The organism is Paralcaligenes ginsengisoli (assembly GCF_054781135.1).
The window spans coordinates 57,672-115,342 of sequence record NZ_BAAGUZ010000029.1 but is presented as its reverse complement, the minus strand read 5'-3'; the positions used below and the strand labels follow the sequence as shown (position 1 = coordinate 115,342).

Below are 57,671 nucleotides of genomic sequence, written 5' to 3'. Positions count from 1 at the left end.
CCCATCGGCCATATGGGCCGCCGCTATGGCGCGCGACACCGGATGATCGGAGCCGCTTGCGAGGCTTGCGGCCAAACGCCGGCACGCCGCGGCATCGAGTCCGGCCAAAGGCTCGAAATCGGTTTGCACCGGCTTGCCCTGTGTGATGGTGCCGGTTTTATCCAGAGCCACGAGCATCAGCTTGCGCCCCTGCTCCAGGTACACGCCGCCTTTGATCAGAATGCCATGCCGGGCCGCGGCAGCCAGGCCACTGACTATGGCCACAGGCGTGGAAATAACCAGCGCGCAGGGGCACGCAATAACCAGCAGTACCAGCGCCTTATAAGCCCAGTCCAGCCATGCGCCACCCAGGAACAAAGGCGGCAACAGCGCCGCCAGCAAAGCCAAGCCGCAGACTATGGGCGTATAAATCGCTGAAAAGCGATCGACAAAGCGCTGCGTAGGCGCCTTGCCGGATTGCGCCTCTTGCACCGCGTGAATAATACGCGCCAGCATGGTGTTGTCCGACGCCGCCACGACACGGTATTCGAAAGCGCCCGCGCCGTTGATGGTGCCCGCGTAAACCTCATCGCCCACTGTCTTGTCCACAGGCAGGCTCTCGCCGGTGATCGGCGCCTGATCAAGCACCGAGCAGCCCGAAACAATCACGCCGTCGAGCCCGACCCGTTCCCCGGGTTTGACCCGCACAATGGCGCCGGGGGTAACCTGGGCCGCTTCAACCTCGGCCCAGGTTCCGTCGCCCTGTCGCATCGTCACGGTTTCGGGAACGATCTGCATCAGGCTTTCAATCGCATGGCGCACGCGATCAAGCGATCGGGCTTCGATCAGCTCGGCAATGGCGAACAGCACCATGACCATGGCCGCTTCGGGCCAATGCCCCAGCAACACCGCGCCACTGACGGCAATGCTCATGAGCGCATTGATATTGAGCGTGCCGTTGAACACCGCGACCAGGCCCTTTTTATATGTGCCCAGCCCGCTGAACGCAATGGCCGAAACGGCCGCGACGACCGATAGCCAGGGGGCATACCCCCACCAGCTGAACATTTCAGCACACAATGCCAGCGCTACGCCCAGCGCCAGAGGCCACCAATGCCTGGCAGGCGCATCCACCGATTTGCCTTGCCTCTGGCCGGCGCCAGGCAGTTCGGGCGTAAAGCCCAGAGAGCGGATGGCGGCAAGAATCGGCGTCTCGGAATCGACGGCATGATCCACGGTCAGCACCCGCTGCATCAGGTTGAACTCGACGGCGTGGACGCAATCCATGCTCTCGAGCTTCCTGCGTATCAGGGCTTCTTCAGTCGGACAATCCATTTGCATAATACGCATGGCGGTGCGCGTGCCTCGTTCGTGGAAAACAGGACGAGCCAGCGCGGCCAATGCGGCATCGCCCTGGACGCAGCAGCCCCCGGCCGCCGCTGCATGCCCATGAGACTCGTGTTGGTGGACCGAACCGCCTCCATGGTCCGAATGGCCGCAATCTCCGGCTTGCTTCATGATGTCCCCAGACAAAGGATTTGTATTTCGCCAGTAAACACCTTAAAGTAACTACAAGGTCAACCCTTAGTCTTTTTTACGCGATGCCGGAGCACACCATGAAAATCGGCGATCTCGCCAGACTGGCCAATTGCAGTACAGAAACCATCCGTTTTTATGAAAAAGCGGGGCTGCTGCCTGCGCCCGATCGCAGCGACAGCAACTACCGCAACTACCAGACCGCCCATCTGGAACGCTTGCGCTTCATACGCAACTGTCGAACGCTGGATATGGGCCATGACGAAATACGGTCCTTGCTTGGGCACATGGATGATCCCGGCGGCGGCGATTGCGGACCGGTCAATAGCCTGCTCGACGAGCATATTCATCACGTCGCCGTGCGCATCAAAGAACTGCAGGTCTTGCAGGAACAGCTGGCCACGCTGCGGCGACAATGCGGCACCGAACGGCCGATTGAAGACTGCGGCATAATCCACGGCCTGGCATCCATGGAAACCGAGGAAAAACATCCTTCGGCGTCGCATCTGGGCTGAGCAACCCGCGTATCTGCCCTTATCATTGGCGGCAGTATCCAACTGACTCGACGACATACTCAAGGAACAAACCGGACGTGACGAACTCTTCCTCCTCGACCCCGGGCAACCAGGCACTGACGCCACTGCCCGCATCCGCCCGCGTTTTTGGCTGGACCGATCACGCTTCGCTCTGGTTCAGCCTGGGTGTCGGGCTGCTGGTCATGCAGATCGGCGCCTACCTGGCGCCCGCTATCGGCACCCGGGAGGCCTTGCTGGCGGTGGTGGCAGGCTCCCTCATAGGCGCCGGACTGTTGGCCTGGGTCGCCAAGGTGGGCTGCGACTGCGGCCTGTCCAGCGCCGGTCTGATTCACGTCACCTACGGCCGCCACTTCGCGCGCCTGCCGGTTTTCTTGAACATCGTGCAACTATTGGGCTGGACCACGTTCGAGCTCGTGATCATGCGCGAAGGTACTGCGGCCATAGGAAAACACGCTTTCGGCCTGCATCTGGACAGCGGCTGGGGGCTGATCCTGTGCACGGTATTCTGGGGAGCCGTGCTCACCGCGCTGCTGGCGGGATCGATGATCACTCTGGTGCGGCGATTCGTCAGCCGCCTGGGTCTGCCGCTGGTCGTGCTGTCACTGCTGTGGTTGAGCTGGCAGTTTTCCAGCCAATTGCAAACCACGGGACTGGCCACGCTCTGGAACCGCCAGGGCGACGGCAGCATGGGCATGTTTTCGGCAATCGACCTGGTAATAGCCATGCCCGTGTCGTGGCTGCCTCTGGTGGCCGACTACGCCCGCTACGGCCGCCGCGGCCGGGGCGCCCTGGGAGGAACCTGGCTGGGCTACACCGTCGCCAATATCTGGTGCTACGGCCTGGGCGTGGTCGTGGTCAGTGTGGCCAATCCCGATACCGATCTGGTCAGTGCCTTGTTGCTGGCGCAAGGCGGCCTGATTGCCCTGGGCCTGATCCTGGTCGACGAACTCGATAACGCGTACGGCGACGTATATTCAGGCTCGGTCTCGGCGCACAGCCTGAAGCCAGGCTGGAGCATACGCCGCTGGGGATTGCTGCTGGCGGTGGGCAGTACTCTGCTCGCGCTGGTGCTGCCCATGCACAGTCTGGAGCCTTTCCTGCTGCTGCTCAGCTCAGTGTTCGTGCCGCTATATGGCGTGATACTGGGGCGCCTGGGTTTCGGGCATGCCGCATTCGCGCCGCAGATCCGCAAAATCGATGCCTTCGCCGCGGGCCTGTGGCTGCTGGGCATAGCCACGTACCATGTCCTGGCGCAATGGGCACCAAATCTGGGTTCTGCCCTGCCTACCCTGGCACTTACCTTTGTGCTGGCGGCGCTGACACGCGGCAAAACAAGACGGGCCGAATCAGGCCCGGCGGTTTCATTCTGACGCGGGGGCCAGATCCTCCGGCCGGTCAATATCGCGCACGCTGCCTGCATCCTCAACCGGCAGCAGATACAGGTCGGCGTCCCGCAACAGGCGGCGTGCGCCTTCGTCGCCCTTGAGCGCACACAAAGCGTGATAGTAGCGATGTGCAAACCAGACCGGGTGGCCGCGTCTGCCCTGGAACACCGGTGCCGCCAAGGCATGCCCTTTTGCCGCCTGGACCAGATCCGATAGCGTGCCGTCCTGGATATACGGCATATCGGCCGGCATGATGAGCCAGCCCGCCGCCGCGGGCCGCTGCGCCACACCATAAGCCAGGCTATGGCCCATGCCCAGGGCGGCATCGGGGCAAAAGGCCGCATCGATTCCGTGCTTGTCCAGGATTCGGGCATGCTCCACGTCGCCCGCAGCCAGCACGACCAGCGTATCGGGAATGATTTTTTTCAGTTTGAGCGCTGTGCGCAAAAACATGGGTATTGAATCGACAAGCTCCAGGCGCTTGTCTCGTCCAAATCGCCGCGCACGCCCGGCGGCCAGAACGATTGCCGTACTTTTTTCCACTGCGAGGCTCCTTTCGGTGGCTGGTTGACGGGCGGCCACAAGGGTCGCCTCTACGCGATCCGTGCAAATATCCATCAGGACAGTCGGCATATCCGCGTTACGACATTCATTGCGATATTCGTGATGACGCCGAATTATGATGCTTTGGGCGTGAAGGCGCAGGCGCTGGCGGGGGAGGTGTCCTTGGCGGCATTGCGAAGCGCCACCAGTTCGGCCAGGATGGATACGGCTATCTCGGCCGGCGCGCGGCTGTTGATCGGCAAGCCTATGGGTGCATGCAGGTGGCTTAGCTCCTGCTGTGTCACATCGAGCGTCAATAAGCGCTCGCGCCTGGCCTGGGTGCTTGCCGCCGAGCCGATGGCGCCTATATAGAATGCCTTCGTCTTGAGAGCCTCCATCAGCGCCATGTCATCGATCTTGGGATCGTGGCTAAGCGTAACGATCACCGTACGCCGGTCGGGCTTGAATTCCAGCACGGCATCATCGGGCATGCCCGCCAGCCACTGCGCACCCTCCGCATGCCAATTGCGCTGCTGCTCTTCGCGCGGATCGTTGATATAGACCGCAAAATCCAGGGCCGGCGCCATTTGCGCCAGACATTCCGACACGGCACCCGCGCCGATGATCAGCAGGCGCCAGCGCGGCCCGAATACCTGCACCATTTCGGCGTCACTATAGCGAACCGCAAAATCGGCGGCGCCGGGTTTGACACTGACCGCCCCACTGGCAAGGTCGACATGCCTTTCCAGCAATTCCCCCGACTCGATGCCGGTGCAGAGCATTTCAATGCTGGCCGGATCATGCAAACGCTCGACCACCAGTTCGAGCGTACCCCCGCAAGGCAGGCCGAAGCGACGCATATCGGCCGCGGCAATGCCGTAGCGGGCTATCGACACCCCTTGAGGAAAGGCCGCGGTAAAGCGCGCCAGCAAATCGTCCTCAATGCAGCCGCCGGATACCGAACCGATGAAGTCTCCGGCGTTGGAGACCGCAAACAGCGATCCCGGCGGCCGCGGCGCCGACCCCCAATTGCGCACAACCGTCGCCAGCGCCACAGCCTTGCCTTGACGCAACCACTTGAGCACACTTTGAAGAACTTGATAGTCGACTGAATCCATGACTCAAAACCTCGTTATTTGCGCAAAGCCTTTACAGCCTCTGGCTGAACATCCGCTTTCTGCCCGCCCCAGCTTACCCGCAGATAATTCGCCAGATCGGCCATTTCCCTATCGTTCAGCTTGCCGGCAAAGCCCGGCATGGCCTGCATGGCCTGATTGCCCGGGAACTTCTGCTCGTCGATCCCCCTGAGCATCACCGCAATCAGATTATGCGGATCGACGTTACGCACAGTTGTGTTGCCGTCCATTGCAACCGCCACATTGGGCTTGCCCTGACCCTGGGCCGCGTGACAAGCCGCGCACAGGGCCAGATAATGCAGCTTGCCCGCTGTGAGATCGGCATTGCCGGCGGCGGCGCGCGGCATGGCTACCGGTGCCAAGGGCATGTCGCCCATCAGGTAGGCGACCATCGCCTTATTGTCGGCGGGACTCAGGTATTGGGTGCTGTGATGGAAGGCCGAAAACATTTCGCCAAACGCCGACCCTTGAGGCGCAATACCCTGGCTCAGGAATATCCGCAGGTCTTGCGGTGTCCAGCCCCGGGAGGCCAAGCCTTTGGGCGTGATGTCCGGAGCCTTGATATCGCCCAGGTCGCCTCCAGCCAGGGTGCTGCCCAGGTTCAACTGCCCCATCGAACCGCGCGGCGTGTGGCATTCCGTGCAATGACCCAGCGCATTGCTCAGGTACCGTCCACGCACCCATTCTTGCGAGCTGCCCGAGGACACGTCGGGCAGGGTGTTTTTCAGAAACAGCAGATTCCAGCCACGCATGAGTATCGGCAAGTTGAACGGAAAGGCAAACTCGTTGCCTCTATCAGGCTGCGCAACCGGTTTGAGGCTTTGCAAATAGGCAAAAATGGCATCGCTGTCTTCGCGCGTCACGCCGCGGTAGCTTGTATACGGCATGGCCGGATACAAGGAGCGATCGGGAGCCAGGCCGTCGTGCAGGGCCTTGTAGAAATCCGCGGAAGTCCACTTGCCTATGCCATGCTCTTTATCGGGCGTGATGTTCGAGCCGTATATTTTTCCGAATGGTGTATCCAGCGCATCTCCGCCCGCAAATAGCGCGCCGTTGCGGGTTGTATGGCAGGCCGTGCAATCGGCGGCCTTCGCCAGATATTTGCCGCGCGCCAGAAGTTCGAGAGAATTCCCTCCCCTATCGACATCCGAGGTCGGGTAAGACGAGTCCAGCACACCCGAGAACACCAGCCCCGCGGCCACCAAGGCCACAATCACCACGCCCCCGAATATCTTTTTCTTACTTGCCATGAGCGGTCTCCTTGAGCAGGCCGGGCGTCGTCATGATCAGGTCTTTGACGGCCTGGTGGTAACGCACATACCCCGTGCAACGACAGATATGATCGTTCAAGGCTTCGGTCACCACCGCTTCGACCTGGTCGCCCGCAATTGGCTGGCGTTTCAATTTTTCAAGCAAGACCGTCGCTGCATTGACAAACCCCGGTGTGCAATACCCGCACTGGAAACTATAAAACTCAAGGAACTTCTGCTGGATGGGAGAAAGGGCTGTAAGTTCGCCGGCCTGGTTGCGCTGCGCATGGCCTTCCACCGTCCGCAGCTTTTTCCCCTGGAAGAAAATGGCTCCGGTGATGCAGGTGCGAATTTCCTCGCTGGTGCCGTCTTCGTGATCGAGAATGGCCACACAGGCATGGCAAATGCCCTGGCCGCAACCCAGGCGCGATCCGGTCAGGCCGGCGTATTCGTGCAGAAAATCAATCATCATCAGGCTTTCCGGCACATCGAAGGGCCCCACCGCCGTGCCGTTGATGGTCATGGAAACCGACTTGCTTGCAACGCTCATGCCAGAGCCTCCTGTATTTTTTCGGGCGTAAGGGGCAAGGTATTGAAACGATGGCCAGTCGCGTGCGCGACGCCATTGACTATGGCCCCGACGATCGGAATCATGACCACCTCCGCCATGCCTTTGGGCGGATCGGTCTCGGACAAGGGCGGCAGCACCTCGTAGCTTTGCGACCACAGGGCCACTTCTTTGGCGCGCGGCAAGTGGTAACGATTGAAATTCCAGGTGCCATTGCCCGGGCCATCTTCGTACAAGGGCAGGTACTCGTACAGGGCATGTCCGATTCCCATGGCTATCCCGCCCTGTATCTGGCCCGACACCAATTCTTCGGACAGCACATTGCCGCATTCGATAATGGAGTGATGGTTCAGGAGTTCAACCTCGCCATTGGCCAGATTAATGTCTATTTCAGCCAAACTTCCCATGGCGCTGTAATAGGTCACCCCCGCATTATTGCGTTGTACGGGCGGGTAATAAACACTGGTTCGCTTTATCGCCCGGTACGGCTTTGCAGCCGCGCTGGCCGGACCAGCCGTGCCCGCCCCCGCGCCGAAATACAGGGCCAGGCCATCGACGGCCAGGCGTGCAGCGGCTTTGCCGATCTGGAATTCGGCTTCGGCCCACTGCCAGCGATTGAAACCATGCACCACGACACCCACCACACCCCCCATCTCGTGAGCCTTCGCGGCAAGCTGCGCCAGGCTCAGGCCCTGCATGCCATTGGCAGTCAGCAAACCCTGCTCCCAACGCGCATCTTCCTGCCGAACCACATAGGGGGCGGCCTGTCCCCCGCCCGTGCCGCTGCCCCACAGCGCAAGCGCCGCCGGCCACAAGCCATATTGAAATATCACGCGGCAGGCTTCGCGCGTGGTGTGCGTGTAATAGAAAGCCGAATTCGACGCGCTGGCCGGTGAAGCCAGTGCCGGAGTCCACTGGGGATCGGCCTGGGCGCCGTCCTGGTCGGACTGGCTCATCAGATAAGGATCTCCGCTGGTCTTCATGGGCAAATCGGGCCAGTCTGTTATGGCAAAACCCAGATCGGTGGCCGGCGAACCAAGCCAGCGAACACAGGCAATGGCTTGCGAAGTGCTCATACCGGTGCCGATTTCGGTACCCGTATGACGCAACATGATGCGCCCTTCGGGCGAGACTTCGATTTTGGCGAACGACGACTCGGCGCCGGTGCCGAAATCTTTTTGCACACAGGCAAACCCAATGCCATAGGCACGGCCGGGATGGCTCGCCTCGTACTCTTTCTTGCGGCTGGCCCGGTTGATCCACAGGGGATGCTTCTGCGCCTTGCGCAGGATTTCATCCGCACGCACCGCACCGGCCGGAATCGCCCCCTGGGTGTTTTTCATGCCGGTCTTCAGAACATTCTTCAACCTGAGTTCGATCGGATCGAGCCCGAGTTGCTGGGCCACGTCGTCGACCATGAGCTCGGTCGCGACCATCGATTGCAAGGTGCCATAGCCGCGCGCCGATCCGGCATCGACCGCGCGCGAGGCATCGGCGCGCGCCGTCAGGTCGGTCTTGGGCAGATAATAGATGGACTGAGCCGCGGTAGCGCCAACCATCGCCACCGAGGGCGAAAAATTGCAGCGGCCACCGCCATTGGCCGTCATGTCCGCCGTAAACGACTGAAACAGGCCCGTCTTGCGATCCACCGCCAGGCGGTAGCTTATGTCGAAAGCATGGCGCTTCAATGCCGTCTGGAATTGCTCATAGCGGTCGTTGGCGAGACGCACCGGGTGCCCGTCCGAGTACAGGGCACAAACCAGGCCGTAAAACGGCATATTGCAGTGATCTTTGGAGCCATAACCCACCGTGTAGCACGGATGCAAAAATACGGACTTCACAGGAAACTTCGCTTTGGCCAGCATCTCGCCGGCGGTCTCAACCACCTCGCTGGGCGATTGAGTAGGCACCACCATATGCAAGGCCTGGGCCTGTGCGTCGTACCAGCAATTGGCATTGTCCGGCTCCAGCGCCGCCGTATCGACCGACTGCGTCTGATAACGGCGCTCGACCACGAGCCAGTCTTTGGGAGGGTCATCGAGTTCCCGGCGAATGCTTGCGGCGTGAAACATGCCTTCTTCGCCGACATTGCCGTGATCTTTGCCATCCGGCCAGACCGGCAATTGCTTGCGCATCTGGCTTGGAAATACCGGAGCGTCTTTCAGGCTGGAAAACACATCGTCGTCGTAGGGCGTCTTGCCCCCCACGCGCACGAAACGGAATGTCCCCCATGGGTCGCGCACCAGCGGCCCCGTGCTCGCGCCATACCGTATCACGTCGGCCTGGAACTGCAAGGTGTTCTTGGCCAGACGGAAATGGGCGAAATCATGGTAGATAAGGATGGCCACCGCCTGCCCCAGATACGCCGGTGTCTTGCCCTCGGGCAACAGCATGTCTTCGCCGTAGAAATCGGTAAATGCCACACCATCGCGCTGCAAATCGGCCGCGGTCACAATGCGGTCTGGCTTCAGGTCGCCGCCCAGGCGAGCCAGGTCGAAACCCCGATACACGGCATCGGCCCGGGTGGCGCGCAGCACCAATGCGTGGCTTTGCTGTGCCGGCCAATGGGGCAAATCGCGGGCACGGATATCGCGGGCAAAAACCTTCGCGCCGGTCACCTTGGCCATGCCATCGACGCGAAACCGTGCCCGGCCGGCGACGGGATCCCAGTCGATCGGCGTGAGGATTTTTTCATCGAACAAGGCCGCGTAGGCGGCCGAGCCGAACGGCGCGATATAAGCCGTAATACCGGCTATCACGGTAGTCTTCAAGAAGCGGCGGCGGGATGGATTGAGATTGGCCATAAGTGCGTTCCGTGACAGGTAAAAAGTTCTGATTAATCGACAAAGCGTACTCAGTGATCCATGAGCGGCTGATCGATGGCCGGCTATCCGGAGAATCCGCCCGAATCCAGAAAGGCTTGTTCCGCCGGTGTCGAAGCCCGCCCCAACTGGAAATTCCTGTGCGGAAACCGCCCGAACCGCCGCACGATTTCGCAATGCTCTTGCGCATGCCTGAGATTATCGGGGCTGTGCCGCTCGTACAAATCAAGCGCGTAGTGCTGATCTTCGATATTTTCCGAATGTACGAATGGCAGGCACACGAAGAGCTTGAGCGTGTCTTCAATCGCCGCAATCGCATTCGAATCAATGGCTGTTCGGGCATAGGCTCGCGCCAGCGAATCGGTGGCATACATATGCGCCGAGCCGCGAAACGCATTGCGCGGGAACTGATCCAGCAAAAGAATCAGGGCCAGGTTGCCATAAGGATCGTCCAGCCAGCGATCACACTCGCGCCGCGCGGCGGCAAAGTGCAGATCGCAAAACGAGGTGCGGAAGGCCTGATCGAAATCGTCGTTTTTGGCAAACCAGGAGGCAGGTCCCGCATTGCGCCAAAACGATACAACGGCGTTGGCCTCGGCATGGGCGCTGGCGTGCGCCCCATTCGTTCTTGCTGACGGAGTCGCTGAGTTGCTTGCATTCATTTCCGGCTCTTTGTTCAAGCACCTGGTCTATCCAGTGGCATGGGCCTTCAATATACAAGTTTTGCCACGACAACGATACAGGCACCGCGCCCAGCCCCGGTTTAGAAACGCACCCTCAGGTACAGCGAACCGGCGTTATCGGTATTTCCCGCACCAAACTGGCCGCTATAGGACATGCCCACGGCCGCCTTCTTGCCGATTGCCATTTCAGCCCCCAGATCCACCACGGCCGCATTTCTGGCTATCGGGGCGCCGGACACCGTAAAGGCAGTGCCATTGCCCTGCAGGAAAGCCAGACGCCGTTCGGGGTTCACATCACCTCCCGCATGACGCCAGCCCAGGCCCGCCGTCAGCCTGACCGTCTGGCGACCCACATTCACCATGGTCTTGCCCCGCACGCCCAGCGTCATCGTCGTGACGCTGTCGGTGCGGCTGTCGCCATGCAATGCGGCCGCCCCGCCCGTCTCGTCAAACCCCTGCGAGCGTTGATTGATCCACGCCAGCCCCACGTAGGGTTCGATCGTGCCGGCCTGCCCCACAGGCAGCGCATAGCCCAGTTCTGTAAAGAGCTGGGTGGCATTCGCATGGTACTTCGCCTCCAGCGCCTGGTTGCCTCCCATGCTCACGGTGCGGCGGCTATCGATGACATGGCGTGTATAGCCCGCTCCGACCAGGAAGTTGATGCGCCCTTTGCCCGTTGCCCAACTCTTGCCTCCATACACTGAAGCCGTATAGCTCTTGAGCCTGGATCTCGCGCTGCGATCGTCGACGTCGACCTGGCCGTCGGTGAAGCCCAGGGCTCCCCCTACGCGCCAGCCGGCACCGACATCGGCATCGCCCCCCAGATACAAGCCGCCCGTGGCCAGCCTGCTTTTGGCAGTGTTGTTATCCCGGCCTTTGAAAGTTTGCCAGCTACCTACCACCTGGGCCCATAAAGGATAGGCTGCGGATTGAGGCATGGCGCTGGCGGGTACCGCCCCGGAGGCTTGCGCCAGGGGCGCGCCCGCCATCAGGCCCACGCCCAGGTTGCCACGCATACGATTCGAAAGAGTGCTCACCATCAGGTCGCCCGAACTGAGCAAAGCCGACTGTGTGCTGGCGTGCAGTTCGCCCGAAAGCTGGTTCAGCGCCCCCTTGGTGTCTGTCGAGACCAGTGCCGCGTCGGCCGCCGCGTTGCTTCCCGCGACCGAAATCACCCCGCCAAGCGTGGCATTCTGATTCATGCTCAGGCTCGAAGTCTTGGCGGCCACCTTGGCCGGATCGATCGACAGGCTCACCCCCACGTCCTGGGCGCCATACAGCACCGGATCGAGTTTGACCAGGGTATCGGCAAAGCTCGCGTCCAGCCCGGTGCTCTTGAACGTGTTCAGCACCGCACCGCCCGGGGTCTGGATGATTGTGTATTTCTGCCGCAAGCGATAGCCGCCAGTGCCGTTTTCCTGCGCCACCGTCAGGTCGATTCCCGACAGGTCCAGATTGCCCGAACGGATGATGATCAAGTCGGACTGGCCCGCCGCATTGACTTCGGCTTTATAAGCGCCGACAAAGCCCGCGCTGGTCGCATAGCTTTGCGTACCGACCGAATTGCCGGGACTGACCGTGCCGCCGCTGCCGCCCAAGGAACCCGAGACGATCAGGTTGCCGCCCAGGGTCGAGCCGCTGTTGACCGTGGCCGCTCCGAGGATCCGGATCGGCGTGGCAATCGTACCGCCCTTCAGGCTCGAACTGCGTCCCAGCACCACGTCGCCGCCAATGGTGGTGGCCTCGCCCTTACTGAACACGAAACTCGTGCTTTGGCCCGAAACGCTCTGGCCAATGCTGGTGGGTCCGGCAAAACTGAAGCTCGAGCCCACATCTCCGGTCACGCCCTGGCCAATGGTGGCCGGCCCATTAAAGGCCAGCGTCGAGCCAGTGCCCACCACGCTGCCGCCTATCGTGGCCGCGCCGCGGAATGTGCCCTGGGTGCCGGCGCCCGTAGCCACATTCCCGCCTATCTGCGCACCGTTATTGAAGGTTATCGTTGAGTTGCTGCCGCCGACCACGTTGCCGGCAATCGGCGCGCCGCCATTGTCGACCATCGAGGCGCCATCGGCCACAGTCGATGTGTTCAAGCCCTGGACAATGCCTGTCCAGCTCGCACCCGGCGCTATGGTGAGATTGGTCTTGCCGCCTTGGCTGCGCGTATCGCTGCCGCCCTTGACCAGGCCATCCAGATCAATAATATCGCCCGCCGAGATCGACCCCGCCCCCAGGCTGAGGTTGACGGTACCGTCCATGCCCGCCAAGTTGCGGTTGACCTGCAACAACACGCCATTGTTCTTGGTCAACACCGTTCCCGATCCAATCGCAATATTCTGGGTTTGCCCGGTCGAGCCGAAACTGGACATGATGGAAGCGCCAGCCGATTCAACCCTGGTGCCCGTCAGCGCAATATCGCTGTCGTTGCTCAGTTGCACCGCGGCCGAACCCGCCCCAGTGGTGGTGATGGAGCCGCCGCTCACCATGATCTGGGCACCATTCGCCCCGGACACGCCCGGCGCCCGCGCCACTGGTTGCAACCGTAGTGTTGACGGCATTAATCACCGTGGGGCCGCTGCTCGTTCCCTGTGCCGCCAGCAAACCCTGGGCATTCGCCCCGCTCGTCGTCACGCTGGTGTTGACAAGAGAGACCTGACTGCCGTATTGGGCCAACACACCCGCGCTGCCGTCCGTACCCACGGGGCCGCCCATCGTGACTATGGAACCGCCGTTCAGATTGACGATTCCAGCAGACCCCTCGGCTCCGGCCACCACCCCTGCCGCACCCAGGCCGCTGGTCGCAATCCGCGTACCGTTGACGGTGACAGCGCCAAGGCCCAGAACCCCTCCGCCATATGCACGCACACCGGCAGCCGTTGCTCCCGAGGTGGCAATACTGCCATTCGTCAATACCACCGTGGCCCCGTTGAATACCTCAACGCCGAAACTATTAGTGCCCACAGTCGTGATATCGGTGGCCGTCGCATTGACGCTGGCGCCTTTGTTTGCGGATTGAATCCCAACGGCATAATTCAAGTCATGTGTGTTGATCGTGACATGATCGAGGTCAATGGCCGTTACCGAGTCTCCCAGCGTCACGGTTCTGTAGGCATTGACGGCATGACCGAACGAGCTATAAGTATCAATGGCCAGGTTGCTGGCATTGATGGACCCACCGTCCTTGGCCTCCATGCCCACAGTGCGTTTGCTGCCCGAAGCCGTAATTGACCCGCCGCTGATATCGACATGCCCGCCCGCATCGGCCCCGACCCCCGCCGTGTACGCATGCGCATAATTCGTGCCGGGATTGCTTGAAAAGGCCCTCAGGACTATGTCCGAATTGGTGAGCGATGCTGTGGCGCCCACGCCGCTGGCCGTTACCCCTCGTCCATTGGTGCCGGTCGGAGTGCTGACGTCGTTCAGTATGTATGCGCCGGTCAGCGTCAGGCCGCCGCCGGCATTGACCTTCGTAAGTTCGTACAAGGACCCGGCAATTCGGGAATTATTGCCCGTCGCGATTCCCAAATTGTTCACCACCACGCTGGTATATGTCAAAGCAGGGTCCAGTGTGCATCCCGGACCCCCGCACAGCAGCGTATCGGCGCAAGCCGTTCCAGCCATTCCCAAAAGCGCGGCCGTCAGCGCCGTTAACCTGAAAACATCGCGGCTCGAAGCGGCCCGCTTTGCGCCCGCCCTCATTGCATTGCTCATTTTGTCCCCTCGCCCAGCTTGCCTGGCGGCTCTAAACAGCGCTCCCCGATCCCGGCCACCGCACCTCTCATGCGACAGCCCAAGTTACGCATTGAAGTAAAAAATTAGCTATTCGATCTATTTACAAATAGATTTTTTTATATATCGAATAAGAAATAATCAAAATTTCGCCATTGCTTGCCTGAGTTTTTTAATAATGTTACTTAACGAAACAAGCCAAGCAATTCTTAAATTTGGTTGCAAACATAACTTAATGTAAGTTTTATGTCTACGCAATTAACACTTTCTAGGGAAAACACCAGGAAGAAATAAGGCAAATAACGCCCTTACTTCAGCGCATTGACTCAAATTGAAAATTGCGAGCCGAGCCGCTTGATGCGGCGAAATGGCTCTCGGGATGGAGATACAAAATCGAACTTTAATTATTGTTTTGCTCGATCAATATTGTTTGGCTCGGTCAAAAAAGAATTTGATACGCGGCCACGACTTTGCGGCTGAAAACCCATGATGGGCGCCGCGGACAAAACACGGGGCCGAACGTCCTGTAAACCCTATGCCTGGGCATGGGACCGGCAACAGGACTTCGGCGTAGAAGATGCTCGACAGGTGTGTCAGCGGCCAGCCTGCTTGGCGCTGATGCCGCCTGCCATACCCATGTTCGGTTTGGGAAAATCGATCAGCCTTACCCGTATGTTCTGCTCTGAAATGCCGGTGGCTTCATGCGCGGTTTTACTCAGCGCGGCAATCAGCGCGGACTTGAGCTCTTCATTGCGGCCTTCAATAAACTCCACTTGATACATTACGGTAGGCGCGCCGTACTGGCCGGCATCCAGATAGTGATCGCGCGACAACTCGTGCAGCATGATCCGCACACTGGTAATCGGCGCGCCTATGCTGCTGACCACGGCATCGCTCGAACGCTCGAGCAGTTGTTTTTTCTGATCGGAAGACAAACCCTGTGTAGCGGTAATCGTAATGTATGGCATGCAAACTCTCTCAAACGGAAGGAGGATAAAAGAGGATATGCCTGAGCGACAGGCATGCGTCGCCGCCAGCCCCGATTATCCGGCACCTGGCGCCGACCCCGGGATCAATCGTAACTCTTTTTGATTCGCGGCAGGGCCGCGGCAAACACGGCCGGGAATGTGCCCTTCTCCGTTCCGGGCGGCGCCGGGCGCGCATCCCGATCCCGCATCGTCAAATCCCCCTTATACTTGTGCACTGTCATCCCGACGCGCTCCCATCCCTATACCGGTCGACGCGCCACGAGCCGCCATACTCCAAGGAACCGCAATGCCGTCCTCTCTTGTTCAAGCTTTTTTTGATGAACATACTTCGACATTCACCTATGTAGTCCATGACGCCGATTCCTCCGCATGCGCGATTATCGATTCGGTGCTGGATTACGACGCGGCATCGGGCCACACGTCCACCGCCTCGGCCGACAAAATCATTGCCTGGGTGCGAGCACAAGGCCTGTCGGTCCAGTGGATTCTGGAAACCCATGCCCATGCCGACCATCTATCGGCCGCCGCCTACTTGAAAGAGCAGCTTGGCGGACAAATCGCCATCGGCGCGCAGATCCGGCGCGTGCAGCAGGTCTTCAAAAGTATTTTCAACCTGGAAAAAGAATTCCTGCCCAATGGCTCGCAATTCGATCGCCTGCTCAACGACGGCGAACACTTCCAGATCGGCAATCTGCGGGCCACCGCCCTGCATGTGCCTGGCCACACCCCCGCCGACATGGCCTATCGTATTGAAGATATAGGTGTATTCGTGGGCGATACCTTGTTTTTGCCGGATGTGGGCACCGCGCGCTGCGACTTTCCCGGCGGCGACGCACCGCGATTGTACGAGTCCATCCAGGAAATACTCGGCCTGGATGAAAATACGGTACTTTATATGTGCCACGACTATCCACCCCCCGGGCGTGCACCGCAGTGTTTCACAACCGTGGGAGCCCAGCGCAACGCCAACATTCACGTCCACGACGGCATCAGCGCGAATGAATTTGTCGCCATGCGTACCCGGCGCGACCAGACACTGGGTATGCCGACGCTGATTTTGCCGGCAATACAAGTCAATATCCGCGCGGGATACTTTCCCGAACCCGAGGCCAACGGGGTGCGCTATCTGAAAATTCCAGTCAATGGTTTGTGAACGCGGGCGACAAGGCCGGGGAACCTCTGCCAAAAACCCAGGTCATTAAGAACGACCGGCCAGCAGCCAGCCAAACCCCGGAGTGCCAGGCACTCTCCCGTTACGGAGCATGAATGAACTGGAATCACGAGCTACTTGAAAGTGGGCTTTGGATATTAAAAGCCTACGCCATCACTGTCGTACTTGCCGGACTGGCAATCTGGGCTCTGGTTCGATTCACGATATGGGGGCGGCAGTTCTGGACTCTGGCAAAAGGCTATTTTTCTCCGAAACGCAGTTGGCAACCTCTGATCGCGCTGGCCTTCATCCTGTTTTTAACGCTGTGCGGCGTGCGCCTGGATGTGCTGTTTTCGTCCTGGTACAACAATATGTATACCGCGCTGCAGAAGCTCGATGAAACCGAATTCTGGTTTGCCATGTGGCTGTTCGCGGTTCTGGCAACGACGCATGTCATCCGTTCGCTCATCGATTTTTATGTAGAACAGGCCTTCACCATTCATTGGCGCGTCTGGCTGAACGAACAGATGCTCAGCCGCTGGCTCGATCATCAGGCCTACTACCGAACCCAGTACCTCGACAAACCCACAGACAACCCCGACCAGCGCATACAACAGGACGTAAACAGCTTCGTCTCAACATCGCTGACCTTATCGATGGGCGTGGTAAACGCGCTGGTGTCGACCTTTGCCTTCACCCTGATCTTGTGGAATTTATCCGGCCCCCTGTCTGTCATGGGGCTGGACATTCCACGCGGCATGGTCTTTCTGGTGTTCCTGTACGTATTGGTGGCCACTGTATTCGCCATACGCATCGGCCGTCCGCTCATAAGCCTGAATTTTTTGAACGAACGCTTTAATGCCGATTATCGATACGCACTGGTGCGCTTGCGCGAATACGCGGAAAGCGTGGCCTTTTATGCCGGCGAAAAAGTGGAAGGCGCCCTGCTGCGCAATCGTTTTGCGCAAGTCATCGCCAACTCGTGGGCAATTGTGTACCGATCCCTGAAGTTCCTGGGGTTCAATTTTTCCATCACGCAGGCGGCGGTGGTTTTCCCTTTCATTATCCAGGCGCAACGTTTTTTCACGAAAAAAATCAGCCTGGGCGATTTGATCCAGACCGCCCAGGCTTTTGGGCGCCTGCAGGACAATCTGTCGTTTTTCCGAAATGCCTACGATAGCTTTGCCGCATACCGGGCCACTCTCGACCGCCTGACCGGCTTCACCACCGCCATCAGGCATTCATACGAGCTACCCACGCCGCAAGTGCAAGCCCAAGGCAAACGGGTCGCGCTCGACCATCTGACCGTGCTCACGCCAAGCCGGCAGCTCCTGATCAACCGCCTGTCGCTCGAGGTTCAACCAGGCGCGCCGCTGCTGATCCGCGGCGCCTCCGGATCGGGCAAAACCACGTTATTGCGCTCGATTGCCGGTCTTTGGCCCTATTGCGAAGGGGGCATTATCCGGCCCGAGAGCGGCGCACTGTTCCTGTCGCAAAAGCCGTATCTGCCGCTCGGAAGCCTGCGCGAGGCCTTGTACTACCCAAGCCAGTTGCCGGGCGCGGCCGGTACATCCATTATCGCCAGTCCCCAACGCCAACAGGAAGCCGCTATGACAAGTTCGCGCGGCGGCTCGGCAAACCTCGATACCCTTCTTGTCTCCAGCGACTCGCTGCTTGAAACCCAGCCATCGAACCTCTCCGACGGCCAGGCCCAGGAGGTGCTCAAGCAGGTGCAACTGGGCCACCTTATCGACAAACTCGACGAAGTCGCGGACTGGGGCCGCATCCTGTCGCTGGGCGAACAACAACGCCTGGCATTCGGCCGCATGCTCCTGGCCCGGCCCGACGCCGCTTTCCTGGATGAGGCCAGTTCAGCCCTGGACGAAGGGCTGGAAGAATCCATGTACCGACTGACGCGCGAGCATCTGCCTGACATGATATTGCTGAGCGTAGGCCATCGCAGCACATTGGTGGCGCACCATTCCCGGCAACTTATCATCAAGGGGGGCGGAGCCTGGGAATTGAGCTGAATCACGCCCTGCTGCGGCATCCAATCCGGTGCCTGGCGCTGGCCGAGGGTCCAGCCCTACGGGCCACGCCGACTTTAATCCACTGCCCTTGATACTTGGTCAATCATGAACTATTCGATCGTCAAACATTTGCACGTAAGCGCTGCCGCCATAAGCATTATCCTGTTCGCGCTGCGGGCCTATTGGTCTGTCACCGGTTCGGGCAAGCTGCAACTGCGCGCAATCAAGATTCTTCCGCATGTAGTAGATACGGTGTTGCTCGTTTGCGGCATTATTCTTACTTTCATGCTGGGCGGCCTGCAGCCGTGGATCGTGGCCAAATTGCTGGCCCTGGTCCTTTACATAGGGATAGGCACGATCGCGATCAAGCGCGGCAAAACCTCCGGGACACGAGCCTTGGCAGCCCTGGTCGCCATTGCCGTTTTCTTTTATATCGTGGGCGTGGCCATACGGCACAATCCTATGTCGTGGCTGGGTTAGGCGCATTTTTGGTTCGGATGTTTACTGCGCTGAACGTGGTTCCGTGACTGTCGTTTTGAACCGTTCAGGTTTGGGCTTATTACTTTGTACTTTGGACGGTAGTTCTATTAAGACGCCGCAGGGTGGGCGGTGCTGTACAGTCCGGCACGTCCAGCGGTCGGCTAGCTGCGCTAGCCGACTACCCGGGTCTGCCTCGTCCAGGCGGGCGTCGGGCGAACTCGCCCGGCCTCGCGAGGCCGGGCTCAGACAGCGCCCGCCGAAAGCCCCCGCCTTCCCTTCGTCAGCACCCGGCGCTGGACTACCGCCGGACTGCACAGCACCGCCCACCCTGCGGCTTGCGTTGAGGCAATGCAGCGAGAGAAGCGTTGGAGTCATGCGCCGAAAGAAACGTTGAGATCATGCATCGAGGTATACGTTGAGGCCGGCAAGTTCATTCCAGGCATGCCATCACGCGAGCCGTCTATCGGGGCTTGGGGTCAGGGCCGGCGTAAGGCGTGCGCCGGATGCTACCGTAGGGAAGGCGGGGGAAGTCGTCGGGCCCTGTTTGAACGCAGCCGCGCCAGCGGCGGAGTGAGTTGGCCCGACGCCCGCCTGGACGAGGTAGATCCGGATCCAGCACGCCGTGCCGGGCCTGACCCCAAGCCCCGATAGACGGCGTCTTTAAATACCAAACCGCAAATACCAAAGCAACCAAACCGTCAAATGCCGTAAACAACTCAAACCAAAAACTACGCTAGTGCGCATCGTATCGCCAATCACCACTGCCCGTAAAACACGCCAGCCTTCTTGTAGGCATCGGTCCCCTTTTCGACCGACTCGTCCGTTACCGTGGTACGACGCTTAAGATGCGTAAACCAGTCGAACAGCCTGGCCTTCAGTTCCCCGCGAACAGCCGCATGACCGGCATCCCGGCCCAGGTCCTGGAATTGTTCCGGATCGGACTGCAAATCGTAGAGCTGCTCGGGCTCGCCCATCCAGTACACATATAGCCAGCGATCGGTGCGCACCGACCAGGCGCGAGCTGTCTGGGGCGTCTTGTGCACCAGCAGGCGCGCCAGCCGATAACTGTAGTCGAGTTCGGAAAATACGCAATCGCGCCAGGCTTCGGGTTCACCGTGCAAGATCGGCAAAAGGCTGCGCCCTTCCAGGCGATGTGCCGCCAAAGGAATACTCAAGGCCTCGAGCAGCGTCGGCAAGACATCGACCGACTCCACCATGCGCGATTCGACCCGGCCGCGCGACACATCGGCGGCAGGCGACGGATCCATCACGATAAAGGGAACGCGCTGCACAGTATCGTAGAACAACTCTTTTTCGCCGAGCCAATGGTCTCCGAGGAAATCGCCGTGATCCGCCGTGAACACGATGAGGGTATTTTGCATCAACCCAGTGCGCTCCATGTACTCGAACAACCGCCCCAAATGATCGTCAAGCTGAGTAATCAAGCCCTGATAAGCCGGACGCACCACCCGTATGCAATCATCCTGCGCAAAACTCAGACTTTCTTCCTGCTGGCGATATGCCGCCACGACCGGATGCGCATTCTGTTTTTCGGACTCGTTGCGAATCACAGGCAAACACTGGTCCGCACTGTACATGGCGTGATAAGGGGCCGGAGCAATGTACGGCCAATGCGGCTTGACGTAGCTGAGGTGCAACACCCAAGGCTGGCCGCCCATTTTCCGCATGAAACCCAAAGCCTGATCGGTCATGTAAGCCGTTTCGGAATGCTTTTCTTCCACCAGCGACGGAAAGCGGGAATTGCGCATATGCCAGCCACTCACCACTTTGCCGGTGTGATCGCGCGCTGAAATCACGAAATCGGTCCAGGGATCGTCCGACACATACCCCTGGCGGCGCAGGTATGCCGGATAGCCGCTTTCCTCGCCAGGTTCGTGGTGGCCATCGTAGCGATCGATTTCCTCGAATCCGCCACTGGCCAGCAAGCGTCCCAATTCGGATCCGCCATCGATAGCCAGGCGTTCCAGGCCGGCGTGGTCGGGCATGACATGGGTTTTTCCCGCCAGCACCAGTTTGCGCTGATGATTACGCAAATACTCGCCCATGGTGACTTCGCCCACCGGCAAAGGCACCCGGTTCCAGGTAGCCCCATGGGTAGACGGATAGCGCCCCGTGTAATAGCTCATGCGCGAAGGGCCGCATACGCCCGAATTCACGAACGCGCGTTCGAAACGCACGCCTTTTTTCGCGAGGCCGTCGATATTGGGCGTCCGCATGTATGGATGTCCGTAGCACCCCAAATGATCGGCGCGCAATTGATCGGACATAATGAACAAGACATTCTGAATCTGGGCCATCGACTTTGCGCGAGAACCTTTGGGCTGAACAACAACGGCACACAATGTCCGGCGCCCCGCCCTCGCCTACCTCCGTTAATGATTATCGCAAACCGCGAACGGCCCGAGCCGCCTGCGGCCTCAGCGCCTGGACCGCCTATTTTTCCACCACATAGCCTGAACTCTCGACAACCGGCGCCCATTGTTTGCGGAACGCATCGACCATTTTCCTCGTTTCAGCGGCGCCGGCCACAACAGGGACCAGGTCGTTCTGTTCCAGGATTTTCTGCACGCTGGGCGTGGAAAGAGTGTCCATGATAGCCCGGCTCAGGATCTTGACCTTGGCATCGGGCATGGTGGCGGGGGCAAAGAACGCATTCCAGCCAAAAGCCTCGAGCCCGACACCCGCCTGTGTAAAAGTAGGCACATCCGGCGTCCTGATTTCACGCTTGGCGCCCGAAGTGGCCAGGATACGGATTTTCCCGCCCACATGCTGCGGAGTCTGCACGTCCAGCGTATCGATGGCCACCGGAATCGAATTGCCGATAAGATCGGTCATGACGGGCGCCGATCCGCGATAGCCTATCACTTGCCCTTTGATACCGATTTTCCCGGCAAGCATCAATGCAAAAAAGTGAGGCAGGCTGCCCGTAGCCGGCACGCCCACATTGAACTCTTTGGGATGCGCCTTGGCCCACTCGATGAGCTGAGACAAATTCTTGATGGGATTTGTGGCCGCCACAGCCACGCCGAAGCCATATTTGGTCACTATCGACACCGGCTTGAAATCCTTGACGGGGTCATAGTTCAACTGCTTGTACACCAATGGCGCCACCACCATTACCGCCGGATTGCCCAACAGCAATACATTCTTGCCCGCCGGCGTCGCCTTGACATACGCGGCAGCGATGCGGCCGCCCGCGCCGGTCTTGTTTTCCACAATCACGGAAACTCCGAGCTTGTGCTGCAGTTCTTGCGAAACAATGCGGGCGGTGCGATCCGAAGTTCCCCCCGGCGCATAACCGACCACCAGCGTCAAGGGCCCATCGAGCTTTGCCGATTCGGCATGGGCGGCCGTCATGGCCAGGCTCGAACACGCCGCGATCGCAGCAACAATCGCCTTTATTTTTAATAGATTGCCGTGCATGATGGTCTCCTGATTTTCATATGACTATGATTTGCAGCTTAACAAGCACGCCGGTAATTGATCTAATCAAGTATCTGGCAACAAGGGAAAACACTTATGGTCGAGGCAGCATCCCGGCCCTCACCCGGCCGCAGCACTCGGGCAGGCGCAAGCCCCGCGCCTGTTGTGCCCGAGCCAACCATCCAGGACATGACGGTGTTTCGCATTTATCGAGCGTGGTCCGGGGCCAATCCGATCTTCACGCGCCTGTGCGAAGGCCGGTTCAATATCACGCGACGGGAATGGCGCATCCTGGCCACCGCGGCCGTCAACGGCCGGCTCGGCTCGGCGGCGCTGGCCAAAGCGGCCAATCTCGATCTGGTACGCACCTCGCGAACCATCAGCACACTGTGCAACAAAGGCTGGCTGATCCGCCATCGCAATTCGCGCGACGCCCGCAATATTTTCATCGACGTCAGCGAGGCCGGCCACGCGCTCTACCGGCAGATCATGCCCACCATCGTCGAGCTGAACGCCCAGGTCACCCAGGATCTGGATGCAGACGAATTGCGTGTGCTCAGGAAAGCCCTGGACAAGATCACCCTGCGCGCACAGCGCATGCTGGAGGTGGAAATCATAAAAGAACGCCCGCACAGGGGGCAGCCGGGCAAGCGCAAAACCGGCTGAATCGAGCGCCGAAGCTGACCGCAAGGGGCACCCCCTTGCGGTCAGCCGCCATTCGCGTTCTTTAAGTGAACTACCACGACCCCATATAGTGCTGCACCAACAGGCTGCTGAGCGATACGGACAACCACACGCCCAGGCCCAGCAGGAAGGGGCGCATGCCGGCGGTGGCCATGCGGCGTAAATCCGAGGACAGGCCGATAGCGGTAAGCGCCACGATAATCAGAAACTCGGCCATGAAATGAATGACCCCATTCCAGGCATCGGGAATGATCCCTGCCGAACGTACCCCCGACGCCACCAGGAACCACAGGATGAACCAGGGAAAAATGCGCGCCAGGCTGAAATCGGTGCCGCCCTGCTTTTTATGCCGCCAGGCTTCATAAAAAGCCAGGGCCAGGCAAATGGGAATGATCAAGGTTGCACGGGTGAGTTTGACAATGGTGGCATAGTCGCCGGCGGCGTGGCTGTAGCTATAGCCGGCAGCCACCACCGAAGAGGTATCGTTGATGGCTGTGCCGGCCCACATGCCAAAGCCCGCATCCGACATCTGCAGCCAATGCCCCAGCAAGGGGAAAGTCAGGACACCCACAATGTTGAAGATGAAAATCGTGGAAATTGCAAACGCCGTTTCATGATCGTCGGATTTTATGATGGGCGTAACGGCCGCAATGGCCGAGCCACCGCAAATCGCCGTCCCCACACCAATCAAAACTTTCAGCTTGGCGGGAATATCCAGCCACTTGCCCAGGAAATACGCCGAGGCGAAAGCCGCTGAAATCGTCACCAGGGTGACCGAGAGCGACTCCACGCCCGTTTTGGCTACCTGCTGGATGCTCAGGCCAAACCCCAAGGCGATAATCGACCACTGCAGCACCTGCTTGGAAGCAAACCCCAGGCCGGGCTTGAATATCGGCCCCACCCCCACGGAATTGCGGATTGCAATACCCAATACAATCCCAAATACAGGTCCGCCGATAATCGGAGCCCAGCGCCCCAGGTACAGGGCGGCCATGCCCACCACCATCGCCAGCACCAATCCATATAAAGGCGATGATTTCGGCGGCGCCAGACGGCTGCTGCGGCGGCCTCCGGCATGATGGATGGGCGCTGCCAGAGGCCGGTGGGATACTGCCTGAGAGGAGGAAGGCGTTGACGTCAACATTACAGACTCGCATATCTTAATAATCTGAAGTTATTTTAAATTCGCCAACAATATAAAAAAATTCATTAATACTTATTTATCGTATAAGATTTATTGATGATTGGAATCAGCATACGACAGCTTGAAGTCTTCGTCTCCATTGCCGCCACAGGTAGCGTCCGTACGGCGGCCGAGCGCCTGTTTGTCACGCAACCGGCCGTCAGCATGGCGCTGGCCGAACTCGAACGCCAGTTGAACGCCCCCCTGTTCGATCGGACACGCGGACGCCTGCATTTAAGCTCTCGCGGCAAGGAATTGCTTCCCATGGCCCAGGAAGTCGTTGAGCGCATGCACGAAATGCTGCGTCAGTCCAGCGGCAATCCCCTGGAATTGAAAGGAGAATTGCGCCTGGGCACCAGCAACACCATAGGCAATTACCTGGTAGGCGAGCTGCTGGGCCCCTACGTCGCCGCGCATCCTCGGGTTTCCCTGACTGTCAGCGTCGAAAACACCGATACGATAGTGGCCGGGCTGTTGGAACACAGGATAGACGTGGGGTGCGTGGAAGGCCCTGTCAACCACCCACAACTCGACGTCCAACCCTGGCGCGACGACGCACTGGTGGTCTGCGCCGCGGCCAATCATCCCTTGACCCAACATCGCCGGCTGCAACCCAGCCACTTCAAAGACGCCAAATGGATTCTGCGCGAGCCAGGCTCGGCAATGCGGGCATTGGCAGAACAGGCGATGAATTCACTTCCTCCTGGCCAGATCGTGCTGGAACTCGGGCAGGTTGAAGCCATCAAGCAGGCCGTCATCGCTGGGCTGGGCATCGCCTGCCTGCCCGCCACGGCGACTGGCGACGCCGTTGCCGTAGGGCGCCTGGCCATTCTGAATACTCCCTTCCTGGATCTGCATCGGCGCCTGTCGCTGGTACTGCACAAGGCACGCTATCGGGGAGCGCTTATCGAGGCCTTTATCGCCAGCCTGAACGCCGGCGCACGCTGATCGCAGGTCCCTCGCCCGGCGCTCTCGGTCGGCTACACTAAAAACCAACGCCTTACGCTTTGGACTGTCATGACAACTCAACTAGAACTGTTCTCCGCTGCAACCGCTTCCACCGACAATCCCCGCTCGCCTTCGCCGCGCGCGCGGAAAACCCGGGGTAAGAAAACGGGCCACGTCAAAGCCGCGCCTGCGCGCGGCCGCAAGACAAGCGCGTTGAACATGCCAATCAAAGCAGAGATCCCGCAGGCAATCGCCGCACGCGGCAAATGGAGCGAAAAAGATCGTGAACTCGGGCTGCCGCCCTATGAAACTATCGCCTTGGTCTTGCAAGGCGGCGGGGCTCTGGGAGCCTATCAGGCAGGCGTCTTTCAGGGTCTGTCCGAGGCAGGCATCGAGCCCGACCGCCTGTCGGGCATCTCGATCGGCGCGCTGAATACCGCCATCATCGCCGGCAACCCTCCCGAAAAACGCATTGCAAGACTGGTCGAATTCTGGGAAACCATTTGCCAGCCGAACCTGGGTTTGGCGCCCAATCCGTTTATAGAGCAGAGCTTTTTCAACCTGGGCGACGCCGTGCGCCAGACAATGAGCGCCCTGAGCGCCGCCAGCGCGGTCATGGACGGACAGAAAGGTTTTTTCAAGCCCCGTTTCCCGTCGCCGGCATTCACCGCTTCGAGCAACCCCGGCCAAGCCAGCTATTACGACACCAGCCCACTGAAGGAAACGCTCGAGCGGCTTTGCGATTTCGATCGGATCAATTCCGGCGAACTGCATGTATCGGTGGGTGCCGTCAATGTGCGTACCGGGAATTTCAATTATTTCGACAACACCAAGATCGCCTTGCGGCCCGAGCACTTCATGGCCTCGGGTGCCCTGCCCCCTGCCTTTCCAGCCATAGAAATCGATGGCGAGTATTACTGGGATGGCGGCCTGGTCTCGAATACGCCCTTGTCCGACGTGCTCAATACGCGCCCACGCAAGGATACACTGGTATTCCAGGTGGACTTGTGGAGCGCGCGCGGCCGGTTGCCTGCCAATATGAGCGAAGTATCCGATCGCATCAAGGAAATCCAATACTCAAGCCGCACGCGCCTGGTTACCGAACACCTGCGCTGGACCCAATATCTGAGGCACGTGCTGCTCAATGTGCTCGAAGACGTCCCGGCCGAGGCGCGGACCAGCGAGCACTACTGCAAACTGGCCCAGGAACTTTCGTCGAGCAAGCACTATAACGTCGTGCACCTCATCTATCGCGACAAGCCCTACGAACAGTACTACAAGGATTATCAATTCGACCTGGCCACCATGCGCGGACGCTGGGCCAGCGGGCTGCAGGACATACGCGACACCCTGGCCCAGCCGAATCGCCTGGCCATGCCCGACAATGACGCGGGATTCGTCACGCACGATGTACACCGCGAAGAAATCGAACAATCAATGCGGCACGATTGAGCCATGGCAAGCCAGCGACAAACAGGTCTGGCCAAAAAGCCCGGCGGATCTGTTGCTATTTTGTGGAATTATTAGCTGCACAAAAGAATAATGAGAAGTCAGTAGTTGCCTAGGCAATAAATTCGCGCTAGAATTCTTTCCATGGCACACGACAAGACTTCTCTCTCCCCAGCACCTTCAGCGGCAGGCAAGTCCGCGGCTCACGAAGCCGCGCGCGGCGCCGCACCGGCAAGCGCGCGGGCACACGCCCAGTCGACTTTTTACAGCCCCAACGAAGAATCGCTTTGCGAGACCAACAACGTCGGCCATCTTATCAAGAACGTATACGCCTCGATCAATCGCAACATCGATCTGGGCGTCGCCCCCCTGGGCCTGACCGCCATGCAGTGGAAGCCCCTGGTATTGATCTGCCACCGCGACATCCACACGCCCGCCGAGCTGTCGCGTGTCACTAATGTAGATACAGGCGCCATGACCCGCACTCTCGACCGCCTTGAGGCCAAGGGGTTCCTTACCCGGCACCGCTGTCTGGAAGATCGCCGCGTCGTCAATCTGGAACTTACCGAAAGCGGCACCAAGGTGGTTAAAGACATCTTGCCTGCCGTAGCCCATACCCTGAACGCCCATCTTGCCGGATTCTCGGAAAAGGAAACCGAAACGCTGCTAAAGTTCCTGCGACGCATGATAGACAATGGCGCCTGTATGGACTCCTCGCTCGATCAAGACGCTCATTAATTCCGCACTCTTACATTCATCGTAAATAGCTTGCCTGTACCTTTGCATAACCTCCAAGGTCCTGCTTAAATTATTGCCTAGTCAGATACGACCCGATCAATCAAATTCAGTTTAATGTCAGTATGAAACCCCTATTACCTCTTTTGCTGCTTGCCGCTCTGACTGGTTGTGCGGCCATCAATCCTGGAGAGCCCGGACTCAAGGAAATCCAGGGCGCGCAGCTTGGCCTGCAGACCGCGGCCATCGACTGGCCAACCGAACAATGGTGGCTGCGCTATAAAGATCCACAGCTTGACAGCCTGATCGACCAGGCCTTGCAAAACAATCCGTCGCTGGCCGCGGCCAAGGCTCGTTTAGGCATGGCCAACGCAGCTGTCAGCGGCGCCCGAGCCGTGCAACTGCCCCAGCTCAACGCCAATTATCAAATGACACGCGAGCGCTTTTCGGAAAACTACATCTATCCGCCGCCTTACGCGGGTTCCATGCAAACCGACAACACCCTGCAGCTCCAGCTGGGTTTCGACCTGGACTTGTGGGGCAAGAACCGCGCACGCTATGCCGCGGCCGTATCACGCGTTGAAGCCAGCAAGGCCGATGCGCAGCTGGCGCGCAATGCCCTGGTCAGCGCCGTAACGCAAAGCTATTTCAATCTGCAAAATGCACTGGCGCAACACCAGGTTATCGCGCAAATCGTCAGGCAGCTTGAAGACGTCGCCAAGATCACGCATCAACGCGTCGTTGCCGGGCTCGACACACAGGTTGAAGTCAACCAGGCCGATTCAGCCGTTTCAGCCGCCAAGGTTCAGTTAAGCCAGGTCGGCACCAATGCCGACCTGCTGCGCCATCAGTTGTCGGCGCTGGTTGGCGCCGGACCGGACCGAGGCATGAGCATTGAACGCGCCAAGCTGCCGGCCGTGGCCGCCGGTGTGCCTGCCATGCTACCCATGAACCTGCTGGGAAGACGCCCCGATATCGTCGCGGCAAAGCGCCTGGTGGAAGCCAGTTCGAGCGAAATCTCGGCCGCCAAGGCGGAATTCTTTCCCGATGTAAATCTTTCCGCCTTTGCCGGGTTCATGTCGCTGGGGCTGGACAACCTGTTGAAAAACGGCAGCAAGGTCTACGGCGCAGGGCCCGCTATTACCCTGCCGATTTTCCATGGCGGGGCGCTCAATGCGCAACTGAACGCGAAGCGGTCCGAACGCGACCTGGCCATTGCCAATTACAACCAGGCCGTGCTGACGGCAGTGCGGGAGGTGGCCGATGCCAGCACCGCGATTCGCGCCTTGCAACAGCAGATCGTCGATCAGCACGCCAGCTACACCGCCATTTCGTCGGCCTATGACATTGCGGTTCAGCGTTATCGCTCCGGACTGGGCAATTATGTGCAAGTGCTGCTGGCACAGAATGAGGTTCAGAAACAAGCCATTCTGGACACCGATCTGCAGGCGCGCGCCTATAACCTGGATGCCCAACTCGCTACAGCGCTGGGTGGCGGATACCGCTCCGCGCCGGCCGCTGGCACGTCGCCCGGCAATGTCCCCGCAATGCCCAAGGCCGGCGCACTCCACTGATACTGATACACGACTCACTGAAACACGAGACAGTTATGACTACCGAAACCAAATCGGCCTCCAAGCGCAAACCCCTGCTTCTTACCGCAGCACTGATTTTTATTGTCCTGGGCATCTGCTACGCCGTCTGGTGGTTCGTGGTGGCCTCGCACTACGAATCCACCGATGACGCCTATGTGCACGGCAACCTGGTGCAGGTCACTTCACAAATAGCGGGAACAGTCGTGGCGATCGATGCCGACGACACCCAGCACGTCAAAAAAGGCACGGCGCTGATCAAACTCGACCCCACCGATGCCGGAGTCGCCCTCAAGCAGGCTGAAGCGGCATTGGCCCAGGCCGTACGCCACACGCACACGCTTTTTGTGCAAAACGATGCGCTCAAGGCCGATATTGCCGTGCGGCAGGCCGACATCGAGCGTGCCCGGGTCGATCTGAACAAGGCGCAAAGCGATTTGAAGCGGCGCCAGACACTGGCCAAATCGGGCGGCATAAGCGGCGAAGAAATCCTTCATGCCGAAACCGCCGTCAAGGCGGCGCAGTCAGGGCTGGCACAGGTCCAGGCAGCACTGGCCGCATCCAAGGCCAAGCTTGAAACCAACCAGGCCCTGACGAACAACACAACGATTGCAGCCCACCCCGACGTGCAGCAAGCCGCCGATCAGTTGCGCAAAGCCTGGCTCGCCAGCGCCCGTACCGTTTTGCCCGCTCCGGTCGACGGCATGGTCGCACAGCGCTCCGTCCAGGTCGGACAGCGCGTCGGCCCAGGCACTCCCTTGATGACTCTTGTGCCGCTGCAGCAGGTCTGGGTCGAAGCCAACTTCAAGGAAGGCCAGGTCGCCCACATGAAGCCTGGCCAGGACGTGAAACTGACCGCCGATCTCTATGGCAGCGACGTCAGCTATAACGGCAAGATACAGGGCATTGCCGCCGGCACCGGCAGCGCTTTCGCCCTGCTTCCCGCGCAAAATGCCAGCGGCAACTGGATCAAGGTCGTGCAGCGCGTCCCCGTGCGCATCGCCCTCGACCCCAAGCAGCTGGCCGATCACCCCTTGCGCGTAGGCTTGTCGATGGTGGCTGAAGTCCATCTCGTCGACCCTGGCAAACAAGCCGTGGACAAAAACATCAACTCCAAACTTGAAACCAGTGTCTTCGAAGACAACAAGAATGGTGCTGATGCACTCATCGATAAAATCATCAAAGAAAATCTTGGATCATGAGCTCCGAAGAGCCTAAAGCCCCGAAACCGGCCGGCAAACCCAAGCCCGTCGTGCACCTGCCGCTCGAAGGCAAGGCACGCCTGTTCGGTACCATTGCCGTGTCCGCCGCCGTCTTCATGAATGTACTCGACTCGTCGATTGCAAACGTGTCCATTCCAACGATCGCCGGCGACCTCGGCGTGAGCGCCACGCAGGGCACCTGGGTCATCACCTCGTTTGCGGTGGCCAACGCCATTACCGTTCCGCTGACGGGCTGGCTGACTCAGCGCTTCGGCCAGGTGCGCCTGTTCGTCCTGTCGACCCTGCTGTTCGTGCTGGCTTCATGGCTCTGCGGATTGTCGTGGTCACTGGAATCGCTGGTGATTTTCCGTGTGATACAGGGGGCCGTTGCAGGCCCCATGATCCCTTTGTCGCAAGCGCTCATGCTGGGCAGCTATCCCAAAGAAAAGGCGGGCATGGCACTGGCCATGTGGTCGATCACGGTGCTGGTCGGGCCTGTTGCAGGGCCTTTGCTGGGAGGCATGATCTCCGACAATTACAATTGGTCGTGGATCTTCTACATCAACGTGCCCGTGGGATTGATCGCCGGATGGGCCTCCTGGCAGATCTATAAAACCCGCGACTCGGCGCGCATCAAGCTGCCCATCGATGGCACCGGCCTGGCACTGCTTGTCCTGTGGGTGGGTGCGCTGCAGTTGATGCTGGACAAAGGCAAGGAACTGGACTGGTTCGCCAGCTCGGCCATTACGACCATGGCGGTCGTCGCCATCGTGTCATTTGTGTTTTTCGTGATCTGGGAGCTGACTGCCAAGCATCCGGTGATAGATCTTACGCTGTTCAAAGGCCGCAATTTCACCTCCGGCACAGTGACCATCTCGGTGGCATACGGGGTATTTTTCGGCACAGTGGTACTGCTTCCCCTGTGGCTCCAGAGCACCCTGGGCTATTCCGCCACCGATGCCGGGATCGCCTCGGCTCCCGTCGGCATCCTGGCGATCATTTTCTCGCCCATTGTCGGCAAACTGCTGGGCAAGCACGATCCGCGCTACATCGTCACCGTGTCGTTCCTGATCTTCGCCCTGGTCAGCTACATGCGGGCCGACTTCAATACCGAAGTTGATCTGGGCACGGTCATGATACCCACCTTCATCCAGGGTGCGGCCATGGCGATGTTCTTCATTCCCCTGACAACAATCACCCTGTCGGGGCTGGAGCCGCATCGCATTCCCGCCGCAGCCGGCCTGTCCAATTTCGTGCGCCTGGTCTTCGGAGCATTCGGCACCTCGATTACCACCACACTCTGGGAAAATCGCGCTGCCCTGCATCACGCCCAACTGACCGAAATTGCCAGGCCGGGCAAGCCGGCCTTCGATATGGCCATGGCAGGCCTGCACGACAAAGGATTGAATCAGGCGCAGTCGGCATCGCTGATCAACAATCTCATCAACCAGCAGGCGTTTACCATTTCCGCCACCGATATTTTCTACGCCTCGGCAATTATCTTTTTGGCGCTGATCATCCTGGTCTGGTTTGCGCGCCCCAGAAAGATGAACTCCGGCGCGGGAGATGTTGCGGCCGCCGCGCATTGATGATCGAAGGCCGCGTCAGTTTGCAAGCACCTAAAATTCTATGCTATAGTTTCGCTTCTTTAATTCCCCGATAGCTCAGTCGGTAGAGCGACGGACTGTTAATCCGCAGGTCCCTGGTTCGAGCCCAGGTCGGGGAGCCAACAAAATCAAGCCTTTCGAGAAATCGAAAGGCTTTTTTGTTTGGCGCGCATGCATACTTTCCAATGGGCATCCACAAGGGCTGCCCCGGACGCCGCCCGGCGGAGCTAAGGCAGGCCTAAGCCTCTTGCGCCAAACTCTGGATTAATATTCCAATACATAAGTGGCGCCACAGGGAGGGTGAATGCGGATACTGCTGGTTGAAGACGATCCGATGATAGGGCAAGCCATACAAGACGCTCTGAAAGACGCTTCCTATGCCACCGACTGGGTGAAGAACGGGCAAACTGCCCTCGATACGCTTGCCTGCCAGCACTACGACCTCGTGCTGCTTGACCTCGGCTTGCCCGGCAAAGACGGCCTGGACGTATTGACTTCCATTCGCGCCAAAGACAATCCTGTGCCCCTGCTCATTGTTACAGCGCGCGACGATCTGGGCGACCGGATTCGTGGGCTGGACAGCGGCGCGGACGACTACATACTGAAACCTTTCGAGATGGCCGAGCTGCTTGCGCGCATGCGGGCCGTACTGCGCCGCAAGGGAGGCACGGCAGGCCCTGTCCTGAGCAATGGAATCGTGTCGCTCGATCCGGCCACACGTGAGGCTCATACGCATGGCCGGATCGAGGCAACACAGCTCTCCAGCAGGGAATTCGCCTTGCTGCAAGCCCTGATGGTGCGGCCTGGGGCTATTCTTTCCCGCAGCAACCTGGAAGAGCGAATATACGGTTGGGGAGACGAGGTGGAAAGCAATGCGGTCGAATTCCTGATCCACACACTGCGCAAAAAGCTGGGAAGCGAAGTCATCAAGAATGTCAGGGGGGTGGGATGGATGGTTTCAAAGGGCGACTGAAGCGCTCGATCCAGCTTCGACTCTCCTTCTGGCTGCTGCTGGCGATTCTGGCGGTAGCCTTGATCGCCGGCGTGTTTTCTTTTGCGGCGGCATTCAATGAAGCCCAGGAACTCCAGGACGACACACTGCGCCAGATTGCGGCGCTGTTCGATCGCCGGCATTTGCCCGACGCCCACTTGGGAGACAGGGGCAGACTTCCCGGCAGCAACGAAGAGTCGCGAGTCATCGTGCAGTATCTGTCGGGAAACGCCGCAAACGGGAACAGCGCCGATGCGAACCCTTCTCCGGCATTGCCCGCCTCCCTGATCGATGGCCTCCAGACCGTCAAGATAAAAGGCGAGCCGCACCGGGTCCTGGTCAAAACCCTGGCTACCGGGGAGCGTATCGCCGTGGCCCAGGAAACCGGCATCCGCGACGAAATCGCCCGGGACAGTGCATTGCGCACACTGATGCCCCTTCTGATTCTGATGCCCCTCCTGCTCTTGGTGGTTGCCGCCCTCGTACGCTCGATGTTCCGGCCTATCGCGGCATTATCCGTCGAAATAGAACAACGCAGCGAGCAGGAGCTGCACCCCCTCGCGCCAGACAAGCTGCCTACGGAAATTCGGCCTTTCGTCGTTGCCATCAATCAATTGCTGCATCGTGTTTCGCAGTCCATGGAGGCCCAGCGCCGCTTCGTGGCCGACGCGGCCCACGAGCTGCGCTCGCCGCTGACCGCACTGTCTCTACAGGCGGAGCGGCTCGCCGACGCCGAGATGCCGGACGCCGCCCGGGAGCGAGTCGCTACCCTGCGCCGGGGCATTGAACGAGGAAGGAACCTGCTCGATCAATTGCTGACCCTGGCCCGAGTGCAATCCGAGCCGGTAAAGCCTGTCGCGGCGGTTCCTGTGGAACGCATTTACCGGCGCGTACTGGAAGACTTGATGCCTCTGGCGACAGCCAAGAACATCGATATCGGCGTTGAAGGTGCAGCCGAGGCGGAAATCCTGGCCAACGAAATCGACCTGATCACCATAGTCAGAAATCTGGTGGATAACGCCATTCGCTATACGCCCGACGGCGGACGGATCGATCTGTCCGAGTACGTCAGCGAAGGCAAGGTGGTCTTGCAAGTCCGCGACTCGGGGCCGGGCATTTCTCCCGAAGAACGCAGCCGGATTTTCGACCCTTTTTATCGCATAGCGGGCAATGGAGCCATAGGATCGGGGTTAGGCTTGTCGATTGTCCAGACGATTGCCGGTCGAATCGGAGCGCAAGTGCATATCGGCTACTCAGACGAAGCGGCACAAACAGGCACATGTGTAACGGTAACTATCCAGAGTTTCGCTTAGAATTGCCTAACTGTGGCGCTATCCGGGGTATGGCGCGGTGTGCTGCGCCAGCAACCGCTTTCGCCCTCCACCCCTATTCATTGGATTCTGGATGGAAAACTCCAACCTCTACTTCCGCTCATTCCTGATACTGCTGCTTGCCGTGACCGTGGCATTCGTCTGGGTCTTGCTGCCTTATTACGGCGCCATTTTCTGGGGCGTAATCCTGGCCATCGTCTTCACGCCGCTGCACCGGCGGCTGCTTGCCAGAATGCACAAGCGCCCCAGCCTCGCCGCCCTGACGACCGTGCTTATCATTATCCTGATCGTGATTATTCCAATGATCCTCATTACCGGGGTCCTGCTCAAGGAAGGGGCGATCATCTACAAACAGATCAGTTCCGGAGACCTGAATCTGGGCAATTACTTCGAACAGATCGTCAATGTCCTGCCCGCATCGGTGCACGATACCCTAACCCGCCTCGGCATCAGCGACATCTTCAGCCTGCAGGAAAAACTCTCCGCCGCAGCCTTGCAAGGCAGCAAATTCCTGGCCACACAGGCAGTCAGCGTAGGGCAACACACATTCGAGTTCCTGATCGGCATGGGCGTCATGCTGTACCTGCTGTTCTTCCTGCTGCGCGACGGCGCTCAACTGGCCCGGCAAAGCAAACTGCTGATCCCCCTTAGCGACGATCACCAGCGGCATCTATACCGCAAGTTCGCCACTGTCGTGCGCGCCACCGTCAAGGGCAATATTGTCGTGGCCGCCACGCAAGGTGCGCTGGGCGGCCTTATTTTCTGGTTCCTGGGCATTCAAGGCGCCCTGTTGTGGGGGGTGCTGATGGCTTTCCTCTCGCTGCTGCCCGCGATCGGGGCCGCCCTGGTCTGGGCGCCCGTGGCGATTTACTTTCTGGTTACCGGGGCCATCTGGCAAGGTGTGGTCCTGACGCTTTTCTGCGTGCTGGTCATAGGCCTGGTCGATAATATTCTGCGCCCTCAACTGGTAGGCAAAGACACCAAGATGCCCGACTATGTCATCCTGATCTCAACGCTGGGCGGCATCACTGTATTCGGACTGAATGGCTTTGTGATCGGGCCATTATGCGCAGCACTGTTCATCGCCTGCTGGGATCTCTTTCCCGCGGCCATCGCATTGAACAGGGAAGAATAAGGAATGGAAACGAAGCCTGCAAACTCGGCGCAAATGCCCGACCAGGCATGCGACGCGCATATTCATATCTACGACAAGCGTTTTCCGAAGCGGGCCACGGGCCTTGAGCCGCCACGATTTTTGGGCGTACCCGAATATAAATTACTGCAGCACAAGCTGGGCCTGAAAAGAGTCGTTGTGGTGGCACCCGGAATCTACGGAACAGACAACCGGGCGACTTTGCACGCCATCGCCGAACTTGGCGAAAAAGACGCTCGCGGCATCGCCGTAGTGCATCCGGATGTGGCCGATTCCGAGCTTGATACCCTGCACGCCGGTGGGATACGCGGCATACGATTCACACTATTCAATCCTGCCACCGCGGTAACTACATTCGATATGATCGAACCGCTTGCCCGCCGGGTGCAGCGCCTGGGCTGGCATCTCCAGCTGCATCTGCTTCCCGGCCAAATCGTTGAACACGGCGCCATGCTCAAGCGCCTTCCAGGGACTCTGGTTTTCGATCATATGCTGCGCCTGCATGGGGAAACTGGGTCCACGCACGAAGCATTGGATGTCGTCGCCGGGCTGGTCGCACGCGGCAACACCTGGATCAAGTTGTCCGGCGCTTATCTGAATTCCGGCAAAGACGGCTATTCGGACACTGTCGCCACTGCGCAGGCTCTTATCCGCTTGTCGCCCCAGCGCATGGTGTGGGGTTCGGACTGGCCGCATCCGACCGAAAAAGGGAATGGGCCCGACGATATCGCATTGCTCAATCTTCTGACGCAATGGGCTCCCGATGAGACTGTACGAAATCGAATCCTGGTCGAAAATCCAGCGGAACTCTACGGGTTCTGAATGCAATGCTCGGCACCAATACTACGCTGAATTAGAGCTTTCTTGGTTCACGTGTTTATGGCACTGGGTGCGTTTCAGTGACTTTCGTGTTGAGCTGTTTTTAGGCTTGATCTGTGGCTTTTGGACTGTGCGTTGTTGTGTTGGCGGCGGTTAATTCTATAAAGACGCCGCAGGGTGGGCGGTGCTGTGCAGTCCGGCACGTCCAGCGGTCGAGGCGCTTGCGCGCCCCGACTGCCCGGGTCTGCCTCGTCCAGGCGGGCGTCGGGCCAACTCGCAGTGCCTCGCCCGCGAGGCACTGCTCAGACAGGGCCCGCCGAAAGCCCCCGCCTTCCCTTCGTCAGCACCCGGCGCTGGACTACCGCCGGACTACACAGCACCGCCCACCCTGCGGCTCGCGTTGAGGAAATGCATAGAGGGATACGTTGGAGCGGCGGGCGCTTAGTACATCGAGTCGTCAATCGAGGTATACGCGGCCACTTGATGGAGATGGGCACGTTCACTATCCTTTAGGTGCAACCCCATGAACTATGGATGCGAGCGGGTTCATTCCACGCATGCCATGACGCGAGCCGTCTATCGGGGCTTGGGGCCAGGACCGGCGTAAGGCGTGCGCCGGATTTAGCGCGGCAAGGCGGGGGAAGTCGTCGGGCGCTGTCTGAGTATCGACCCGCGCCGCGGGGCGATGCGAGTTCGCCCGACGCCCGCCTTGCCGCGCTAAATCCGGATCAAGCACGCCGTGCCGGACCTGGCCCCAAGCCCCGATAGACGGCGTCTTTAAATACCAAACCGCAAATACCAAAGCTATCCAAACATCGAATCCCGTAAACAACCCGAACAAAAAATGCTCTAAACAGCGGAAAACAGAATGACAATATTCACAGCGATGCCAACGCCCCAGACCAGGGACCGCAAGGCGCCATAGCCACCGATATATAAACCCAGATACACGAGCCGCACAATCACCCAGGCCAGCATCAGTTTGCCCAGATAGACCGGATCGACATTGGCATGCAGGGCGAATAACACCGCCGCATAAAAGAACGGCAGCCCTTCGAACAGGTTGATCTGCGCGGCATTGGCCCGCGCTCGCCATCCTTGCTGCCTTTCCAGCCACGGGCGCGGATTGTTGTTGTCATAGCCCTTCCCCCCTCCCTTGGATATCATCGCGGCGACCACCGGCAACAATGCCGCCGCCAACATCAACCACGCAATCATTTTCATACTGTGTCCTATGTGCTTGCTCTGTAAAATAGCGAAAAGTATTCACGACTCAATACTGCAACTGAATTCCGACACTCGCCCCTTCGGCTGGAACCGTAAAACGGGCCTCATCGAAATTGGCCGCACGCATCTTTGGTCTGGGGTTGTTTGAAAAGCCGTAGCCTTTTTTCGGCACGCCAAAAAAATTGGTTTCAAGTTTGCCGCTATTGTTGTCATCGTGGAAGGCGGCAATGGCGTACGTGCCCGGGGCAATGTCCGAAAAAACAGTTTTGGCCGAATGCGACGCGCCATCTATAGGCAGCATCACGCGCCGTATCGCCTTGGAATCGTCTTTCGGAAAACCCTCGGCACTTGCAAATACGGCAACCGCCACCTTCCCTTGCGCATTATGCAGGCCTGAAACTTCGACTGTCAGCTTAGCCGCCAGGACAATGGATGGCCAGCAAAGCGCAAACAGCAGAATCGGCAAACGCGCACGAGATGCCGTGCGACCGAACGACAAAAATACTGAATTCCTGCGCATGAGATTCTCCTTGGATTCAAACTGGGCGCCGATGCCACCAGCCATGAAAACTGAGCGGGGTGGAATGATTCAGCAACACCCTGGCCACCGGCCCGTCGGCGAGGCGTTCGGCACGAAAAATACCTAAAAAGGAATGCCCGGATTTACCGTCCAGGCCCAAGGAAAGCAGCCAGCCCGGTTCGTCGGCCGCCACGCCATCGGGCACGAATATCGGTTCGCCCAGATGATAATCGCCGCCCAGGTGGACGGCATCGCGCTTGCCGGTGTCCAGGTCCAGCCTGGCCAGGCCGTTATGGAAAGCCGTGCTGTGCGATGCCGTGGAGAAATATCCGTAGCGGCTGCGGTAACAGGCTAGCCGAGGATTGACAATGGGAAACTCATGGTTTTCCTGGCTCAGCACGTCTTCGGTAATCTGTTTTTGCTCGAGATTGATCAAATAGCGCCGTACCGTGCCGGAATAATTCTGCTCGCCCTGCCTTTTTTGCATGATCGCCTTGAACGCGGCATTGGAGCCGAGAAAATGATCGGGCTCGTCGTAGCCTACAAAATCGGCGATGATGGAATCCTTCATTTCAAAGGCATTCACACTGTGCCACATGAAACATGCCGAGGTTTCCAGTACGATTGGGGCCTTGATACCCTCGCGGTCTATCACCAGGAGCAAATTCCCGAGTTCGGGCTTCCACTGCAGACTGTCCGTAAAGCTGGCCCAGCCGCTCAAGAACTTTGCAAGAGAAAGCTTGACCGGATGCAGCAGCACCAGCGCATAGTGTTCCGTGGCAAACCAGTCGTGAATATAAAAGGATCGCGGCGCCGCAATACGCTGATGGCGCAGCAAAGCACCATCCACGGAATGCTCGGCAAGGTGCAGATGCATGCGCGGCCCGTTTTCAATACCCAGCAACAGCCAGGCACCGGTTTTGGGATCGGTTTTGGTATGGGCCTTGTAGTCGATATGCGTACCGGGCGGGCCAAGCTGCTGTTCGCCCAGCGTATCCAGCGTTTGCAGATCCAGGCCATAAGGCAGCCCGACCTCGTCAAAGGCATACAGGCAGCCATGCTTGACCACTGCCGTGACTCCGGCCTGCGACTTGATGCGATTGCCCATGTTTTTCAGGACACCGCCCGGCGCCCTCGTCGTCCAGGTAGGCAGGCTCAGGTGTCCGGCCTGTTCCTCGGCAAGATATTTCTCGGTGCGCACGAAACGATTGCGGTACCTTACCCTGCCGTCTTGAAAGTCGAAAGCCTGGATCATTCCATCGCCGTCCAGCAAATGCTGCTTGCGCACGCCGCCCAGATCGAAACGGCCGGGGCCATTGCGGTAAAGAGTACCTTGCAAGGCCGCCGGCAACTGCCCTTCGACTTGCGCGTAGTAATCGTGCTCCACCGTCATGGAGCTTGCCAGCCCGGACAGCCACGCCGGGCTGGTATCGGTGTTTTCACTGTGCGTCATGAGGTTTCTCCCCGTCATCAAACAGCTACGAAAACGCCTCATATTAAGCCGGATTCCCGCCAAATGCGGATCCAAACGTGTCAACGAATCGAGCACCGTTCGAGAGCGCTTCGGCTGCCGGGCGCAAACATGGCAGTAGCCATAAATCGCCGGCTCCTCTATCATAGCCACGGGAACGGGAATTCACTATCCCTTTATAAAAATCTACAGGAGAAGACTTATGCTACGACCATCACGTCTGGCGGCCGCGTGCGCTGCCGCCTTTGCCGTTGTAACCGGAACCGCCCTGGCCCAGGTGCCGGCAGGCTATCCGGCCGATTATCAGAAGCTCATCGATGGCGCCAACAAGGAAGGCAAGGTAGTCGTGTATTCCACCACCGACACCAAAGCGGCCAACCCCGTCGTGAAAGACTTTGAAAAGCTCTATCCAGGCGTCAAAGTCGAATACAACGACATGAACAGCACCGAAATCTACAACCGCTACATCAGCGAACAGGCAGCGGGCGGCGCCAGCGGCGACATCGTCTGGAGCTCGTCCATGGATTCCGCCCTGAAACTGGCTGTCGACTACGCCCTGGCGTACAAATCCCAGGAAATAGCCAAGGTGCCCTCCTGGTCGGTCTGGAAAGACAAGGCCTACGGCACCACCTATGAACCTGCGGTATTCATCTACAACAAGCGCCTGATCAAAAAAGAAGAAGTTCCCACCACGCACGCCGCGCTGGCCAAACTGGTCAGCAGCCAGGTCGACCGCTTCAAGAACAAAGTCACCACCTACGACATCGAGAAATCCGCGGTGGGATTCATGTTCGCCGTACAAGACAACCTCGATAATCCGAAATACTTCGATTTCGTCCGCGACGTGGGCAAAGCGGGCCTGGTGGTACAGTCGTCCACCGGCACCATGATGGAACGGGTCTCTTCGGGTGAAAACCTGATCGGCTACAACATCCTTGGTTCCTATGCCGAAACACGCGCCAAAAAAGATCCGTCGATCGGCGTAGCCTATCCTACCGACTACACCTTGGTACTGTCGCGCGTTGCCTTTATCAGCAAGAAGGCCAAGCACAAGAACGCCGCCAAGCTATGGCTCGACTACCTGCTGTCCAAGCGCGGCCAGGATGTATTGGCCAACAAGGCAGACCTGGCGTCGGTGCGCGATGACATCGATGGCGACAACGATGTCGACGGCATGACCAAGAAACTGGGCAAATCCCTCAAGCCCATTCCGGTCAACGAATCCCTGCTCGACTATTTGCAACAAGACAAGCGCCTTGCGTTCATCAAGCAATGGCGCACCGCCGCGGGCAAGTAAGCTAACCGGGGGCGGCCCTTGTGGCCGCCCTTTGTGCCTCGAACAAAAGGTGGCATGTGCAGGGGCGCCCACATGGGTACCCCTGCGGGATCGAAAAACACGGGGGCTCCCATGCATTCCTTGCGCACAAAATGGCAATCGCTGCCACGCGGCGTAGTCGTAGTTATTACCGCACTGGCAATTTATGTACCGCTGTCGCTGATTATTTATCAGAGCTTCCTGTCGGCGCCCTTTTTTATGCCGTCCAAGCATGTGGGGCTTGAGGCTTTTCGTTTCATTTTCGCCGATCCCGACTTTCTGAAGGCGCTTACAAGCGGCTTCATTCTGGCGTTCGGGCTTTTCATCATTGCCGTGCCGCTGGGAGGAATGCTGGCCTTCCTCATGATCCGCACCGATCTCCCGGGGCGCCGCTGGATCGAGCCGCTGATACTCGTGCCGGTATTCGTATCGCCCATGGTCCTGGGATTCGGCTACGTGGTGGCCGCCGGCCCTGTCGGCTTCTTCTCGCTGTGGGCAAAAGACCTCTTTGGCTTCGTCCCCTGGAACATCTATTCCCTTGGCACCATTGTCATCATTGCCGGGCTGACTCACGTCCCCTACGCCTACCTCTATATCTCTTCGGCACTGCGCAGCATGGGCTCCGACGTTGAAGAAGCCGCGCGGATTGCCGGCGCCAGGCCCCTGCAAGTCATGATGTCGGTCAGCCTGCCCATGGTGCGCCCCGCCATGCTGTACGCATCGGTGCTGCTGTTCTTCCTGGGCCTGGAAGTATTCGGCCTGATGCTGGTGCTGGGCGACCCCGAAGGCCATCTGGTGATGTCCACCTATCTGTACAAACTCACCAACAAGCTGGGCACCCCTTCCTACCACCTGATGGCGGCGGTTGCCGTAGTTCTTATTGCCTTCACGATTCCGCTGGTGATGCTGCAGCGCCGGCTCATGCGTTCCGCCAACCGCTACGTGACACTCAAGGGCAAGGCTTCGCGCGCGCGGCCCTTGCCCCTGGGGAGATGGCGCTGGCTGGCGGGCGCGGTCGTTGTTTTCTGGTTGCTGCTCGCCGTAGTGGTACCGCTGGCCGGCGTTTTCCTGCGCTCGTTCGTCTCCAACTGGGGAATGGGCGTCTCGCTATTCGACGTACTGTCGGTAGAGGCATTTCGCACCATACTCTCGCAACCCACCCTGATGCGCGCCATTGTCAACTCGATTGCCATAGGCGTGGTGGGCGGTGCCCTGGCTGTGGCCTGCTATACAGCCATCGGCCTGGCCATGCATCGCAAGCCCGATGGCATCACCCGTTTCATGGACTACAGCGTGCTGGTGCCGCGCGCCGTGCCCGGCCTGCTGGCCGGCCTGGCCTTCTTATGGGTCTTCCTGTTCGTGCCCATGCTGCTGGACAACTCGCTGGATGACGGCTGGCTCTCGGTACTGCCCATGGCCCAATGGCTGCGCGACAACGTCATCGAAAGCCTGCGCGGCCTGCGCTCCACCATCTTCAGCGTCTGGCTCGCCTATTCGGTGGTGTGGATGGCCTATGGCCTGCGGCTGATTTCATCCACTCTATTGCAAGTGGCGCCCGAACTCGAAGAAGCCGCCCGCAGCACGGGGGCAACACGCGCGCAAATCACGCGCCATGTCACCATTCCGCTGGCGCGCTACGGCCTGATCGGTTCGTGGCTGCTGATGTTCCTGATTTTCGAGCGCGAATACTCTACCGGCGTATACCTGCTGTCGCCCGGCACCGAAACCATAGGCTCCATGCTGGTTTCCCTATGGGCCTCGGGTGCCATCGACATCGTGGCCGCCTTGTCTTTTATCAATATTGTCCTGGTGGTGGCCGGCCTGGGCGTGGCCTTGCGATTCGGAGTAAAGCTTCATGATTGAACTCACGGTTGAAAACCTGCATCTCGACTACGGCACCAATCCGGTGCTCAAGGGTGTATCCATGGAATTGCGGCGCGGCGAAGTCGTTTCGCTGCTCGGCCCTTCGGGCAGCGGCAAAACAACATTGCTGCGAGCCGTCGCCGGCCTGGAAGCCGCCAAGCAAGGACGCATCACCATCAATGAACGCGTCATGTTCGATAGCGTCGCAGGCACAGAGGTCGCCGCCGAATTCCGTGATCTCGGACTGGTATTCCAGTCCTACGCCCTATGGCCTCATAAAACCGTATTTGAAAACGTGGCTTACCCGCTGAAGCTGCGCAAGGTTGCAGGCGCCGAATTACGCGAACGAGTGCAAACCGTGCTGGACCAACTGGGCCTGGGCCATTTAGGCCAGCGCCATCCGCACGAACTGTCGGGCGGCCAACAACAGCGGGTGGCAATCGGCCGGGCCCTGGTCTATAACCCCCCGGTACTGCTGCTCGACGAGCCGCTATCGAATCTGGATGCCAAACTGCGCGAAGAAGCCCGTGCCTTCCTGCGCGAACTCATCATGCGGCTGGGCCTCTCCGCCTTGATGGTTACTCACGACCAGAGCGAGGCAATGGCGATATCCGACCGCATATTGCTGCTGAACAACGGAAAAATCGAACAGCAAGGCACGCCCCAGGAAATGTACGGCGCCCCCACTACCTTGTTTTGTGCCGAATTCATGGGCAGCAACAACCGCTTGCAGGGCCGCGTCAGCCAGATACAAGATGGCCGAGCCCGCATCGAAGGCCCGGGCTGGTCCTTGTGGGGCAAGGCGGGGCAAGGCCTCGAAAGCGGCAACGATGCCGTGGCAGTAATCCGCGTCGAACAAGTGCAACTGTCCGAAAACGCTGTCGACAACAGCCTGGCAATGCCCTTGCTAACCAATATGTACCTCGGGGATCGATGGGAATATCTGTTCCGGGCAGCGAACGACAATCCGGCCCAGGCCCTGGCTCTGCGGGCCTACGGCGCGGCCAGCCGCACTCCTGGCGACTACCATCTGGTACTGCCTGAAGGTCAGGTTTGGGTGTTCCCTTCCAAAACCTGATCGCCATGCGGGACCATTGCGACGATCAAGCACCTGGAAGCAGGCGCTGGGGTTTGTACAACACACCCCTGCGCCTGTTTCTGTCATGGCGATTTAGGGTAAACCACAAGAGCAAACTAGTTGAGGTCTATAGTTAAATGGCCAGAAGTGGTCAGACCACATGTGAAAACCCAGACGCGGAATGCGCACATCTACCTTTTAGGGGACATTATGGATATTCTAAAAACTGGAAGCCTGTTAACACGCCTTGCCGCGTGTGCTCTGATGAGCGGCTTGATGGCCCTGAGCAGCCCGGCCCTGGCCAACAAAAAAGACGACACCGTGCGCTTTGCCTACGACCAGGCGCCGGAAAGCGTGGACCCCTATTTCAATAATGTGCGCATCGGCGTCATCATCGGCGCCAACGTCTGGGATACGCTGATCTATCGCGACCCGGAAACCAACGAATACAAGGGCCTGCTCGCGAAAAGCTGGAAGCAGGTCGATGACCACACCATCGATTTCGAACTGCGCCAGGGCATCAAGTTCCATAACGGTGAAGACTTCGACGCAGACTCCGTCGTGTATACGCTGAACTTCATTGCCGATCCCAACAACAAGGTAACCACCCAGCAGAACGTCAACTGGATTGCCAAGGCGGAAAAGCTCGGCAAATACAAGGTGCGCCTTACCACCAAAGGGGTCTTCCCGGCGGCCATCGAATACCTGGCGGGTCCGGTCGTCATACACCCTGCCAAATACTACAAGGAAGTCGGCCCCCAGGGCATGAACGCCAAGCCGGTCGGCACTGGGCCTTACATGGTGTCGCAATACACGCCGGGCAAATCCATTACGCTGGTGCGCAATCCGCATTATTTCGCCGATTCGCCCAAGGCCCATGCCAAGATAGGAAAAATTGAAATCCGTTTCATCCCGGACCGCCAGACCCAGATGGCCGAAGCCCTGTCCTCGGGCGTGGATTTCATCATGTATGTGCCTAAAGACCAGGCTGAGCAGGCCGCCCAGGTACCAACGCTGCAAGTCGTCAGCGGTGAAACCATGCGTATTTCGTTCCTGCAAATGAACATGCAGGATGGCGCCCCGGCAGCCAAGGAACTGAAAGACATCCGTGTACGCAAAGCGATCATTCACGCAATCGACCGCGAAACCATCGCCAAGAACATCGTCGGCGCCGGCTCGCGCGTACTCAACACCATGTGCTTCCCGTCGCAGTTCGGCTGCACCGACGAGGGTGCGCCGCGCTACACCTACGATCCGGCATTGTCCAAAAAGCTGCTGGCCGAGGCGGGCTTTCCCAACGGATTCAATATCAGCATCCTCGCCTACCGGGAGCGCAGCCAGGTTGAAGCCATCATCAACTACCTGCAAGCCGTGGGCATCAAGGCCAAGCTGAACTTCCTGCAGTACGCGGCCATGCGCGACATGAATCGCGCCAATAAGTCCGAACTCATCAATCAAACCTGGGGCTCCTTCTCGGTCAACGACGTGTCCGCTTCCACGCCCGTCTTCTATGGCGGTGGCAAAGACGACGTCACACAAGACAAACAGGTCAAGGAATGGCTCGACAAAGGGAATAATTCGGTCGATCCCCAGGTCCGCAAAGACGCCTATAAAAAGGCGCTGACCCGCATCGCCGATCAGGCCTACGGCGTTCCGCTGTGGTCTCTGCCGGTGTATTACGTGGCGAACAAGGACTTGTCGTTCAAGGCTTACCCCGATGAACTGGTTCGCTTCTGGGAAATGAGCTGGAAGTAAATGGCGCACGCCAGGGGCATCCACAAGGGTGCCCCGGCAATGGCATGGCGCTTCCCACCTGTCGGGCATCCACAAGGGCCGCCCCTGCAAACGAAGGAGTTGCGGATTAGTAAAGACCGTCTTGGAAATCAAGGAATCACGATGTAGGGGCGCCCCTTGTGGGCGCCCTGCTTCAAAAGGCAGTACGGAGAACTAGAAACATGTTTGCATACATCCTGAAACGGCTGGCACTGGCAATACTGGTGGGGCTGACCGTATCGATCATCGCCTTCCTGCTGTTGCGCCTGTCGGGCGACCCGGCCCTGGCAATTGCCGGTGAAGGTGCGCGGCAGGCCGATATCGACCTGATACGCCATACCTACGGCTTTGACCGGCCCTTGCCCATACAGTACCTGGATTGGCTGGGCAAAATACTGCACGGCGATTTCGGCAATTCGATCTATTTCAAGACGCCCGCCGGTCCGCTCATATTCGAGAAGCTGCAAACCACACTGATTCTCGGCGTCGCCGCCCTGGCCGTGGCCCTGTCCATTTCAATCCCGCTGGGAGTTCTCGCCGCCATTTACAAAAACAGCTGGATAGACCGGCTTTGCCTGGCCATCGCTGTGGTGGGCCAGGCCCTGCCCAATTTCTTCTTTGCATTGCTCCTGATCATGCTCTTCTCGATATCGCTGCGCATCCTGCCTGTATCGGGCAGCGGTACCTGGCAGCATTTCGTCATGCCCGCCGTCGCACTGGGCTATTACGTTGCACCGGCCTTCATGCGCCTGATCCGCGCCGGCATGATCGAAGTGCTCGAGGCCGACTACATCCGGACCGCCCGCGCCAAAGGGCTGTCGACAGGCAGCGTCATTTTCAAGCACGCGCTGCGCAACGCGGTCGTACCGGTCGTGGCGCTCACTGCCGTACAGCTGGGTTTCCTGCTGGGCGGCTCAGTCGTCGTCGAGACCATCTTCGCTCTGGATGGGCTAGGCTATCTGGCCTACCAGAGCATCACCTACAAGGACTTCCCGGTCATGCAACTGATCGTTCTCCTGCTATCGGTGATTTACGTGGTGCTGACTCTGGCGTCCGATATCGCCAACGCCTGGCTTGATCCACGCATCCGGGTAGCCTGACCATGAGCACAAGCACCTTGCCCGACATCCCTGTAAGCCTTGCCGCCGCCCAAACCTCCACCAAAGGTTTCTGGCGCCGGGCCTGGCGCAACAAGGCCTTTACAGTTGGCGGCGGCCTGCTGCTGCTGATTTTCCTGATCGCCGTTTTCGCTCCATGGCTGTCGCCGCACGACCCCTATTCACAGGATCTGATTCATCGAACCGTGCCTCCGGTCTGGTACGCCAAAGGAAGCTGGCTGCACCCCCTGGGCACCGACCCCCTCGGCCGCGACTATCTTTCCCGCCTGTTTTACGGCGCACGTATTTCACTGCTGATCGGCGCCAGCGTAGCGCTGATCTCCGGCCTTATCGGCACGACCATAGGCATGCTGGCCGGATACTTCGGCGGCAAGATGGATATGTTCGTCTCGTTCCTGGTTACTACCCGTCTGTCGATGCCGGTGATCCTGGTGGCGCTGGCCACCGTGGCCATAGTCGGCAGCTCCTTGTGGGTCGTCATCATCGTGCTCGGCCTGCTCAAATGGGACCGGTTTGCCGTGGTCATGCGCAGCGCCACTCAGCAAGTGTGCTCACTGGATTACGTGGCAGCCGCCAAGTCCGCCGGAGCCTCGACCACGCGCATCCTGCTCACAGAGGTTCTGCCCAACGTAATGCCCCACCTTATCGTTATCGCCACCCTGGAAGCCGCCAGCGCCATACTGCTTGAAGCCGCACTGTCCTTCCTGGGCCTGGGCGTACAGCCTCCCCTGCCGTCCTGGGGGCTGATGATCTCAGAAGCCAAATCCTATATGTTCTTTTCATTCTGGCTTATCGCCTTGCCGGGCAGCGCGCTGGCCCTGCTGATTTTTTCCATCAATCTGGCCGGCGACGGGCTGCACGATCTGCTCTCGCCCGAAGGGAGAGCCTGACGATATGACTGATATTGTCCTGGATGTCCAAAACCTGGAGGTCGATATTCCAACAGCACGCGGCACCCTGCATGCGGTGCGCAACGTGTCGTTCCAGGTCCGGCGCGGCGAAACGCTCTGTATCGTGGGCGAATCGGGCTGCGGCAAATCCATGACCTCGCTGGCCCTCATGAGCCTGTTGCCCAAGACGGCCGAACGCCGCGCGCAAAGCCTTTCCTTCCTGGGTGAAGACCTCGGCAAGGCGGGGAAAAAACGCATCAATGCCCTGCGCGGCAATAAAATGGCCATGATCTTCCAGGAACCCATGACCGCCCTCAACCCGGCCTACACCATAGGCAACCAGTTGATGGAACCCTATCTGCACCACCGCAACAGCAGCGCAACCGAGGCCCGCGAGCGGGCCATCGATCTCCTGGGGAAAGTCGGCATTACCTCGGCGGCCGAACGGCTGGGCCAGTACCCGCACCAATTATCAGGAGGTTTGCGGCAACGCGTCATGATTGCCATGGCGCTCATGTGCAACCCCGAACTGCTGATTGCCGACGAGCCCAGCACGGCGCTGGATGTCACCATACAGGCACAAATCCTGCGACTGCTGGCCGACATACAAAAGGACCTGGGTATCGCCATGATACTCATCACCCACGACCTGGGGGTGGTGGCGCGCATCGCGCACCGTGTGGCGGTCATGTACGCGGGCGAAATCGTCGAAGAAGGCACCGCCCGCGAACTATTCGCCAATCCACGCCATCCCTACACGCAGGGCCTGCTCGGCTGCATACCCATCCCGGGCCGCACCGAACCTGGCGGCAGGCTGGGGACCATACCGGGCGTGGTTCCATCCCTCATCGGCCAATTCCACGGCTGCGGTTTTCGCGACCGCTGCCCCCATGCGCAAGACATCTGCGGTGCGACAATCCCCGTGCACGGCTCGCCGCCCGACCACAGCTGGCGCTGCATCCTGAACGGAGCCACGGCATGAGCGCACTACTGCAGGCCCACGGCCTGACGCGTACCTTTCGCGTGGGCGGCAGCATGTTCCAGCCGCGCCGCACCCTGCATGCGGTCAACGGCGTAGACCTCAGCCTCAATCGCGGCGATGTCCTGGCCATTGTGGGCGAATCGGGCTGCGGCAAATCGACCCTGGCCCGCATGCTGCTCGGCCTGCTGCCTTCCAGCACCGGCCGCATTACCCTCGATGGGCAAGACATACTCAGCCTGGATCGCCGCAAGCTGGCGCGACGCGTGCAGCCCGTGTTCCAGGATCCCTATTCGTCGCTCAATCCGCGGCGCAGCATCGCTTCGATCGTGGCTCTGCCGCTCGAAGTCCACCATATAGGAACCGCCGCCGAGCGGCGCGGCAAGGCCATCGAGATGCTCGAACGCGTGGGGCTTCCGGCGCGTTACGCCGACCATACGCCCGGCCAGTTGTCCGGCGGACAGCGTCAGCGTGTCGCCATTGCCCGAGCCTTGGTAATGAGCCCCGAAATCGTGATCTGCGATGAGCCCACCTCGGCCCTGGACGTATCGGTACAAGCCCAGATCCTCAATCTTCTGCTCGACCTGCGCCGCGAGTTCGGACTGACCTACGTATTTATCAGCCACAACCTGGCCGTCGTCGAGCACATTGCCACTCACGTTGCGGTCATGTATCTGGGGCGCGTCGTGGAGCAGGCCGACACGGCCACTTTGTTCCACAAGCCTCGCCACCCGTATACCCAGGCTTTGCTGGCCTCGGTGCTGACGCCCGAACCCGGCCTGGGCATTCCGGATATCGGCCTGGGCCTGGCCTTTCCAGATCCGCTAAATCCCCCGACCGGCTGCTCCTTTTATCCGCGCTGCCCGCAAAAACTGCTTCAGTGCAGCAGCCAGAGGCCGGACCTCATCTCGTATGAGCAAGGCAAAGTGGCCTGCCATCTATATCCGCCTATTACTTCAGGACAAACATCATGAGCCGCGCTCAAGCCATTGCCAACGCCCAGCAGCATTTCGATTCCGGCAAGTTCCAGGAAACCCTGGCCCGCCGCATCGCTATTCCCACCGAAAGCCAGAATCCCGAACGCCAACCCATACTGGCGGGCTACCTCGAGACCGAGATGCGCCCCGCTTTCGAAGCCATGGGCTTCGCCTGCCAGATCCTGACACATCCCAAGGCCAAGGCGCCGTTCCTGTTTGCCCAGCGGCTCGAAGACCCAAGCCTGCCCACGGTCTTCGGCTACGGGCACGGAGACGTGATACGCGGTCTTGATCCCGAATGGAAGGATGCTCTCTCACCCTGGACGCTCACGGCCTCGGAAGGCCGCTGGTACGGGCGCGGCATCGCCGACAACAAAGGCCAGCACTCGGTCAATATGGAAGCCCTGCGCACCGTTCTCGAAACACGCGGCAAACTGGGTTTCAACGCCAAATACCTGATAGAAATGGGCGAGGAAACCGGTTCCCCCGGCCTGCGCGAGCTGTGCGAAAACAATAAAGACCTGTTCAAGGCCGATTTGCTGCTGGCCTCCGACGGACCGCGCCTTGGCATTGAGCGCCCTACCGTATTCCTGGGCTCGCGCGGCAGCATGAATTTCGATCTGACCATCGAGGCGCGCAAGGGCGGGCATCATTCCGGCAATTGGGGCGGCCTGATCTCCAACCCCGGCATTCAGCTGGCACACGCCATAGCCAGCATCGTATCGCCCACCGGGCAGATCCGCATCCCCGAATGGGTTCCCGAAAAACTGCCCGCGTCCGTACGCCGTGCGCTGGCCGATTGCGAAGTCGACGGTGGAATCGACGGCCCCGAGATCGAACCCTGGTGGGGGGAGGCCGGATTATCGCCGGCGGAACGAGTATTCGGCTGGTGCTCTTTCGAGGTTCTGGCCTACAAGACAGGCAACCCGGAAACCCCTGTCAATGCCATTCCTCCGCGAGCCTGGGCGCGTTGCCAACTGCGCTTTGTAGTGGGAATCGATCCCGACGATATTCTGCCCGCCTTGCGCCGCCACCTGGACCGGCAAGGCTTTCCCATGGTCAAGGCCGAGCCGAATCGAGAAGGCAAGTTCCAGGCCACGCGCATCGATCCTGAAGACCCATGGGTGCAATGGGCCGTGGCCTCGATCGCCCAAACCAGCAGCAAAAAGCCGGCCGTGCTGCCTAATCTGGGGGGCTCGCTGCCCAACGACATTTTCACGGATATACTGGGCTTGCGCACCGTGTGGGTACCACACTCCTACCCAGGCTGCTCGCAGCATGCGCCCAATGAACACTTGCCGCCCGCCATATTGCGCGAAGGCCTGAGCATCATGACGGGCCTGTATTGGGACATGGGCGCCGGCAAAACGCCGAAACAGGCTTGACGCGACGACTCAAAGGTAAAGCTTTCATGACCATCCACACCCGCTACAGCCAGGTCGACGACCTGATCGATTCAACCGGTTTTCTCACACAAACCCGCCATCATTTGCATCACAACCCGGAACTTTCATTTCACGAGGTGGATACCGCCGAGCTGGTCGCATCGCGCCTGGAAGAATGGGGCTACCAGGTTACACGCAAAGTCGGCGGACATGGCGTCGTGGGAACGCTGAAACTGGGCAAGGGGGCACGCAGTGTCAGTGTGCGCGCTGATATGGACGCGCTACCCATCCAGGAAGAAACCAAGCTGCCCTACGCCAGCCGCCATGCCGGCCGGATGCACGCGTGCGGACACGATGGCCACACCACCATGCTGCTGGGTGCGGCCCGCCATCTTGCCCAAAAGCGGAATTTTTCCGGCACGGTACACCTGGTGTTCCAACCAGCGGAAGAAGCCGGGCGCGATAGCGGAGCCCAGCAAATGATTGCCGACGGGCTGTTCGAGCGCTTTCCGTGCGACGCCATCTTCGGCCTGCACAACCATCCCGGATATCCAGTGGGCACCTTCATGTTCGGCAGTGGCCCCTTCATGGCGGCCTCCGATACGGTCAAGATCACGATTCACGGCCGCGGCGGCCACGCGGCGCGCCCCCATCTGGCCGTCGATCCGGTGCTGATCGCCGGCAGCCTGGTCATGGCGCTGCAAAGCGTCGTGTCGCGCAATATCGACCCTACGCAAACCGCCATCGTCACAATCGGTACATTGAATGCCGGTATCGCGCCCAACGTTATCCCCGAATCCGCCACAATGGGCTTGAGCGTGCGCTCCTTCAGCGCCGATGTGCGGAAAAAACTGCAGCAGCGTATTACCGAACTGGTCACGCTGCACGTACAGGGCTATGGCGGCAGCGTGGATATCGACTATCGGCAAGGCTACCCTGTCGTGGTCAATAGCGAAGCCGAAACCGAATTCGCCCGCGGCATAGCCGAAGAACTCGTCGGCCCCGCGCGGGTAATTGCGCCTTTCGGCCCCATCACCGGCAGCGAAGATTTCGCCTATTACCTGCAGCACAAGCCCGGCTGTTTCCTGCGTTTGGGCAATGGCGAACACAGCCCCATGCTGCACAACGCTTCGTACGATTTCACGGACGACAACCTCACCGTTGGCGCCGCGTACTGGGCAAGGCTGGTGGAACGTTTTCTCGGGCAGGAGACACAGGTATAGCGGAAAAACAGGCCGTCAGGATGGGCATAACGGTCTTTCTGTGTCGATCACTCAAAAAAAACCTATAATAGAGCGCATTCGGCCTAGACTTTCGTCTTCGATAAGGCTACATTGCCGAATAGATTTTCAAGTTCGTTGAAATTAGTACAAGCCAGTACCAGAAACAGTACTTTTTTGCTCAAACCTTCACACCTTGATAGTCTCCCCTAGAGTATCGTGCTCGTAATTTTAAAGGTTGCAAAAATGAAAACAGAAACTGGTATCGTTAAATGGTTCAACAATGAAAAAGGCTTCGGCTTTATCACTCCTGAGTCGGGCGGCAAAGATCTGTTCGCCCACCACACCGACATCGTCGGCACCGGCTTCAAATCGCTCGAAGAAAACCAGCGGGTTTCCTTCGAAGTAGCTGAAGGCCCCAAAGGCCCCCAAGCCAAGAACATCCAGTCCGTCTAAACACGGAATGTTCGAAAAAGCCCACCGCATGGTGGGCTTTTTTTATGGGCAACGTTCTTGAGCGCAGCAGTGCTGCAACACGACACATGGCTTCCGGGGCATTTTTGGTTCGAGTGTGTATACGGCAATGGATGCGTTTCAGTGGTTTTCGTTTTAAGCTGTTTTTAGGCTTGGGTTGTGCTTTGGGCTGCCTGTACTGGCTTGAACGATGGCTTTGGGCTGTGCGTTGCTGTGTAGTCTGTGTGGGTGTGATGGTAGTTCTAAAAAGACGCCGCAGGGTGGGCGGTGCTGTGCAGTCCGGCACGTCCAGCGGTCGTGGTGCTGCGCACCCCGACTGCCCGGGTCTGCCTCGTCCAGGCGGGCGTCGGGCCAACTCGCCTGGCCTCGCGAGGCCAGGCTCAAACAGGGCCCGCCGACAGCCCCCGCCTTCCCTTCGTCAGCACCCGGCGCTGGACTACCGCCGGACTGCACAGCACCACCCACCCTGCGGCTCGCGTTGAGGAAATGCATAGAGGTATACATTGGGGAAGCCGCGTTTAGCCAATCACAGGCTACGTTGAAGCGTCGGGCGCTTAGTAAATCCAGGGTTCGGCACAGCGTGGTGTAGTGGACACTCGATAGAGGCATGAGTGCGGGCACGTTAACGGTTCTATAGCCGCAGACCCATTAACGGTAGGTGCAAGCACATTAATTCCAGGCAGGCCGTCTCCACACGCCGTCTATCCTTCCAGGCACACCGTTCCAGGTGCACCATTCCAGGCAATCGTTCTAGGCATGCCGCAATGTGAGCCGTCTATCGGGGCTTGGGGTCAGGACCGGCGTAAGGCGTGCGCCGGATGCTACCGTAGGGAAGGCGGGGGTAGTCGTCGGGCGTGTTTGAGCGGAGCCCCGCACCGCGGGGCGTAGCGAGTTCGCCCGACGCCCGCCTGGACGAGGTAGATCCGGATCAAGCACGCCGTGCCGGTCCTGACCCCAAGCCCCGATAGACGGCGTCTTCAAATACCAAAACCGTAAATACCAAAGCGACCAAAACACCGAATCCCATAAACAGCCGAATCAAAAATACTCAGAAGTTCGTTCAAGCTATAAAATACGCTCCAAAAATGTTGCATTTTATTAACAATGTATATCATTGAGATACTAAACCTTGAATCTTTGTTTCTCGACCGGTGCCTGTAAGGTACGATATTCCCTACAAATTTTCTCTCGAACATCACGGCTACGGTCAGCCTCATTACTACAAGACCCGAGGCTGTCGAGAGGTCGCCAGGCAGCAGGGGCTTACGCCTGCATTGAACAGGCAGCTGCTTGTAACTTCAGTACTACATTGCTGCAGTTGGCTCATACCAGCGCAGTCGAGTACGACCTTATGCCGACACCGCACGAGATCACTCGAAACAGGGGGGCAGTACGCCAATATCGCGCAACCGTTCCCATCGCAGCGATTATGAAGGGCGTCACAGAGCAGCACAAAAAAGCCAGAATTTGCCAGGCGGGTGGCCTAGTAGTTTCGCTTGCCGCAACAAGTACCACGAGACTCAGGCGCCTACTGCGACGCCACTATAACAATGCCGGGAAACAATTCATCTATGCAAAATATGCTCATTGCCCTGGACGACGCCCTCCCCTTGGGTCTGGTCATATTGGATCAATATGGCGCAATCAAGCATATGAACCCCCCCATGCTCCAATGGTCCGGCCAGACACTGGAAACCGTGCTGAATCAGGATTTTTTGTCTGTCATTCCCGCAGTCAATGGCGAGGCTTTCCGCAGCATACAGGCGGAAAACCTGGAAGGCCTGACGGCAGGACACAGCACGAATGAAAATCCGGACATAAGCGAAATCAGCCTGAATGCCGTATCGCCGCAGAACCGGCAACCCCGAGGCCTGATATGTTTTCCCCTGGGAGAACAGGCCCCCGGCCGGCACCACGCTCTGCTGTTTTACGATCCGGAGGAAACAGAATTATTTTATCAAGGGCTTGTTGCGGCTATCCGCCAGCTGCAGTCCACGCACGCATCGCAGCTTCGCCTGCAAAAGAAACTGGAACGCGCCAACAATCATCTTCTGCAGTCTGAAAAGCTCGCGGGGATCGGGCAACTGGCGGCAGGTGTCGCGCACGAAATCAACAACCCGATCGGGTATGTCTTTTCCAACCTTAAAGCACTGGCCGGCTACATGCAGGACATGCTCAAGATTATCGATGCCATCGACGATACCGAAAGCATAAACGACCTGCGCCAGTTAAAACGGACATTGGAGTACGACTATATCCGGGGCGATATTGAAGCGCTTATCGTGGAATCCGAAGAAGGCATCGATCGGGTAAAAAAGATTATTACGACGCTCAAGGATTTTTCCCATATCGATGAAGACGTGTTTCGCCTGGAGGACCTGCACCGCGGGATCGACACCACTCTTAATGTCGCCAACAACGAGCTCAAATATAAAGCAAAAATAATCAAAGACTACGCCCAGTTGCCAAAAGTCGAATGCAACGCATCGCAAATCAATCAGGTACTCCTGAATCTTCTGCTTAACGCCGCTCAATCCATTGACAATTTTGGGACGATCACGATCAGAACCAGGCATGAGGAGCCATGGGTGCGGATAGACATAGAAGATACAGGCTGTGGGATGGATAAAGCCACGGCAAGCAGGGTTTTCGACCTGTTCTTTACAACCAAGCCGGTGGGCTCCGGCACAGGACTGGGACTCTCCCTTTCTTACAGCATCGTTCAAAAGCATCACGGCCGCATAGAAGTTTTCAGCACCCCGGGGAAAGGCTCGCAGTTCAGGGTCTGGTTACCCATAAGGCACATCGATCTACTTGATATCTAGGAGAACAAATATAATGCATGATGCACAGCCCGTAGAAGGCACATCGACCTTGCTGATCGTCGACGATGACAAAAACATTACCAGCAGCTTGCAACGAACCTTGCGGGGCAAGCCTTATCATGTATTGACGGCCGAAAACGGCGATACTGCGCTTCAGGTGCTGGAACAAAATTCAATCGACCTGGTCATTTCCGATGGCCGCATGCCGGGGATGGATGGAGCCGCGCTGCTTGCCGAGGTGCGGCGCCGCTGGCCCGACAGAATGCGCATGCTGCTGACCGGCTACCCGGATATCGGCGCCACTATCGACGCGATCAACGAAGGCGGGATTTATCGCTATATAAGCAAGCCCTGGGACGATGCGGAACTTTGCACAACCATAGAGCGGGCTCTCGCATCCCGCAACCACGCGCGCCGGAAAACGCGGACAGAGCTGCGGCAAAGTCACGCCAAGACGGTGGAAATATTTTCATCATTGATAAACCAAAGGCTGCCTCAGGGCGGATCCCTGAACAAAGAAATCGCGGCCCTGGCGCACAACTTTTGCAAGGCCCAGGGGCTTCCCCAGAAGTTGATGGACGACCTCGCCTTGGCGGCCACTTTGTACAACGTCGGCAAGCTGACTTGGCCCGATGCGCTCATCACTGTGCCGGCCGACCAGATGGACAGAGAGCAACGGGAACGCTACCGCGACTATCCGTGCGCTGGGGGAAGCCTGCTGGCCGCGCTGGACCCCACCCACGATGCGGCGAAATTCGTACGGCACCATCAGGAGCGGTGGGATGGCACGGGCTTCCCGGATGGATTGGCGGGCCATGCGATTCCCCTGGGCGCGCGAATCCTGAAATTGGCCGTGGATTTCGTTGAAATGCAGGAAGGAATCGTGCTGACGCGCAGGCTGACGCGCGACGAGATACTCGCCAACATGCCAAAGTATGCCATGCGGCTTTACGACCCCTTGCTGTGTCCCGAGTTCATCGAAGTGGCGGGTAAAGTCGACTCCCCCGGCCAGGAAGAAGAAGACAGCACAATCCTGGCTTTGACGATACCCTGTCTCGAACCGGGGATGATAATGGCCCAGGACCTGCATGCGGGCAGCGGCATGCTGCTGCTCAAAGGCGGTCAGGCCCTGACGGAAAGTCTGATCAACAAGCTCCAGATCTTCGAGGATGCCGATCAGGCGCAATACACACTGCATGTGCGCCGCCCCGATCAAAACGCCACTGAGGGCGGAGAATGAATAACAAGCCATTATCCGACGCGATATGGCCTGCCGAAGCCATATCCCCAGGCGAGGCATCGGGAAACAATCGCGAAACATTGACTCGCATGCCTGTACTCGTGGTGGCCTTTACCTTGATCTGGTTCGGCGTTCTGGGTGGCGTCCATTACCTATGGGCAGAAGGCGGCGCGGTGCTCCCTGCGTTTATTTCGCCGGATCGCGCCATAGTGTTTTTTTTGTGCGGCACAGCCATGGCTACAGCCAGAGACCGGGCCAACATCTCGCGCATTCTGGCTTGCGGCGCGTTGCTGGTGAGCGTATCGCATCTATACAGCGATCTGCTGCCCGCCGCCCCCCTGGATGCGCCTTCGGCCTTTGGAAGGCTGCCTCACGTCATGGCTTCGTGGGCCATGTTGACAACCATCCTGTCCCTGGGGCTGGTCTGCCGCAATCTGGGTGCGCCGGGCCGGCGCGCCTCGTTCTACTTGGGCATTGCCGCCACAACAGGCGCTGTCCTGGATCTTGTGGCTCAATGGGGATTCTCTTCAAGACTCTACGACAGCGCCGACGCCGCCAAGATAACAGCCATCATGGGAATTCTGGGTGGGTGTGCGGTCGTGGCCTTGAGCCGAAAGACAAGCCTGGAAGATGTATTGCGCGATAGAGCCATCGCCATCACTATTGTCCTGGGCACACTGGCATCGGTGCTTGGCTGGCATGTCGTGACTGAACAAAGCCTACGCACAACGAGCCACCATGATCAGGCGGCATTCAAACGCGCAGCGCTAAACGTAAAAAATTCGATCGCCGGCCAGTTGGCCCTGTTCGACAGGATGAGCAGGCGCTGGAATGCATTGGATGGAACGCCACCGGAAAAACTGGTCCGCGAGGAACTGGACAGTTATCTGGACAGCGTTGCATCGCTCAGTCTTATTGCAGTTCTGGATGACAATCACCGCATCCAATGGATACAAAGCAAAGACGGCGTGGCCCGCCGCTGGCTGGAGCAGAACCTGGCCGGCATGGACTACCGTCGGTGGCTGAACCGCATGCAAATAAGTCCAGGCGCGCATCTGGGCTATGCGGAGGCCATTTTTCCGAAAAAAACGCTGGCGATCATTGCGGCCCCCCTGGCCGGCCCCGGCACACAGGGATGGACTATCGTTGCCGTCGAAAACATTTCAGCGCTGCTGTCGGAAGCTTTCGGGGCGAGCGACAGCCCGCTGCATTTTCGTGTCGAACAAAATGGCCAGCCGCTTTTTGGCGAGGCGGCAAGCCAAGGCTATCTTTCGCGAGTCGGCGAATCTGCGATATCCCTGCGCCACGGCACTGTCTGGACCTTATCGTCATGGCGCACAGGGCCGCTGACCGAAGGGCTGGCGG

The 57,671-nt window shown here is 59.0% G+C and carries 46 protein-coding genes and 1 tRNA gene (2 of these 47 cut by a window edge); 31 read left to right on the top strand and 16 right to left on the bottom strand.

The genetic code is table 11. The features are described from left to right. Nucleotides 1-1,497: the 5' portion of a heavy metal translocating P-type ATPase gene (locus ACYVIS_RS13985; protein ID WP_460874221.1), read on the bottom strand. Its footprint begins 774 nt before the window's first position; only the first 1,497 of its 2,271 coding nucleotides appear in the window; its start codon is at nt 1,495-1,497; its stop codon lies off the left edge, out of view. Between the two features lie 98 nt (nt 1,498-1,595). Here ACYVIS_RS13985 and cadR point away from each other — a divergent pair, with 98 nt between their 5' ends. Continuing rightward, the gene (cadR, locus tag ACYVIS_RS13980) at nt 1,596-2,030 is read left to right on the top strand and encodes a Cd(II)/Pb(II)-responsive transcriptional regulator (RefSeq protein ID WP_232743699.1); all 435 of its coding nucleotides are present in this window, start codon (nt 1,596-1,598) and stop codon (nt 2,028-2,030) included. A gap of 77 nt (nt 2,031-2,107) precedes the next feature. After that, nucleotides 2,108-3,421, top strand: coding sequence for a purine-cytosine permease family protein (locus ACYVIS_RS13975; RefSeq protein ID WP_232743700.1), 1,314 nt, complete (start codon nt 2,108-2,110; stop codon nt 3,419-3,421). Here ACYVIS_RS13975 and ACYVIS_RS13970 read toward each other — a convergent pair. From ACYVIS_RS13970 to ACYVIS_RS13930, 9 genes are all read right to left on the bottom strand, one after another. Further along, nucleotides 3,413-3,979 (bottom strand): nucleotidyltransferase family protein, encoded by a 567-nt coding sequence (locus ACYVIS_RS13970; protein WP_232743701.1) that lies wholly within the window; start codon nt 3,977-3,979, stop codon nt 3,413-3,415. The two genes, ACYVIS_RS13975 and ACYVIS_RS13970, sit on opposite strands and share 9 nt — an antisense overlap. A 134-nt stretch (nt 3,980-4,113) precedes the next feature. Further along, nucleotides 4,114-5,097 (bottom strand): XdhC family protein, encoded by a 984-nt coding sequence (locus ACYVIS_RS13965; protein ID WP_232743702.1) that lies wholly within the window; start codon nt 5,095-5,097, stop codon nt 4,114-4,116. 14 nt (nt 5,098-5,111) lie between these two features. Then, nucleotides 5,112-6,365, bottom strand: coding sequence for a cytochrome c (locus ACYVIS_RS13960; RefSeq protein WP_232743703.1), 1,254 nt, complete (start codon nt 6,363-6,365; stop codon nt 5,112-5,114). Beyond that, nucleotides 6,355-6,915, bottom strand: a complete 561-nt coding sequence (locus ACYVIS_RS13955; RefSeq protein WP_232743704.1) for a (2Fe-2S)-binding protein — start codon at nt 6,913-6,915, stop codon at nt 6,355-6,357. Before ACYVIS_RS13955 ends, ACYVIS_RS13960 begins: the two co-directional genes overlap by 11 nt. Then, on the bottom strand, nt 6,912-9,737 hold the full coding sequence (locus ACYVIS_RS13950) for a xanthine dehydrogenase family protein molybdopterin-binding subunit (protein WP_232743705.1): 2,826 nt from the start codon (nt 9,735-9,737) through the stop codon (nt 6,912-6,914). The genes ACYVIS_RS13955 and ACYVIS_RS13950 overlap by 4 nt, the downstream gene beginning before the upstream one ends. Before the next feature lie 83 nt (nt 9,738-9,820). Further along, nucleotides 9,821-10,417, bottom strand: a complete 597-nt coding sequence (locus ACYVIS_RS13945) for a DUF924 family protein (RefSeq protein ID WP_232743706.1) — start codon at nt 10,415-10,417, stop codon at nt 9,821-9,823. A gap of 101 nt (nt 10,418-10,518) precedes the next feature. After that, a complete protein-coding gene (locus ACYVIS_RS13940; RefSeq protein ID WP_370635993.1) occupies nt 10,519-12,921 on the bottom strand; it encodes an autotransporter outer membrane beta-barrel domain-containing protein in 2,403 nt (800 codons plus the stop codon). Next, the gene (locus ACYVIS_RS13935; protein ID WP_232743707.1) at nt 12,824-14,146 is read right to left on the bottom strand and encodes a hypothetical protein; all 1,323 of its coding nucleotides are present in this window, start codon (nt 14,144-14,146) and stop codon (nt 12,824-12,826) included. Before ACYVIS_RS13935 ends, ACYVIS_RS13940 begins: the two co-directional genes overlap by 98 nt. Nucleotides 14,147-14,757: 611 nt before the next feature. Beyond that, on the bottom strand, nt 14,758-15,132 hold the full coding sequence (locus tag ACYVIS_RS13930; RefSeq protein WP_232743708.1) for a tautomerase family protein: 375 nt from the start codon (nt 15,130-15,132) through the stop codon (nt 14,758-14,760). 307 nt (nt 15,133-15,439) lie between these two features. Between ACYVIS_RS13930 and ACYVIS_RS13925 the strand changes: the two genes are divergently transcribed. From ACYVIS_RS13925 to ACYVIS_RS13915, 3 genes are all read left to right on the top strand, one after another. Beyond that, nucleotides 15,440-16,306, top strand: a complete 867-nt coding sequence (locus ACYVIS_RS13925; protein WP_232743709.1) for an MBL fold metallo-hydrolase — start codon at nt 15,440-15,442, stop codon at nt 16,304-16,306. A 113-nt stretch (nt 16,307-16,419) separates the two neighbouring features. Continuing rightward, entirely contained in the window at nt 16,420-18,333 is a 1,914-nt protein-coding gene (locus tag ACYVIS_RS13920) for an ABC transporter ATP-binding protein/permease (RefSeq protein ID WP_232743710.1), read from the top strand. A gap of 105 nt (nt 18,334-18,438) precedes the next feature. Next, complete coding sequence (locus tag ACYVIS_RS13915; protein WP_232743711.1) at nt 18,439-18,813, top strand: SirB2 family protein; 375 nt, start codon at nt 18,439-18,441, stop codon at nt 18,811-18,813. A 755-nt stretch (nt 18,814-19,568) separates the two neighbouring features. On the opposite strand, the gene ACYVIS_RS13910 is transcribed toward ACYVIS_RS13915, so the two are convergent. Both ACYVIS_RS13910 and ACYVIS_RS13905 read right to left on the bottom strand, forming a co-directional pair. Continuing rightward, nucleotides 19,569-21,131 (bottom strand): sulfatase-like hydrolase/transferase, encoded by a 1,563-nt coding sequence (locus ACYVIS_RS13910; protein WP_460874220.1) that lies wholly within the window; start codon nt 21,129-21,131, stop codon nt 19,569-19,571. Nucleotides 21,132-21,267: 136 nt separating this feature from the next. After that, the gene (locus tag ACYVIS_RS13905) at nt 21,268-22,257 is read right to left on the bottom strand and encodes a tripartite tricarboxylate transporter substrate-binding protein (RefSeq protein ID WP_232743713.1); all 990 of its coding nucleotides are present in this window, start codon (nt 22,255-22,257) and stop codon (nt 21,268-21,270) included. A 96-nt stretch (nt 22,258-22,353) separates the two neighbouring features. On the opposite strand from ACYVIS_RS13905, the gene ACYVIS_RS13900 reads away from it, so the two are divergent. Next, a complete protein-coding gene (locus tag ACYVIS_RS13900; RefSeq protein WP_232743714.1) occupies nt 22,354-22,923 on the top strand; it encodes a MarR family winged helix-turn-helix transcriptional regulator in 570 nt (189 codons plus the stop codon). A gap of 70 nt (nt 22,924-22,993) precedes the next feature. Here the strand turns inward: ACYVIS_RS13900 and ACYVIS_RS13895 are convergent, their stop codons facing one another. Then, nucleotides 22,994-24,085: a YeiH family protein gene (locus ACYVIS_RS13895; protein ID WP_460874219.1), complete on the bottom strand. Its 1,092-nt coding sequence runs from the start codon at nt 24,083-24,085 to the stop codon at nt 22,994-22,996. A 96-nt stretch (nt 24,086-24,181) separates the two neighbouring features. Between ACYVIS_RS13895 and ACYVIS_RS13890 the strand changes: the two genes are divergently transcribed. From ACYVIS_RS13890 to ACYVIS_RS13840, 11 genes are all read left to right on the top strand, one after another. Beyond that, nucleotides 24,182-25,072 carry a LysR family transcriptional regulator gene (locus ACYVIS_RS13890; RefSeq protein WP_232743715.1) on the top strand — a complete coding sequence of 297 codons (891 nt, stop codon included), beginning with the start codon at nt 24,182-24,184 and terminating at the stop codon, nt 25,070-25,072. Nucleotides 25,073-25,291: 219 nt separating this feature from the next. Beyond that, nucleotides 25,292-26,524, top strand: coding sequence for a patatin-like phospholipase family protein (locus ACYVIS_RS13885; protein WP_460874228.1), 1,233 nt, complete (start codon nt 25,292-25,294; stop codon nt 26,522-26,524). A 141-nt stretch (nt 26,525-26,665) separates the two neighbouring features. Beyond that, complete coding sequence (locus tag ACYVIS_RS13880; RefSeq protein WP_460874218.1) at nt 26,666-27,259, top strand: MarR family winged helix-turn-helix transcriptional regulator; 594 nt, start codon at nt 26,666-26,668, stop codon at nt 27,257-27,259. 122 nt (nt 27,260-27,381) lie between these two features. Then, a complete protein-coding gene (locus ACYVIS_RS13875) occupies nt 27,382-28,830 on the top strand; it encodes an efflux transporter outer membrane subunit (protein WP_460874217.1) in 1,449 nt (482 codons plus the stop codon). A 35-nt stretch (nt 28,831-28,865) separates the two neighbouring features. Further along, nucleotides 28,866-30,050 (top strand): EmrA/EmrK family multidrug efflux transporter periplasmic adaptor subunit, encoded by a 1,185-nt coding sequence (locus ACYVIS_RS13870; RefSeq protein WP_232743718.1) that lies wholly within the window; start codon nt 28,866-28,868, stop codon nt 30,048-30,050. Next, a complete protein-coding gene (locus tag ACYVIS_RS13865; RefSeq protein ID WP_255696642.1) occupies nt 30,047-31,639 on the top strand; it encodes a DHA2 family efflux MFS transporter permease subunit in 1,593 nt (530 codons plus the stop codon). The genes ACYVIS_RS13870 and ACYVIS_RS13865 overlap by 4 nt, the downstream gene beginning before the upstream one ends. A gap of 64 nt (nt 31,640-31,703) precedes the next feature. Then, nucleotides 31,704-31,779: transfer RNA gene (locus tag ACYVIS_RS13860), tRNA-Asn, on the top strand. A 182-nt stretch (nt 31,780-31,961) separates the two neighbouring features. Continuing rightward, a complete protein-coding gene (locus ACYVIS_RS13855; RefSeq protein WP_232743719.1) occupies nt 31,962-32,630 on the top strand; it encodes a response regulator transcription factor in 669 nt (222 codons plus the stop codon). Then, nucleotides 32,606-33,961, top strand: coding sequence for an ATP-binding protein (locus tag ACYVIS_RS13850; protein WP_460874216.1), 1,356 nt, complete (start codon nt 32,606-32,608; stop codon nt 33,959-33,961). Before ACYVIS_RS13855 ends, ACYVIS_RS13850 begins: the two co-directional genes overlap by 25 nt. 91 nt (nt 33,962-34,052) lie before the next feature. Beyond that, on the top strand, nt 34,053-35,114 hold the full coding sequence (locus ACYVIS_RS13845) for an AI-2E family transporter (protein WP_232743721.1): 1,062 nt from the start codon (nt 34,053-34,055) through the stop codon (nt 35,112-35,114). Nucleotides 35,115-35,117: 3 nt separating this feature from the next. Further along, on the top strand, nt 35,118-35,954 hold the full coding sequence (locus ACYVIS_RS13840; RefSeq protein ID WP_460874215.1) for an amidohydrolase family protein: 837 nt from the start codon (nt 35,118-35,120) through the stop codon (nt 35,952-35,954). A gap of 846 nt (nt 35,955-36,800) precedes the next feature. On the opposite strand, the gene ACYVIS_RS13835 is transcribed toward ACYVIS_RS13840, so the two are convergent. Genes ACYVIS_RS13835 through ACYVIS_RS13825 form a run of 3 tightly spaced genes read right to left on the bottom strand, consistent with a single transcriptional unit; the run spans nt 36,801 to nt 39,151 of the window. Continuing rightward, the gene (locus tag ACYVIS_RS13835) at nt 36,801-37,175 is read right to left on the bottom strand and encodes an MAPEG family protein (protein WP_232743723.1); all 375 of its coding nucleotides are present in this window, start codon (nt 37,173-37,175) and stop codon (nt 36,801-36,803) included. 49 nt (nt 37,176-37,224) lie between these two features. Beyond that, a complete protein-coding gene (locus ACYVIS_RS13830) occupies nt 37,225-37,698 on the bottom strand; it encodes a DUF2141 domain-containing protein (RefSeq protein ID WP_460874214.1) in 474 nt (157 codons plus the stop codon). Between the two features lie 16 nt (nt 37,699-37,714). After that, nucleotides 37,715-39,151, bottom strand: coding sequence for a carotenoid oxygenase family protein (locus tag ACYVIS_RS13825; RefSeq protein WP_232743725.1), 1,437 nt, complete (start codon nt 39,149-39,151; stop codon nt 37,715-37,717). A 220-nt stretch (nt 39,152-39,371) separates the two neighbouring features. Here ACYVIS_RS13825 and ACYVIS_RS13820 point away from each other — a divergent pair, with 220 nt between their 5' ends. The 14 genes from ACYVIS_RS13820 to ACYVIS_RS13755 form a co-directional block, all read left to right on the top strand. Beyond that, nucleotides 39,372-40,466, top strand: coding sequence for an ABC transporter substrate-binding protein (locus ACYVIS_RS13820; protein ID WP_232743726.1), 1,095 nt, complete (start codon nt 39,372-39,374; stop codon nt 40,464-40,466). A 111-nt stretch (nt 40,467-40,577) separates the two neighbouring features. After that, a complete protein-coding gene (locus ACYVIS_RS13815) occupies nt 40,578-42,347 on the top strand; it encodes an ABC transporter permease (RefSeq protein WP_460874227.1) in 1,770 nt (589 codons plus the stop codon). Further along, nucleotides 42,340-43,425, top strand: coding sequence for an ABC transporter ATP-binding protein (locus tag ACYVIS_RS13810; RefSeq protein ID WP_232743727.1), 1,086 nt, complete (start codon nt 42,340-42,342; stop codon nt 43,423-43,425). The genes ACYVIS_RS13815 and ACYVIS_RS13810 overlap by 8 nt, the downstream gene beginning before the upstream one ends. A gap of 210 nt (nt 43,426-43,635) precedes the next feature. Continuing rightward, nucleotides 43,636-45,180: an ABC transporter substrate-binding protein gene (locus tag ACYVIS_RS13805; protein ID WP_232743728.1), complete on the top strand. Its 1,545-nt coding sequence runs from the start codon at nt 43,636-43,638 to the stop codon at nt 45,178-45,180. Between the two features lie 200 nt (nt 45,181-45,380). Continuing rightward, nucleotides 45,381-46,298: an ABC transporter permease gene (locus ACYVIS_RS13800; RefSeq protein ID WP_232743729.1), complete on the top strand. Its 918-nt coding sequence runs from the start codon at nt 45,381-45,383 to the stop codon at nt 46,296-46,298. Between the two features lie 2 nt (nt 46,299-46,300). Further along, complete coding sequence (locus ACYVIS_RS13795; protein WP_460874213.1) at nt 46,301-47,206, top strand: ABC transporter permease; 906 nt, start codon at nt 46,301-46,303, stop codon at nt 47,204-47,206. Nucleotides 47,207-47,210: 4 nt separating this feature from the next. Then, a complete protein-coding gene (locus ACYVIS_RS13790) occupies nt 47,211-48,188 on the top strand; it encodes an ABC transporter ATP-binding protein (RefSeq protein WP_232743731.1) in 978 nt (325 codons plus the stop codon). Further along, entirely contained in the window at nt 48,185-49,159 is a 975-nt protein-coding gene (locus tag ACYVIS_RS13785) for an ABC transporter ATP-binding protein (protein ID WP_460874212.1), read from the top strand. Before ACYVIS_RS13790 ends, ACYVIS_RS13785 begins: the two co-directional genes overlap by 4 nt. Further along, entirely contained in the window at nt 49,156-50,547 is a 1,392-nt protein-coding gene (locus ACYVIS_RS13780) for a M20 family metallopeptidase (protein WP_460874210.1), read from the top strand. Before ACYVIS_RS13785 ends, ACYVIS_RS13780 begins: the two co-directional genes overlap by 4 nt. A gap of 26 nt (nt 50,548-50,573) precedes the next feature. Further along, entirely contained in the window at nt 50,574-51,770 is a 1,197-nt protein-coding gene (locus tag ACYVIS_RS13775; RefSeq protein ID WP_460874209.1) for a M20 aminoacylase family protein, read from the top strand. 243 nt (nt 51,771-52,013) lie between these two features. Then, nucleotides 52,014-52,223, top strand: coding sequence for a cold-shock protein (locus ACYVIS_RS13770; RefSeq protein WP_232743735.1), 210 nt, complete (start codon nt 52,014-52,016; stop codon nt 52,221-52,223). 1,589 nt (nt 52,224-53,812) lie between these two features. Next, the gene (locus ACYVIS_RS13765; protein WP_460874208.1) at nt 53,813-55,066 is read left to right on the top strand and encodes an ATP-binding protein; all 1,254 of its coding nucleotides are present in this window, start codon (nt 53,813-53,815) and stop codon (nt 55,064-55,066) included. Nucleotides 55,067-55,079: 13 nt separating this feature from the next. Then, nucleotides 55,080-56,306, top strand: a complete 1,227-nt coding sequence (locus tag ACYVIS_RS13760; protein ID WP_460874207.1) for an HD domain-containing phosphohydrolase — start codon at nt 55,080-55,082, stop codon at nt 56,304-56,306. After that, nucleotides 56,303-57,671, top strand: partial view of an EAL domain-containing protein gene (locus tag ACYVIS_RS13755; protein ID WP_460874206.1) — the beginning only. The gene runs 1,805 nt beyond the window's last position; 1,369 of the gene's 3,174 nt are visible here — the first part of the coding sequence; it begins with the start codon at nt 56,303-56,305; the stop codon falls past the right edge of the window. Before ACYVIS_RS13760 ends, ACYVIS_RS13755 begins: the two co-directional genes overlap by 4 nt.

Bases quoted from the DNA above. Each gene is read 5' to 3' on its own strand.
- cadR (WP_232743699.1), top strand. From the start codon at position 1,596: ATGAAAATCGGCGATCTCGCCAGACTGGCCAATTGCAGTACAGAAACC.
- ACYVIS_RS13965 (WP_232743702.1), bottom strand. From the start codon at position 5,097: ATGGATTCAGTCGACTATCAAGTTCTTCAAAGTGTGCTCAAGTGGTTG.
- ACYVIS_RS13960 (WP_232743703.1), bottom strand. From the start codon at position 6,365: ATGGCAAGTAAGAAAAAGATATTCGGGGGCGTGGTGATTGTGGCCTTG.
- ACYVIS_RS13955 (WP_232743704.1), bottom strand. From the start codon at position 6,915: ATGAGCGTTGCAAGCAAGTCGGTTTCCATGACCATCAACGGCACGGCG.
- ACYVIS_RS13950 (WP_232743705.1), bottom strand. From the start codon at position 9,737: ATGGCCAATCTCAATCCATCCCGCCGCCGCTTCTTGAAGACTACCGTG.
- ACYVIS_RS13945 (WP_232743706.1), bottom strand. From the start codon at position 10,417: ATGAATGCAAGCAACTCAGCGACTCCGTCAGCAAGAACGAATGGGGCG.
- ACYVIS_RS13940 (WP_370635993.1), bottom strand. From the start codon at position 12,921: ATGGTGAGCGGCGGCTCCATCACCACCACTGGGGCGGGTTCGGCCGCG.
- ACYVIS_RS13935 (WP_232743707.1), bottom strand. From the start codon at position 14,146: ATGAGCAATGCAATGAGGGCGGGCGCAAAGCGGGCCGCTTCGAGCCGC.
- ACYVIS_RS13930 (WP_232743708.1), bottom strand. From the start codon at position 15,132: ATGCCATACATTACGATTACCGCTACACAGGGTTTGTCTTCCGATCAG.
- ACYVIS_RS13925 (WP_232743709.1), top strand. From the start codon at position 15,440: ATGCCGTCCTCTCTTGTTCAAGCTTTTTTTGATGAACATACTTCGACA.
- ACYVIS_RS13920 (WP_232743710.1), top strand. From the start codon at position 16,420: ATGAACTGGAATCACGAGCTACTTGAAAGTGGGCTTTGGATATTAAAA.
- ACYVIS_RS13915 (WP_232743711.1), top strand. From the start codon at position 18,439: ATGAACTATTCGATCGTCAAACATTTGCACGTAAGCGCTGCCGCCATA.
- ACYVIS_RS13910 (WP_460874220.1), bottom strand. From the start codon at position 21,131: ATGGCCCAGATTCAGAATGTCTTGTTCATTATGTCCGATCAATTGCGC.
- ACYVIS_RS13905 (WP_232743713.1), bottom strand. From the start codon at position 22,257: ATGCACGGCAATCTATTAAAAATAAAGGCGATTGTTGCTGCGATCGCG.
- ACYVIS_RS13900 (WP_232743714.1), top strand. From the start codon at position 22,354: ATGGTCGAGGCAGCATCCCGGCCCTCACCCGGCCGCAGCACTCGGGCA.
- ACYVIS_RS13895 (WP_460874219.1), bottom strand. From the start codon at position 24,085: ATGTTGACGTCAACGCCTTCCTCCTCTCAGGCAGTATCCCACCGGCCT.
- ACYVIS_RS13890 (WP_232743715.1), top strand. From the start codon at position 24,182: ATGATTGGAATCAGCATACGACAGCTTGAAGTCTTCGTCTCCATTGCC.
- ACYVIS_RS13885 (WP_460874228.1), top strand. From the start codon at position 25,292: ATGCCAATCAAAGCAGAGATCCCGCAGGCAATCGCCGCACGCGGCAAA.
- ACYVIS_RS13880 (WP_460874218.1), top strand. From the start codon at position 26,666: ATGGCACACGACAAGACTTCTCTCTCCCCAGCACCTTCAGCGGCAGGC.
- ACYVIS_RS13875 (WP_460874217.1), top strand. From the start codon at position 27,382: ATGAAACCCCTATTACCTCTTTTGCTGCTTGCCGCTCTGACTGGTTGT.
- ACYVIS_RS13870 (WP_232743718.1), top strand. From the start codon at position 28,866: ATGACTACCGAAACCAAATCGGCCTCCAAGCGCAAACCCCTGCTTCTT.
- ACYVIS_RS13865 (WP_255696642.1), top strand. From the start codon at position 30,047: ATGAGCTCCGAAGAGCCTAAAGCCCCGAAACCGGCCGGCAAACCCAAG.
- ACYVIS_RS13855 (WP_232743719.1), top strand. From the start codon at position 31,962: ATGCGGATACTGCTGGTTGAAGACGATCCGATGATAGGGCAAGCCATA.
- ACYVIS_RS13850 (WP_460874216.1), top strand. From the start codon at position 32,606: ATGGATGGTTTCAAAGGGCGACTGAAGCGCTCGATCCAGCTTCGACTC.
- ACYVIS_RS13845 (WP_232743721.1), top strand. From the start codon at position 34,053: ATGGAAAACTCCAACCTCTACTTCCGCTCATTCCTGATACTGCTGCTT.
- ACYVIS_RS13840 (WP_460874215.1), top strand. From the start codon at position 35,118: ATGGAAACGAAGCCTGCAAACTCGGCGCAAATGCCCGACCAGGCATGC.
- ACYVIS_RS13835 (WP_232743723.1), bottom strand. From the start codon at position 37,175: ATGAAAATGATTGCGTGGTTGATGTTGGCGGCGGCATTGTTGCCGGTG.
- ACYVIS_RS13830 (WP_460874214.1), bottom strand. From the start codon at position 37,698: ATGCGCAGGAATTCAGTATTTTTGTCGTTCGGTCGCACGGCATCTCGT.
- ACYVIS_RS13825 (WP_232743725.1), bottom strand. From the start codon at position 39,151: ATGACGCACAGTGAAAACACCGATACCAGCCCGGCGTGGCTGTCCGGG.
- ACYVIS_RS13820 (WP_232743726.1), top strand. From the start codon at position 39,372: ATGCTACGACCATCACGTCTGGCGGCCGCGTGCGCTGCCGCCTTTGCC.
- ACYVIS_RS13815 (WP_460874227.1), top strand. From the start codon at position 40,578: ATGCATTCCTTGCGCACAAAATGGCAATCGCTGCCACGCGGCGTAGTC.
- ACYVIS_RS13810 (WP_232743727.1), top strand. From the start codon at position 42,340: ATGATTGAACTCACGGTTGAAAACCTGCATCTCGACTACGGCACCAAT.
- ACYVIS_RS13805 (WP_232743728.1), top strand. From the start codon at position 43,636: ATGGATATTCTAAAAACTGGAAGCCTGTTAACACGCCTTGCCGCGTGT.
- ACYVIS_RS13800 (WP_232743729.1), top strand. From the start codon at position 45,381: ATGTTTGCATACATCCTGAAACGGCTGGCACTGGCAATACTGGTGGGG.
- ACYVIS_RS13795 (WP_460874213.1), top strand. From the start codon at position 46,301: ATGAGCACAAGCACCTTGCCCGACATCCCTGTAAGCCTTGCCGCCGCC.
- ACYVIS_RS13790 (WP_232743731.1), top strand. From the start codon at position 47,211: ATGACTGATATTGTCCTGGATGTCCAAAACCTGGAGGTCGATATTCCA.
- ACYVIS_RS13785 (WP_460874212.1), top strand. From the start codon at position 48,185: ATGAGCGCACTACTGCAGGCCCACGGCCTGACGCGTACCTTTCGCGTG.
- ACYVIS_RS13780 (WP_460874210.1), top strand. From the start codon at position 49,156: ATGAGCCGCGCTCAAGCCATTGCCAACGCCCAGCAGCATTTCGATTCC.
- ACYVIS_RS13775 (WP_460874209.1), top strand. From the start codon at position 50,574: ATGACCATCCACACCCGCTACAGCCAGGTCGACGACCTGATCGATTCA.
- ACYVIS_RS13770 (WP_232743735.1), top strand. From the start codon at position 52,014: ATGAAAACAGAAACTGGTATCGTTAAATGGTTCAACAATGAAAAAGGC.
- ACYVIS_RS13765 (WP_460874208.1), top strand. From the start codon at position 53,813: ATGCAAAATATGCTCATTGCCCTGGACGACGCCCTCCCCTTGGGTCTG.
- ACYVIS_RS13760 (WP_460874207.1), top strand. From the start codon at position 55,080: ATGCATGATGCACAGCCCGTAGAAGGCACATCGACCTTGCTGATCGTC.